Source organism: Shewanella bicestrii (assembly GCF_002216875.1).
GTDB classification, from domain to species: Bacteria; Pseudomonadota; Gammaproteobacteria; order Enterobacterales; family Shewanellaceae; genus Shewanella; species Shewanella seohaensis.
Genome location: NZ_CP022358.1, coordinates 4,380,859 through 4,438,529 on the forward strand (window position 1 = coordinate 4,380,859; position 57,671 = coordinate 4,438,529).

The window sequence follows — 57,671 nt, forward strand, 5'->3', positions numbered from 1 at the left end:
ATCATCATTGACGAGCAGCACAGGTTCGGGGTTCACCAACGGATGGGACTCAGGGAAAAAGGCATTAACCAAGGCTTTCATCCACACCAGTTAATTATGACGGCAACGCCCATCCCACGAACCTTAGCCATGACAGCCTACGCCGATTTGGACACCTCGATTATCGATGAGTTGCCGCCCGGCCGCACGCCCGTGACCACTGTCGCCATTCCCGATTCGCGTCGCAATGAAGTGCTCGAGCGCGTCCGCAACAGCGTAGTCACTGATAAACGCCAAGCCTATTGGGTCTGTACTCTGATTGAAGAATCCGAAGTTCTCGAGTGTCAAGCGGCGGAAGATACCGCCGAAGAGCTGCGCCAAGCGCTGCCGGAACTGAGCATAGGTTTAGTCCATGGTCGGATGAAAAGTGCTGAAAAGCAACAGATTATGGCCGATTTCAAGGCGGGAAGCATACATCTCTTGGTGGCAACCACAGTGATTGAAGTCGGCGTCGACGTCCCCAACTCCAGCTTGATGATTATCGAAAACCCCGAGCGACTGGGCCTTGCACAGTTGCACCAGCTGCGGGGCCGCGTAGGGCGCGGTGCCGTGGCGAGCCATTGTGTGTTACTCTACAAGGCGCCATTGAGCCAAACCGCGAGCCAGCGGTTAAATGTGCTCAGGCAAAGTAATGATGGTTTTGTGATTGCACAGAAAGACTTAGAGATCCGTGGGCCGGGCGAAGTACTGGGCACTAAGCAAACGGGACTGGCCGAGCTGAAAATCGCCGACCTTGTCCGCGATCAGGCGCTTATCCCACATATCCAAAAACTGGCGAGCCATGTGATGTCACAGGCCCCAGAATCGGTCGATGCCATTATTCATCGCTGGCTTGGACACAGGCAACAATACGTTCAGGCCTAAACCTTAAGCTAACCCCTTCAAGGTAAAATAAATTCAGCCTGTTCAGCTCACCGCTATGGACAAGCGCGTGGAAACTTGCACAATGAACCTGCCACCGACAACTCGTTGGCACTTGCACTTTAAATGTTAGCTGCATGTATTCACCCCGTTACCTTGACACTTAAGCGAAGGATGTAAAATGCAAGTTAATCAAGATGATAGAATTACACCTCAAGAAACCTCTTCAAGCAGTAATCGCTTTGCTTTGATTGCGATTGTGCTCGTCGTGCTGCTCTCTGCAGGAGGTTATTATTACTACACGAAAGATGACTCACCCAAGCTCATCCCCAATGCGCCGATAGTGCTGCCTGAGCCGCCTTCATCTGAACCTATGACGCTCGAGACAGGCACTGAGCCTGAAACTGCGCCGGTAGAAAATGAAACACCAGCAGTGACCACGCCTGAAACCGACACCGTCGTCACGCCAACCGAGCCTGCGATGCCTGAAGAAGTCGTTCCTAGCCTGCCCGAGAGCGATGCCTTTGTGCATCAAAAAGCGCTAGCGATCATCAATAACAACGTGGTCGGTTCCTCTTTAGTGAACCAAGATTTGGCCCGTCAGTTTGTGGTGTTTGTGGACAACTTGGCCCAAGGCGATCTCGCCCGCAAAGTCAGCCCAGTCAAAGGCCCAGAAAAGCTGTTCACTGTGTCTGAAATCACTAGCAAAGTGTATTTAAATCCAGAGAGTTACCACAGATACGATGCCTACGCGACTGTACTTGCCAGCATGGATGAAGCAAGCTTAATGCACACTTACAAACAGCTCACACCGCTGTTTGATGAGGCCTTTGCCGAGTTAGGTTACAGCAACGCCAAGTTCAATGACCGAATGCTGCAAGCCATTAAGATCATGCTTGCCGCCCCTATAATCGAAGAGCCTATCGAGCTGAGTTCAATCAGCGTGAACTACCGCTTTGTGGATCCTAATTTAGAGGCCTTGCCGAGCGCGCAAAAACTGATGATCCGCATGGGTCCTGAAAACACCCGTAAAGTCAAAGCGGCGCTGCGTAAATTGGAAAACCAACTCGCCCAATAATGCTCCAAGCTTGTCTAAAAAGGCGCCTAGTGCGCCTTTTTTGTATCTTAAAAATACTACCTATAGACTTGTTCAACTCAGGTTCAGTCCAAGGTTTTATCCTCTATCCTCCCAATACCTCAGCTGCAACGAATGTTACTCTTGGGTGATAAATTCGAACTTGATTGCATTTTGTTAACCATCACAATGCAAATGGCTTCATTAAAACTAAGGACTTAGTGTAGAATAAGCCACTTAATAAACGGGGGAATTGTGCTCGTCAATCCAGCGAGAAAATAGCGATAAGCCAATCAATTCATTAAAATTTTCGCTTAGTTAGGGATAACTAAGACAGCTTTAAATAGTGTCGAGGCAAAGTAGTGCAACTCAGATTCAGCATCCTTTCTTGGGGCGCATGGGCGCCAAAGTATCCACAGCGTGATGACTGGCAAACTTGGTGCAAGCACTCGGCTGACACAAGCAAAGAAAATGACCTAGAGGGGATTTCCCCTGCACTTTCCCAAGTCCCCGCCATGCAGCGCAGACGTTTTAGCCGTTTAACCAAGATGATGCTGGATGTCAGCTTCCAATGTGAGGCCGCGCCTAACTGTCGCTCGATATTTGCTTCTCGCCACGGCGAGCTACACCGCACCATTGGCCTGCTCGAAGATATTATTGAAAAACAACCGCTTTCCCCCTTAGGTTTTAGTCAGTCGGTGCATAACACTGGCAGTGGTATTTTTGGCATTTTAGCCAATAACACCGCCCCTTCGACCTCGATTGCCGCGGGCACAGAAACCCTTTCCCAAGCCATGGTAGAAGCGTTCGCCCAGCTGCACCAATCGCCCGAGCCACTGTTGTTGGTGTTTGGCGACGATCCCGTCCCACCAGTCTATGATGAATTTACTCAAGAGTTTGAGTTGCCCTTAGCCCTGGGATTGACCCTAGCGCCCGCGGATGAGAGTGCGACCGTCACCCTCACCCTAAGCCAACTGACAGCCGAGCAGCAACAAAACGCCACGCCGCTATCCTATGGCATGTTGGTCCACGCGCTAGCAACCTCACAGGATATTGACGGCTGCTTGTCACACTGGCACTGGAGCCTAACGCATGCCTAATCCAGTGCCACACAATGCCGAATTTAATGTCGCCTATACGCTGCCCGAAAAACGCCGAGCGGGAATCAACTATATCCCCCGTTGGCTCGGCGGCGTCAGTTGCTACATCGCCTTTGGTCTCGGTGGACTGTTAAGCTCGTTAACCATCTTGCCTCTGCTGCGTTTTTGGCCGGGCACGCCCGAGGCGCGGATTATCCGCGTGCAAAAAGCCGTGCACACTATGTTTAAAGGCTTTGTGGCCATGTTGACTTGGGCAGGAGTTATCCGAGTAAGCACCCATAATGCCGAGCTGCTGCAAAATGCCAAGGGCGTGATAGTGATTGCCAATCACCCGAGTCTGATCGATGTGGTGGTATTAATCAGCTTGATGCCCAATGCAGGCTGTATCGTTAAACAGGGCCTGTGGCGCAATCCCTTCTTACGTGGCGTCGTCTCCTGCGCGGGATACATTCCCAATCGCGGCGCCGAACTCATGCTCGAAGATTGCCGAGAAGTACTCGCCCGCGGCACGAATCTGATTATCTTTCCCGAAGGCACACGCACCGTATTTGGTGCAAGCATTAACGAATTTGCCCGCGGTGCTGCCAATATTGCTATTCGCACCCAAGCCGATATTTTACCTGTGGTTTTGCGCACTAATGTGCGTGGTTTGACAAAGGAACAACCTTGGTATGAGATCCCAAGGCAAACCATGGGAATGGCCGTCGAAATCGGCAACACAATTTCTCACCAAGGCTACCAAGCCCCTTTGGGGGAGCATGCGAAAATGGCTCGGCAATTAACCCGAGACCTTGAACAATACTATCAACAACAACTCGAAAATAATTATGACTTTACATAACGAAATTAAACAGTTGATCATCGACTGCCTCGACTTAGAAGACGTCAGTATTGATGATATCGACACAGATGCACCGCTATTTGGTGAAGGACTTGGACTCGACTCGATCGATGCGCTCGAGCTGGGTTTAGCCATCAAGAAAAAATTTGATGTGAAAATCGAAGCCAACTCGGATAGCACTAAGGCGCATTTTTACAGCGTCGCCAGCCTAGCTAACTTCATCGAATCACAACGTCCGTAGGAGAGGAAGATGCAAAACCGCGAACAAATCCTCGCTATGTTGACCACGATTTTGGTGGATGAGTTTGAAATTGATGCCGATGCGATTACGCCAGAGGCGAATCTCTATCAAGAGTTAGATCTGGATAGCATCGATGCCGTCGACTTAGTGATTAAGCTACAGCAACTCACCGGCAAGAAAATTCAGCCCGACGAGTTTAAATCTGTGCGCACAGTCAACGATGTCGTTAACGCCATTGAAGGCCTAGTTAAAGACTAATGCGTGTCCTGCTACAAGTACTAACCGCACTCGCGCTGATTGCTTATCCAGTCGCCGTGTATTTAGGACTGAATTATCTGCCAGCAGGCACCATAGCCCTAGTGCTATGCCTCTTGTTGGTAGTGCGTTTAATGCTGCAAAAGCAAAAGGTTAAAACCTTAGTATTGCCTTTGCTTGTGGGGATTGCGCTCACTGCGGGCAGTTTTGTCGCCAAACGCAGCGACTGGCTCTTGTATTACCCCGTGGTGATAAACCTCACCATGTTAGCCCTGTTTAGCTACTCGCTATACCAAGGCCCGAGCATGATTGAACGGCTCGCACGGCTCAAAGAGCCCGACTTGCCGGATGAAGCCATAGGTTATCTTAAAAAAGTTACCCTACTTTGGTGTGGCTTATTTATCCTAAACGGCACTGTGGCGGCCTATACCGCCGCGTTTACCAGCCTAGCAACTTGGACCTTGTATAACGGTTTGATTGCATACGTACTCATGGGACTGCTCCTCGGTGGGGAATGGTTATATCGCAGCTTTTGGTTGAAGAAGACATGACACAACTACTCAAAAACTGGTTAACCCAAGGGCCATTCGCCCAACAACTGATCAGCTTTAATCACCATGACATAGTCACAGGTGCCCTGTTTACCAATCAGGTTGCGCATTTTTACGAGCAGCTGCGCCAAGCGCCTGAACAAAAATGGTTACTGGCGAGTGATACCAGCGATCTGTTTGCCGTGGGTTTATGTGCCGCACTCTTGGCGGGCAAGGAAATTATTCTGCCGCCCAACACCCAAACTGGCACCTTGAGTGAACTGACCCATCAGTTTGAAGGCATATTGTCAGACAAACCGCTGTGCGAGAGTCACGCCTTTATCCTGCTGAATAAAGAGCTGAGCCTGCCCACCAAACCTTGGCCAGAGAGCGACAACTTCGGTGAACTAGTGCTCTTTACCTCGGGCAGCAGTGGTGAGCCCAAGGCGATTCGCAAGAGCCTAAGGCAGCTCGATGCCGAAGTGACAGTGCTCGAGCACACCTTCGCCGAGCATTTGCCCCATTGCAGTGTGGTCTCGACCGTTTCCCATCAACATATCTACGGCTTGTTGTTTAAAATCCTCTGGCCCTTAGCCGCCAGTCGCCCTTTTTTAAGCGAGCAGATCGAATACCCAGAGACCTTAAGCTACTACACCGCCTTGTTGCCGAATCTGTGCCTCATCAGTAGCCCAGCGCAATTATCCCGTTTGCCTAAGGCACTAGAGCACGAACGCCAACTGCGATCACCTAGCTTAGTCTTTAGCTCCGGCGGGCCGTTAAGTTTCACCGCCGCCCAAGGGGTTGCCCAGTGCTATGGCCATTTACCCATAGAGATATTCGGCAGCACCGAAACTGGCGGTATCGCCTATCGTCGCCAACACGAGGCCGACGAACCATGGCAAGTGTTTGAACAAATTACCATAGACCAAGACGCTGACGATGGCGCCCTGCTGCTGAAGTCACCCTACTTGGCCGACGATCAATGGTTACGTTGCGAAGATAAAATCGAGCCGACGGCCAATGGCCAATTCAGGCTCAAGGGAAGACTCGATCGCATCGTTAAGATTGAAGAAAAACGTCTTTCACTGGCGCAAATGGAGACCTTGCTCTGTAGCCATGCCTATGTCGAGCAGGCTGCCTTGGTCGTATTGCCCCAGTTTAAATCCCAGTTAGGGGCGGTGATCACCCTGTCGCCATTAGGCAGAAGTGTGCACCAAGAGCAGGGAAAACTGAGTATCAACAACGCGTTAAAAGCGCATCTACTGACTCAGTTCGAGCGCGTGACTTTACCGCGCCGCTGGCGTTACCCCGAAACCTTACCGTTAAACACTCAGGGCAAGCGCGTCGTCGCCCAGCTAGTTGAGTTATTTGACCATGATTAAGTCGAGTTTACCGCCGATCCTCGCATCAGAGATCGGCCCAGAGAGTATTGAACTGCGCCTCTTTGTCGCCGCCGATCTCGAATATTTTAACGGCCATTTTCCCGAGCAAGCCGTGCTCCCCGGCGTGACCCAACTCGATTGGGCCGTACGCTTAGGTTGCGAACATTTTGGGTACAACGCTGCGGTGGCTAATTTAGAAGTACTAAAGTTTCAACAACTTATTCTGCCAGGGCAGGAAGTCACCTTAGCCATTAGTCATAATGCCGCCAAAGAGAAGTTAACCTTTGCCTACAGCGATGGCGACCACCGCTATGCCTCCGGGCGTATCAGCTTTGCTAGTCAGCAAGATGATGGAGCATCCCTGTGAGCGACGGTATGAGCGACACCATGTTAGTTCCGCCGAGTGATTTAATGGGCACGGCGCCAATCAAGCTGGCGCTGGTGATCCCCAATTACAATCATAGCGCCGCGATCGCCCAGACCTTGGTCGAGCTAGCCGCCCTCAATCTGCCCTGCTATTTGATAGACGATGGCAGCAACGATGAGACCCGTTATCTGCTGCAATCCTTGGCGGAGCAACACGATTGGGTGACCCTGCTACAACACCCCTACAACCGTGGTAAAGGTGCAGCTGTGATGACAGGGCTTCGCCGTGCGTATCGCGATGGCTTTACCCATGTGCTACAGGTCGATGCCGATGGCCAGCATAATTTGAGCGATATTCCCGCCATGCTCGCCAAGGCACAGGCCAAGCCGGATGCGCTGATTTCGGGCAAGCCAGAGTACGACGAGTCCGTCCCCAAGGGGCGACTCTATGGCCGTTACCTCACCCACTTTTGGGTATGGGTCGAAACCTTAAGCTTTGATATTCAAGATTCGATGTGCGGATTTAGGGTGTATCCCTTAGCCGCCACCGAGCGCCTATTGAGCCAGCACGCCCTCACGGAGCGGATGGATTTTGATATCGAAATCCTAGTCAAACTCTACTGGCAAGGGGTGGAAATTCTGTTTCACCCCACTAAAGTCATTTATCCCGAAAACGGCGTCAGCCACTTTCAAGGCGTGGCCGATAATGTGCGCATCACTAAGCTGCACACCCGATTATTTTTCGGCATGTTAAAACGCCTGCCACAACTGCTGCGCCGTAAACAGAAGGCTCAATCTCCCCAGGCCGATAAAGCCTCAACCCATTGGTCGGGGATGAAGGAGCGCGGCAGTTACTGGGGCATAAAACTGTTGGTCGAAAGCTACCGTTTCGGCGGCCATTGGCTGTGCCGCGCCATTATGTATCCGGTGATTTGCTATTTCTTCCTGACGGGCAAAGTCAGCCGCGAGGCCTCGTTGGATTTTCTGCGCCGCGTGCAACGCCTCGAGCCGCAACATCCCCAATTGAATCAGCCCGTTGGCTGGCGCGATAGCCTGAACCACTTTCTCGCCTTTGGTAATGCCGCACTCGATAGAATCGATGCCTGGTGCGACCGCATTCAATTAAGCCAAGTGGATTTTCCCGACCGCCAAGTGCTGGCCGATCAGCTAGAAAGCGGCAAAGGCGCGGTGTTATTGGTTTCTCACTTGGGCAATCTCGAACTGTGCCGCGCGATTTCAATCCACCAGCGTAAGGTCAAAGTGAATGTCATGGTGTTAACTAGCCATGCCGAAAACTTTAATAATGTACTTAAGCAATTAAACCCCGATAGCACGCTGAATTTGATCCAAGTGACCGAGCTTAACCCCGCCACCTCTATGCTGCTGCAGCAAAAGATTGAAGACGGTGAGTTAGTGGTAATTGCTGGCGATAGAACCTCATCCCACTCCCAAGGACGCGTGGTATACGCGCCATTTATGGGTGAAGAGGCAGCCTTCCCGCAGGGGCCATTTATTCTAGCCGGCCTCTTGGATTGCCCTGTGTATCTGATGTTCTGCCTGCGCGAACAAGGGCGATATCGCGTGCATTTAGAGCACTTTAGCAACAGCCTCAAGGGCCCGCGTGCAGGGCGAATGGAAAGACTACAACAGGCGGTGCATAACTACAGCGAGCGCCTCGAACACTACGCAAGGCGTGAGCCTTTGCAGTGGTTTAACTTTTTTGATTTTTGGCGGGACGATAGCAAGGTCAACCGCGCGACACCCGCCCCACAAACGACTGCAGCACTCCCAGAGCAGGAGCGCACTACAGACAGGACAGAGCATTTATGAGCCACGCAGTTACTCACACGACAACCGCTGAGTTGCCAATCGAATTTGGCCGTCAGTTACTCACATTAGAGCAAGTCGTCGCCGTTGCTAAGGGTGCTAAAGTCAAACTCAATGATGATGCCGATTACCAAGCGTATATCCAAAAGGGCGCCCGCTTTATCGACAGCCTGCTGCACGAAGAAGGTGTGGTATACGGCGTTACCACCGGCTATGGCGACTCTTGCACTGTCAACGTGAGTCTCGACTTAGTCCATGAGTTGCCACTGCACTTATCCCGCTTCCATGGCTGTGGCCTCGGCGAAATCTTAAGCGTGATGCAGGCGCGCGCCGTGATGGCTTGCCGTTTAAACTCCCTCGCCATCGGTAAATCCGGCGTGACCTATGAGCTATTAAAGCGCATCGAAACCTTACTAAATCTCAATATAGTGCCAGTGATCCCAGAGGAAGGTTCGGTTGGTGCCAGCGGTGACTTAACGCCATTGTCTTATCTCGCCGCCGTGCTAGTTGGCGAGCGCGAAGTGATTTATAACGGCGAGCGCAGAGCCACCCAAGAGGTTTACCGCGAGCTGAACATCACGCCCCATGTGCTGCGCCCCAAGGAGGGTTTAGCCCTGATGAATGGCACGGCGGTGATGACGGCATTAGCCTGTTTAGCCTTTGATCGTGCACAATATTTAGCGCGTTTAGCCAGCCGCATAACCGCCATGGCGTCGTTAACCCTCAAAGGTAACTCGAACCATTTCGACGATATTCTGTTTGCCGCCAAACCCCATCCGGGACAAAACCAAATCGCGACTTGGATCAGGGAAGATTTGAACCACCATGTTCACCCCCGCAATTCAGATCGTCTGCAGGACAGATATTCCATCCGCTGCGCGCCGCACATCATTGGCGTATTGCAGGATGCGCTGCCCTTTATGCGCCAATTTATCGAAACCGAAGTTAACAGCGCCAACGATAACCCCATAGTCGATGGTGAAGGCGAGCATATTCTCCACGGCGGCCATTTCTACGGCGGACACATTGCCTTTGCGATGGATTCCTTGAAAAACACTGTCGCCAACATCGCCGATCTCATCGACCGCCAAATGGCATTAGTGATGGACCCTAAGTTTAACAACGGTTTACCCGCTAACCTTTCGGGTTCAACTGGGCCACGCCGCGCCATCAACCATGGCTTTAAGGCGGTGCAAATCGGCGTTTCGGCCTGGACGGCAGAGGCGCTCAAGCACACTATGCCCGCGAGTGTTTTCTCTCGCTCAACCGAATGCCATAACCAAGATAAAGTCAGCATGGGCACTATCGCCGCCCGTGACTGTATGCGCGTATTGCAACTAACAGAGCAAGTCGCCGCCGCAGCCCTACTCGCCATGACTCAAGGCATTGGCCTGCGTATAAAACAAAACGAGTTAGACGAAAGCTCACTGACCCCTTCGCTGGCGACCACGCTCGCCCAAGTGCGCGCCGATTTTGAGCCATTAGTCGAAGACAGACCGCTCGAAGCCGTGCTGCGCCAAACCGTTGCGAAAATCCAAGCGGGCGAATGGGAAGTGTGCCGATGAAAGCCTTGCTCAGCATAGAAATGGACATGCAGATCCCCTTCCACGATGTGGATTCGATGGGGATCACTTGGCATGGTAATTACCTGCGTTATTTCGAGATTGCCCGCTGCAAATTACTCGACGAGTTAGGCTACAACTATCGCCAAATGCAGGCCTCGAACTATGCTTGGCCGATTATTGATTTGCAGATCAAATACGTTAAGGCCAGCACCTTCGAGCAAAACATTACCGTGCGCGCCGAGTTGGTCGAGTGGGAAAATCGTCTAAAAATCAATTATCAAATCCGTGATACGGCAACCGGTGAGCGTATTACCAAGGGCTATACCATTCAGGCTGCGGTGGATATGACGAGCCAAGAAATGTGCTTTGTGACGCCAGAGATATTCCGCAGCAAAATCGCCCCGCTGCTTGCAAAGGCGGATAGCGAATGATTGCCTTCCTCGCACGAGCTAAGTGGTGGCAAGGGTTCTGCCAAAGCCTACTCTTAAGCTGCACACTGCTGTTTGGCTCGGTACAGGCGCAGAGCCTCACCGATTCGAACCTCACAAGTTCGAGCCAATATCAAACGCTATTTGCCCAAGGCGCAGATAACGCTGCATTGCTCGCCCTTAGCCAAAAGCTCAATCTTGGCGAGACGGTTCGCGGCCACTTTGTGCAATCGCGTCAGCTTAAAGTGCTGAAAAAGCCCCTCGTGAGCCAAGGCCAGTTTGTATTCGACAAGGTACAAGGGCTGATCTGGCAACAACTTAGCCCCTTTGAGTCCTTGCTGATTTTAAAAGATAAGCAACTGATCCAAAAAGATAGCCAAGGGCGAGTGCAAATCAGCCAAGCCGATGCTTCGGCAAGCGCGGCGGCCATGGGGGATTTGCTACCGAGTCTAGTGAATGCCATGCTGGGCGGCGATATTTCGGGTTTAAGTGCAAACTTCGAACTGCACTTTTTAGCCCAAGAACCCTTAGCGCAAGACAAGTCGCCACAAGACAACTCAAGTTCAGGCGGCGCAAACTGGCAGTTGGGATTAACCCCAAAAGATCCGCTGATGAAGAAGGCCATCGCCCACATGGTGCTCGAAGGCAGTGATACTTTACACGCCTTAGTGCTACTCAGCGCCAATCCAAGTGTGAGTCCGCAGGATATCACCCGTATCGATTTTAGCGAGCTGCGCCAAGGTCCACTGAGTGAGGCTGAGTTAGCCCAATATGCCATCAGCCAGACGATTCCTAAAGACGCGGGTTCAAGGGAGTAAGGCGAATCATGGCGCCCAAGATTGCCACGCGTATTGGCCATAGCCTGATGCAAACCTCGACTAAATGGCGCTTCGCTATTTGGTTGTGTTTGATGCTGGCGGCAAGCCTGTGGACGCTACAACTGTGGCAAAATGGGGCTAAGGTACAAAGCGATATTCTCGCCATGTTGCCCCATCTGCAGCAGGATGCACTCACGGCGCGCGCCCTCGAACAAGTGGAATCGACACTCGCCGATCAAGTGTATCTCGCCCTGATTGCCGAGGATGAACCTCAGGCGGTTGCGGCGGCAACACTCCTGATGGAGCAACTTAAGACTCAACATACCGCTTTTACCGATATTCGCAGCGCCGATCTGCAGATGGGTGAAGCCCTAGGGCAATTTTATTTCCCCTATCGCTTTAAACTGCTCACCCCCGAGCAAACCGATGCCTTAAGCCATGATGGCCTCGAGCACTTAATCGCCTCGGCCACTCAGCAGCTCTACAACGCCTTTAGTTATGCCAATAGCCAACTCTTGACCCAAGATCCTTTACTGTTGTTTCCCGACAATTTGCTCGCCCTTGCGCCTAGTTCGAAGCTGAGCGCTAGCCAAGGGATTTTACTTGCTCATCCACAAAGTGTTGATACCAACCAAGGTGTTGATACCAAACAAGATGTTAATAGCAGTGAAGGCGTGGCCGCCATTGTGATGGCAAAGGGCACCGAAAGCGCCTTTAACCCTAATGCGCAGTTACGCCAGCAAGCGGCACTCACTCAGGCGCTGAATGCCGTCAGCGCCCAATATGCCAGCGTGAAAGTGTTACAGGCGGGCGCGCTGTTCCATGCCATAGAAGCCACCAATACCGCGAAGAGCGAAATCTCTGTACTCGGCCTCGCCTCTTTGCTTGGCGTAGTGTTATTGGTTTGGCTCGCCTTTCGCTCCGTAATGCCACTTTTGCTGGCAATGGTGACCATAGGCAGCGGCCTGCTACTGGCGGTGACCTTTACCTTAAGCGTGTTCGGAGAACTGCATTTACTCACTCTCGTCTTTGGCACTAGCCTGATTGGGATTGCCATCGACTACAGCTTCCATTTTTACTGCGAGCGGTTAAGCGATAATAAGCGTAGCGCGCAGGCGACCGTGGCCTATATCTTCCCCACAGTGTCACTCGCCTTTATCACTAGCGCCTTGGCTTATGTCGGTATAGGTTTAGCGCCGTTTCCCGGCATGCAGCAGGTGGCAATTTTCTGCGCCTCTGGCTTACTCGGCGCCTACCTGACGTTAGTGCTCGCCTATCCATTATTGGCGGGCAGCAAGTTGCCTTCGGGAGAACGCCCGTTAACTCTGGCACAGGCTTATCTTGCGAAACTCACCGGATTCTCCAATAAACTGGTCTCGCCATGGGGATTGAGTCTGTTTGCCTTAGTGCTCGCGGGAGTTTGTCTGCTGGGGATCAGCAAGCTTAACGTCGATGATGATATTCGCCATTTACAGCAAAGCCCTGCGAGCGTGACTGAACCTGAAGACAAGCTCAGAAAATTACTCAGTGGCGGCACGGATAACCAGTTTTTATTGGTGCGCGCCCCCAGCGAAGAAGCCTTACTGCAACGACTCGAAGCCCTAAGTCCGCAGCTCGATGCCGCCATTAAGCAGCAAGAGCTGGGCAACTATGTCAGCCTTAGCCGTTATCTGCCAAGCAAACAAAAGCAGGATGCAGCGTATCAATTGCAGGGCAAGGTTTACCAATCGCAATTAACCACAGTGCTAAACAGCATTGGCCTCGATGACGGCATAGCACCTGAGCTTTCTGCCGCCTATCTTGCCGCCAAGGATAGCTATATCACCCCGACGCATTTTTTCGAACTTGGCCTAGGCAAACAGCTAGCCCCACTCTGGCTTGCACCGCAGGGATTCGCACAGCTTGAGCACTCAACAGAGCCAACGACCAGTCTAGATAATGCCAACCTAGGGAACGATAGCCACGGCGCCATAGTGCTGCTTGGTGGTATTGAAGATATTGCGGCCCTCAAGGCGCGCTTTGCTAACAATCCGCAGGTACAGCTTATAGATAAGGTCGCGGATATTTCCACCCTGATGGGCCACTATCGCCTGCTTACCCTGAAGTTATTGGGGCTAGCACTCGTTATCGCCCTCTTACTATTTAGCCTGAGCTTTGGCGTTAAAAGAGCCGCCCTTGTGGTCGCCGTACCCGCGCTGGCCGCCTTACTCACCTTGGCCATTTTAGGCTTAGTCGGCTCGCCCTTAAGCTTGTTTCATGCGCTGGCGCTAATTTTAGTCTTCGGGATTGGGATAGATTACAGTTTGTTCTTTGCCTCGGCAGCGCAACACGGCAAGGCAGTGATGATGGCGGTGTTTATGTCCGCCTGCTCGACCCTATTGGCCTTTGGCTTACTCGCCTTTAGCCAAACCCAAGCTATTCATTATTTTGGATTAACCCTGTCCCTCGGCATAGGGTTTACCTTTGTACTTTCGCCATTGATTTTGACCACCAGTCAGGTTTTAACCACCAACAAGGTCTCGATACCTACAAGGAATGTTATTTAAATGTCCACATCCACTGCAGCAAGCTCCGCACAGTCCCACTCCCTTTCCGTCGATGTGGCCATTATTGGCGCTGGCCCCTCGGGCTCGATTGCCGCTAGCCTATTGCATAAGCAAGGCAAACGGGTATTAGTGCTAGAAAAACAACACTTTCCACGCTTTTCTATCGGCGAGAGCCTGCTGCCCTGCTGCATGCAATTTATTGAAGAAGCGGGCATGTTAGAGGCGCTGAATGCGGCGGGATTCCAATATAAAAATGGCGCCGCCTTCCGTCGCGATGGGGTGTATACCACCTTCGACTTTACCGACAAATTTACCCCAGGGCCGGGCACAACCTTCCAAGTGCAAAGGGCAAACTTCGACAAATTGCTCGCCGATACCGCAGCAAGCTTTGGGGTAGAGATCCGTTACGGTGAAACCGTTGAGGCAATCGATTTAAGCGCCAACCCGCGCTTAAGCGTGCGTAACGAGCAAGGTGAGCAGTACCAAGTTGAGGCGCAATATGTGCTCGATGCCAGTGGTTTTGGCCGAGTATTACCACGACTACTCGACCTCGAAACGCCGTCGTCGCTGCCGACCCGCAGCGCTATCTTCACCCATGTGGAAGATAACATCAGCGATCCCGACTTTGACCGTAATAAGATTTTAATTAGCGTGCACCCGCAGCATCAGGATATTTGGTACTGGTTAATTCCCTTCAGCAACGGCCGCTGCTCGCTCGGCGTAGTGGCTGAGCCGCAGTTACTCGCGCGCCTCGAAGGCGATTTAGAGCAGCAGCTACTGACCATAGTCAAAGAAGAACCCGGCCTGAAAGCATTGCTGGCCAATGCCAAGGTCGCCCAGCCCTGTGCGACACTCAAGGGTTACTCTGCCAACGTATCTCGCCTCGCCACCGACAAGTTTGCCCTGCTGGGCAACGCGGGTGAGTTTCTCGATCCGGTATTCTCATCGGGCGTGACTATCGCCATGCAATCGGCATCGATGGCGGCAAAATGCGTGCTTAAACAGCTAAATGGCGACACGGTAGATTGGCCCGCCGAGTACTCGGCGCCGTTAATGCAAGGGGTGAACACCTTCCGCACTTATGTACAGGCTTGGTACGATGGCCGTTTCCAAGATGTGATTTTTTACGAAAATCCGAATCCTAAAATCAAACAGATGATCTGCTCGATTTTGGCGGGCTATGCTTGGGATGTGCAAAATCCCTTTGTAAAAGATTCCGAGCGACGCCTGAATATGGTGGTCGAGCTATGTCGGCAGGAAGCCGAACTCAGCGCCGAGCCCGCTATTAGCGAATTAGCCGAGGTGTAATTCGATGCGCTTAAGCCTTAACGCCAAAGGTCGCCCCAAAGCCATTGCGACGTTTTGCTTGCTCCTAATCAACTTAAGCTTGATGGGATGCAGCGAGCTACTCTACCGGCAAACCTGTGTCGGTTTGGCGAAAGATATGCGTTACTGCTTAGCGCCACTCCCCCACGATTTTGGCCCAGCGATCGAGAAACCGCTTACCAAGCCTCAGACAAATACGCCCCAAAGCCAGACTCAAAGCCAGAGTCAGCAAAACGACAGCAAAGCTGGGGTATCCTCACCCCAGTCCTTTAGTCAGAAGGTGAGCATTAAGGTGGGCGATAACACCCACGAGCTACTCACCCAGCTCGAACTCGAAGGGGAACGGATGACGCTGGTCGGGCTCGCCCCCCTTGGACAGGCATTGTTTACCTTGGTTTACGATGGGAATACACTCAGCAGTGAACAGAGTCTGTTGCTAGGGGATGAGTTTAAGGCCGAATACCTGATGGCGATGATGCAACTCATCTATTGGCCGGAGCAGAGTATTAAAAGCCATTTAGAGGGTGGCGAGTTAGTGACAGGACTGTGTGACGCAATTCCCTGTCGCCAGTTTTATAGCCAAGACACGCTGATCAGTCGCAGTGATAATCAGACTCAAGTGATACAGATCCGTTATCAGCAACAGAGCGACGATGCACTCTGGCAGGCGCACATTAATTTGACCATGCCACAGGCAAAATTTGAGTTAGAGATACAACCCATTTAATCGTCTTTTGACCATGCCATAGGCACCCGTTAACAGCCAATCGATATGAGCTTTTAGCATTGCTCACATCAAAGGCCATAGGTATAGCAAGCAGCAATGAACAACAGAGTCGCCATTACACAGATTGGATTGTGTACCCCATTAGGGCAAACGCCCGAGCAGGTGTTAGCCCGCTTGATTGCAGGCGATACCAGTGCCATGCAAACCAGTGACACCCTGCTATTTGGGGAGTCGACACTGGTCGCGCCCGTCACTGAGCCGTTACCGACGATACCTGCCGCACTGGCGCAATTCGATTGTCGCAATAATCAATTACTCCTAGCTGCCGCACTGCAAATTCGCGACGCCGTAGAGCAAGCCAAAAGTGACTTTGGCGCCGACCGCATCGGCGTAGTCTTAGGCACCAGCACCTCGGGGATTTCGAAGGGCGAAGCCGCCTTGGCCTATCGCAATCAACACGGCCACTTCCCCGCCGATTACTATTACTTCCAACAGGAACTGGGCAGCACCAGCGATTTTTTACGCCAGTTATTTGCGCTCCAAGGCCCCTGCTACACCATTTCAACCGCCTGCTCATCCAGCGCTAAGGTATTTGCCAGCGCCAAACGCCTACTCGAGGCCAAGCTGTGCGATATGGTGATCGTTGGCGGTATCGACAGCCTGTGCCAACTGACGGTCAACGGGTTTCACGCCTTAGAGTCGGTTTCCAAGGGACATTGCAATCCCTTCAGCGCCAATCGTGATGGCATCAATATCGGTGAAGGCGCCGCGCTGTTCACCCTGACCTTAGCGGAAAACGAAACGCTCGGGGCAGCGCAAGCGAACGTATTGCTTGCAGGCATAGGCGAGTCGAGCGATGCGCACCATATGTCAGCGCCGCATCCTGAAGGTGCGGGGGCAATTGCCGCCATGCAGGCCGCGCTTGATGATGCACTGATTTCGGCGCAACAGATTGATTATATAAACTTACATGGCACAGCAACGCCTAAAAATGATGCGATGGAAAGCCGCGCCGTACTCTCGGTATTTGGCGACACGCCACCACCCGCAAGCTCAACCAAACCTCTGGTAGGCCATACCTTAGGTGCCGCGGGCGCGATTGAAGCCGCATTTTGTTATTTACTGCTCTCACCCCATAATCACCATCTTGCCCTGCCTCCCCATAGGTATGATGGGCAGCCAGATCCACAGGATCCCAGCATAGCCTTAGTCGCGCCCAAGCAATGCGCCGAACATGGCAAGCTTAATTATGTGATGAGCAACTCCTTCGCCTTTGGTGGCAGCAATGCCAGCCTGATTTTTTGCCGTAAAGGGGCTTAAGTTTTATGTCCAGTTCTACTGACACTGCAATGGCACCCGCTAAGCCGATGTGGCTGCAACAATTAGCCGAGCAGAATATTGCCGATTTTATTCCGCACCGCGCGCCGATGATCTTGATTGATAAGATCATTCGCCATCAGCAGGATGCGCTCGAAACCGAAGTGCAGATCAGCCCTCAGAGTGCTTATTTTGACGAGCAACGTCAGGCCGTCCCCAATTATGTAGGTATCGAATACATGGCGCAGAGCATCGCTGCCCTCGCCGGTGTTGAGGCCAAACTGCGCCACGATAAAATCCGAGTGGGTTTTTTATTGGGATCGCGTAAATTAGCCTTACACACAGCGCAGTACGAACTCAACCGCCGCTACCGCACTCAGGTTAAACGCCTCTATCAAGAAGAGTCGGGACTGGCGGTATTCGATTGCCAGATTTATCTGTTGCCCGAGGCGGGAGCGGAGCAAACACCACAACTCGTGGCCGAGGCCAATGTGAACGTGTTCCAACCCCAGGACACCCAAGCGTATATCGCCTCCAGTCAGGCTTAATGTCTGGCCTAGCGCTCACAAGCGCCAAGCTTTAAACCGACGCAACGTCAGTCGCACTACAAAAGGATTTAGCCCTTTGATGCATAAACAACTCATCATCAAGCATCACGGGTGGAGAAATAAAGATGAATAACAGAGTATTAGTCACAGGTTCGAGCCGCGGTATTGGCAAAGCCATCGCCCTTAAACTGGCCGCAGCGGGCTACGATATCGCCCTGCATTATCACAGCAATCAGGCCGCAGCCGATGCCAGCGCCGCAGAACTTAGCGCCCTTGGGGTGAACGTCAGCCTATTAAAATTTGATGTTGCCGACCGCGCCGCCGTAAAAGCCGCCATTGAGGCCGATATCGAAGACAATGGCGCCTATTATGGCGTGATACTCAATGCGGGCATCAACCGTGACAATGCCTTCCCAGCGATGAGCGAAACCGAGTGGGACAGCGTGATCCACACTAACCTCGATGGTTTTTACAATGTGATTCATCCCTGCGTCATGCCCATGGTACAAGGCCGCAAGGGTGGCCGCATTATCACCTTGGCTTCCGTTTCAGGCATTGCGGGCAACCGTGGACAGGTCAATTACAGCGCCTCTAAGGCCGGATTGATTGGCGCAACTAAGGCGCTGTCCTTAGAGCTGGCCAAACGTAAGATCACTGTCAACTGTATCGCCCCAGGTTTAATCGAAACCGATATGGTAGCGGATATTCCTAAGGATATGGTCGAGCAGTTAGTGCCGATGCGCCGCATGGGTAAACCCAATGAAATCGCAGCGTTAGCCGCCTTTTTAATGTCGGACGATGCCGCCTATATTACGCGCCAAGTGATTTCGGTAAATGGAGGCATGATCTAAATGACCCAGCGCAATCCCCTAGGCAGACGTGTCGTCGTTACTGGTATCGGTGGCATCAGCGCCCTAGGCCATGACTGGCCAAGTATCGCAAGCAGCCTTAAGGCACAAAAAAACAGTGTCGTGACGATGCCGGAATGGGACAAATACGATGGACTAAACACCCGCTTAGCAGCACCCATTACTGACTTTGAGGTGCCTAGCCACTATTCCCGCAAAAAGATCCGCTCCATGGGACGCGTCTCGATTATGGCGACTCGCGCCAGCGAACTTGCGCTGATAGATGCTGGACTCTTGGACGATCCTATCGTCACCTCGGGGGAAATGGGCATTGCCTATGGTTCCTCCACTGGCAGTACTGATCCGCTGGTCGCCTTTGGCGATATGCTCAAAAATGGTGATATGTCGGGCGTCACCGCCACCAGTTATATCCGCATGATGGCACACACTACTGCGGTAAACGTGGGGGTTTTCTTTGGTCTAAAGGGACGCATTCATACCACCAGCAGCGCCTGCACTTCAGGCAGCCAAGGCATAGGTTACGCCTATGAGGCCATCAAATACGGGCAACAGACCTTAATGCTCGCGGGCGGCGGTGAAGAACTCTGCCCAACCGAGGCCGTGGTATTCGACACCCTATTTGCCACCAGCACTAAAAATGCCACCCCTGAGTTAACGCCTCGTCCCTTCGATGCCAATCGCGACGGTTTAGTGATTGGTGAAGGCGCCAGTACGCTGGTACTCGAAGAGTTAGAACATGCCATGGCGCGCGGCGCGAAAATTTACGCCGAGATCGTCGGTTTTGGCACTAATTCCGATGGCCAGCATGTGACTCAGCCCAATAGCGATACCATGGAAATCGCCATTCGCTTAGCCCTTAAGGATGCGGCGCTCACGCCCGATGCCATTGGCTATGTAAATGCCCACGGCACAGCCACCGATCGCGGTGATGTTGCCGAAACCCATGCGACCCATGCCGTCTTCGGTGCGGATATGCCGATTTCATCCCTTAAAAGCTACACAGGCCATACCTTAGGCGCCTGCGGCGCGTTAGAAGCTTGGGTGAGTATCGAGATGATGAATGCGGGCTGGTTTGCCCCGACGCTCAATCTCGATAATATTGACCCAGAATGTGCCGCTCTCGATTACATTCGTGGCGAGCCACGAGCGCTCGACACCGACTATGTGATGAGCAATAACTTCGCCTTTGGCGGCATCAACACCTCACTGATTTTTAAACGCTGGAAAACGACATAAGGACATATCAATGAAACCATTAGTAGCAAGCATATTACTCGGCATCAGTTTACTTAGCTCTCCCCTATGGGCAGAGGAATACACGGTTGAAACCTATCAAGAAATTTTTAAAGGTGACAATCAATTTAAGCAAAAACAAGCCATCGAAGCCCTGACGATTGCCGGATTATCCGATCCCGCCATTTACGATGTGTTAGAGGCCAAATTGATCGAATCGCTGCCCCTCGCCACCGAGAAAAATGCCATCGACTACAGCGCTTGGTTAGTCAAAGGCTTAGCCTACTCGGGCAACGATAAGTACAGCGAAACCATCAACAGCATAGTGCGTGGCAACTTTCATAAGAAACTGAAAAAGTACGCGACCCAAGCACTTGAGAACCTAGATAAATACAAAAAATGGAACGCCATTTTAGCGGACAAGAGCCAATATGTGGCCGAACAAAGCCCTAAAAACAATGCCTATGCCAATGCGTTAAAGAGCGACGACTTAGAGCTAATGCGCCTTGCGGCTAAACGCATGATGGACGATCAAAACTACGATGATTTTCTGTTAGAGCGTCTGAGCGTTGAGTTGAAAAATCCACGCCTAATGAGCAACGATAAGTTAGCCATCGATACCTACGCCAATATGGCCAAGGCCCTCGCCGCATCGGGCAATACGCAATACCGCGAAGTCATTGAAAATATTGCCAACAACAACCCAAACAAAAAGCTGAAAAGCTACGCCGAGAGCTATTTGAAGAAGTACTACTAATCCACTTTGGATGAGTAAAAGCGTTAACAAAAAGCCGAGAATCATCTCGGCTTTTTGATCTTATTTGTAGGCAAGTCATGGGACGGACAGTCGTCTCGCCAATTCCCATAATTTACCTTTCAAGCCTTAACCTAATCTGCTTGCCATATGACTAACACGTATAAAAATGTTCTGAAATCATGCTAGTGAACCCGTTCTCCCCATAATGATTCTTTGCACCGAATAAATTATATTTAAATCAGTTGGTTGAAAGTTTTTCTGCTAAATCATAGGATGTGAGCTTATGTGCACTATGCAAATGTCATATACACTCGGTCGAACGCTGTGAAATTTAATAACCCCCTAAAAACCTTAATTTTTGTGGCATTTACACTAAACCTTGGCTGGATGTATTACGTCGAATATTTAAAAGAACAACCTGAAAAAAGCTTAGAAGAAAGGATGCGAGTGTATTTTACTGACGATGACGAAAAGATAAAAATGACATGGTTCAGAACTAGCGCATCAGGAATATCCTTGGCACTAGAAATACAAGGAATGGATCAACCCAATGTTGATATAGAAAAGATAAAGTCTAATTCCAAATCTATTATTAATAGTAAAGTCTGTAATGAACCTCAGCTACGATCATACCTTGAAGCTGGAAATTGGATATCTATCGATATTCGTGATGGCTCTAAAACTAACGTAACAAACATTATGAATTTTCAATTTACCAATGAAAAATGCGTTTAAAAACCCAGAAAAATCATACGAATGCATAATTCTGGCTAAAAATTATTTTTACTAACGTATAAACCAAATATAAATCAGTTAGTTGAACATTATTTTACCAAGTAGCCAGAGGAAAGATTATGTGCGCATGCACAATAAAAATTGTTACGTGTTTTCAGGTTCATCGAAGTAATCTGTATGGAAGAATTATCATCCTCTGTAGTATTAGATAAGTTTAAAAGCGCGAAACCTAAAGATTATAAATTAGTGGCGCAATTCCAAGATTAGTATTTTGAATCGCCAACTCGTATCAAAACTCTTGGCCTACCCTTTGCTTAATCACCGCAGCGTTTTACCCCTAAAAACAACCAAACGCGATAACTCAATGATGGATAAGCGCCAACACAGGGAATTTTAATCTTGAGAGCAACAATGAAAATAATACTAGATGATCTAAAAGGGCCTGAAATTGCAGCACTTTTAACTGAGCACCTTGAAGATATGCGGGCAACCTCGCCACCAGAAAGTGTGCACGCACTAGACCTTGATGGCCTGCGCCAACCCAATATTCGCTTTTGGACACTGTGGGATGGCCGCAATCTGGCGGGTTGCGGTGCACTAAAATAATGAAATGGACACCCCTTCTATACTGAGGAAGTCAGTTTAAAAGGAGACCGCCATGAGTGATATTTATACAATCGGAATTGATCTAGCAAAGTCTGTTTTTCAATTATGTGCGTTTGATAAGACAGGGAAAAAACTGATTAATAGATCACTAAGAAGAAACCAAGTCATTAAATTTTTGAGCAATATTGCTCCTTGTCTGATTGGAATGGAAGCCTGTTCTAGTTCTCATTATTGGGCACGAGAAATAAAAAAGCTGGGTCATGAAGTCAAACTCATGCCACCTCAGTATGTTAAGCCTTATGTAAAAACAAATAAGAACGATATGGCTGATGCTGAAGCGATTTGCGAAGCGGTTCGTCGCCCCACGATGCGATTTGTTTCTGTTAAAAGTGAAGAGCAACAAGCTTTATTGCTGCTTCATCGAGAAAGAGAAGGCGTAATCAGAGACCGTACTGCATTAATCAATAGAATCAGGGCAAGCCTTCAAGAATTTGGTGTTAGTGTTCCTGCTGGAAGATTTCAGCTAAGAAAATGGTTTAGAGAAGGTTTTAGCTTGGTCGAGCATAAGTTGCCAAAGCTGCTAGTTGAGCACATTAGTTTAATGCAAACACGTTTGAGGGAGCTCGAACAGTATGCAGAATATTTGGATAAGCAGATAGATCTCACGAGTGAAGTCAGTAATGAGTGTCAGAAAGTAAGGCAGATCCCAGGTGTTGGTCGCTTAACATCATCCGCATTAATTGCCAGTATTGGTGATGCAAAAGCGTTTTCATCAGGGCGTCAGTTATCCGCTTGGATGGGGTTAGTACCAAGCCAGCACTCTAGCGGAGGTAAGTCACTACTGCTAGGTATCAGTAAGCGAGGAGATACCTACTTAAGACGCATGTTTATCCATGGTGCTAGAGCGGTGATTAGGCATTTAAAAGAAGGAAAACCGTTCTTTGAATGGGTAACCTCGTTGCTCAAGAGAATGCATAAAAACAAAGTGATAGTGGCATTAGCAAATAAACTGGTTCGTATCTCTTGGGCCATATTAGCCAAAGAAGAAAGTTTTAGCGCAGGACGAACCTATTAAGTAAATAAAAGTACATCCAGTTTTGCTAAGTGAAAGCAAGTGATGACAAGACAGGTTAGACCGTGACTTGGAAACTCTGTGCCTAACATCGTTTCTTAGAAAACGATAAAATGATTAGAGCCAAGTCAGCGAAGTTCATCGGGGATCAAGAGCTAGTCTCTTACAAGGAATCCGAATAGATGGCTGCAAAACCACATTTGTTATCGGTTGATTTTTCTTGCAAAAAATGGGGTGTCCATAGATGGTTAGATGCCGAGCATGCGGAGATCAAATCGATGCGTACCGCCGCCACCTACAAACAACAAGGGATCGCTTCTAAGGTATTGCAGCACTTGATCAATGATGCCAAAGCCGCAGGTGTGCAGCGCCTGAGCCTAGAGACAGGTTCGATGGCCTTTTTCCAGCCTGCCCGTAACCTGTATGCCAAATTTGGTTTCGAGCTGTGCGGCCCCTTTGCCGATTACGTGCTCGACCCCAATAGCCTGTTTATGACCAAAAGACTCTAGGCCTCTGCACACATCAATCCACTAAGGTAGCGAACCGCAATCTAGACCTAACCACAGCTAAGCTTTTGCCTGTTTAGCTGTGGTTAAGGCGCGATGCTTGTGCCAGTAATGCATTAAAAATCCGAGTAATAATCCCCAGAAGGCACTGCCGATCCCCAATATACTCACGCCCGAGGCGGTGACGAGAAACGTAATCACAGCCACCTCTCGCTCGTCGTTATCCGCGAGCGCAGCGGTCAGACTGTTACCTATGGTGCCAAGCAGGGCTAATCCTGCAATCGCCAGCACCAATTCCTTCGGAAATGCGGCGAAGAGCCCCACCACAGTTGCGCCGAGTAGGCCTGTCATCAAATAAAAGACTCCGCCCCACACCGCCGCCCAATAACGAGTTGCGGGGTTAGGGTCCGCCTCTTTTCCCATACAAATCGCCGCTGTAATGGCCGAGAGATTAAAAGCAAAGCCACCAAAGGGGGCAAACAATACGCCCATCAGACCCGTCACGGTAATTAATGGTGAGATAGGCGGACGATAACCATGGCCGTGGAGCGCGGCCACTCCAGGCATATTCTGCGAAGCCATAGTCACCACAAATAAGGGTAGCGCCACGCCCACAACGCTAGCTAAAGAAAACGTAGGCGCTATCCATACGGGGGCCGCGAATTGCAGCTCAAGCTTATCTAATTGCAATAAATCCAATTGATAACTCATCCCAATCCCCGCAACGAGGGTAAGCAACATAATGTAGCGCGGCGCCCAGGGCTTAAGCACAACAAAGACTAGTAACATCAAGAGGATTAGACTCAGTTGAGTCTGCATGGCTTGAAACAGCCCTAAGCCAAACTGCAATAAAACCCCCGCTAACATGGCCGCTGCCACTGACGGTGGCATGATACGAATAAGCTTATCCATCCAGCCAGCCAAGCCGCAGAGGGTGATCAACAACGAACTCACTAGAAAGGCACCAACGGCTTCATGGATACTCAATCCCGCTAGGCTGCTGACCATCAGCGCCGCTCCAGGTGTCGACCATGCCGTAAGTACCGGATTTTTATAGTAGAGAGACAGGCCAATACTGGTGAGCCCCATGCCGACACCCAAGGCCCACAGCCATGAACTCATTTGTGCCGATGTCGCGCCAACGGCATCCGCCGCCTGCAGGATAATCACCGCCGAACTGCTGTAGCCCACCAGCACGGCAATAAAGCCCGCCGATATTTTTGATAGTCCCAAAGCCTCGCGCCACATCATCCCTACTCCCCTGCCTACCTTTGTCTTGATCATCGAGCCACTCATCGTGCGCTATAACGCACGAGATGGACAAGATAGCACCTGTGCGTTATAACGTACAAATAATTTTTTAAGCGTCATAACCTCATGCAGACCATCAACAGCTATCTTGCCGCGACCCTAAAACAACTGCGCAGCCAAAAGGGTTGGAGCTTAGATAAAGCGGCACTCGAGACAGGCGTAAGTAAGGCCATGATAGGCCAAATTGAGCGCGGCGAATCCAGCCCCACCATTGCCACCCTGTGGAAAATCGCCAGCGGTTTTAATACCTCACTCTCGACCTTTTTGGAGCCAACGCCCGAGAGCCAAGGCGCCCTCTTTCGTAACGCCGATGCATTACGCCAAAAGCCTGCAACCGACGGCATGTTAGTGGCGTCGCTATTTCCCTTTGAGCCACGCTTTGGTTTTGAGATGTTTGAACTCACCCTATTACCGCACTATGAGCGTCTCTCCGAGCCCCATGAGGCGGGCGTGACCGAGCATGTGATTGTACTGAGCGGCACCATGGAAGTGTTAGTCGATGGCCAGTGGCAGCCATTACAGCTGGGCGAGGCCGTGCGCTTTGCCGCCGATAAACCCCATGGTTACCGCAACTTAAGCGATCACCCCGTGGTGTTTCATGATCTTATCCACTACCACAGAGCAGCGCCAGCCACCGAGTAATACCGACAAGCCAAGCGCCCAACAGATTGTCGCTTGCGCCCATCAATTCATTAGAATAAACTTATTGAAAATTTTCTAATCATAGAGGCAAAGCTATGTTTCAATCTTTACTGGCTAAATTATCTGGTAGCAGCAACGGTGAAAAATGTTGGCAATTGATTGATCAAGGTGCGCGCGTTATCGATGTGCGCTCGCCGGAGGAGTTTGCCTCGGGTCATTTGCCTCAGGCCATCAACGTACCGCTGCCAACACTCGACCAATGGTTACATCAGGTCGAAAATAAACAGCATCCCTTTGTACTTTACTGCGGCGCAGGCATTCGTGCCCAAAAGGGCTGCGATATTTTAAGGGCCAATGGTTTTGAATGTGTGGTTAACGGTGGCTCGCTAAAAGATTTAGTCTGCTGCCAGCCAAGCTAGGCCTAAGCCAAGCAAACCAACTATGCGTGAGGAGGTGCGGATGACAACAAAGTGCCCACGCCCAACTAGCGGCGAACAACTGCCGGAGCCCAAAGTGGTTCGCGAAGCCCGCTACAGCGTGAGCCGCAACCGCGGCCAAGCCAGCACTAAGGTGCGCTATATCGAAACCAGCGCTATGTCCCTTGGCTGCAAGCTGTGCGAATAATCGCTTGCTGCAGAAACAAAAATGCCAGCATTACGCTGGCATTTTTTATTATCTTTACGATTAAACGGTTAACGCATCGAGGCTTTGTTTCGCTTCACTGATACCTTTTTGGTTGGCTTCTGGGCCCATATTCAGCGCTTCGCCATAAACCACTTCCACGTCGGTGATACCGATAAAACCGAGGAAGGTTTTTAAGAAAGGCACAATGTGATCCGTTGGACCATCTTTATGGGCGCCACCACGAGTGGTGATCAACACAGCGCGTTTACCTTCTACTAAGCCTTTAGGACCGTTTTCGGTATAAGTGAAAGTCACACCTGCACGGGCCACAAAATCAATCCAGTTTTTCAGCTGGGTTGGAATGTTGAAGTTGTACATAGGCGCGGTGATCACGATAGTGTCGTTCGCTTTTAACTCTTCAACTAAGGCGTTAGACAGGTCGAGCATCTCTTGCTGACGTGCAGTTAACTCAGCGCCGCCACGTAGGCCAGAGGCAATTTCACCATCAACCATTGGCAACACATCTTTACCTGCTAAATCACGAACTGTGATGGTCGCGCCTTGGTCTTCCCATTTACCGATCAGGTGGTCAACTAACAAGGCAGATTGTGAATAACCGCCAAGAATACTGGATTTTAACACTAGGACTTTAGACATAATCTGCTCCGAAAATTGAAATTCTTGAGAGTCTTTCAACTTGCTCTCGACTCTATGGGCTTAGTTTATTCGCCCATAAAAAAGAAAAAAAGCGGATAAAATTTGAGATTGATTTCGATTTTTTAGAAAGGTTTTACATTTTAGGCACACTGACATACAAGCCATCGAATTGGGCGCAGAGTTTTCCGTCACAAAAGAGTTGTACTTCGAGTTTGACTTTGGCTTTACGCCCCCGTTGCAGCGGGCTTAAATCCGTTTCAGGCCAACGCACTTTAACCTCGGGCGCACAGGTCACGGGCGCCATGTAGCGGATATGGGCATCGGCTAATACTATGTCGCCATCCACCTGTTGAAGCTGCTGTTGCAGCCACACCATGCCCCAACCCGTGAGGGTCATAATGGTATAAATGCTACCCGCAAACATAGTGTTATGCAGGTTGATATTCGGCGCCAGTGGCGCACTCACGCGCAGCTCCCCTTCGACAAAGGAAGCTGGCGCTATCTGCATAAACTCGCTAACGGGAATGGTGCTGTGCCAGGTCTGGCGCAATTGGTTTAATAATTCATCCATGTGCATGTCCTTACTGCCGTTGGCACACTGTCCTGTGGGTTATACCTGCAAATTGAAGGTCACTGGGCCATCGTTGATTAGCTCGACCTTCATGTCGGCACCAAATTGCCCCGTTTCAGTCGTTACCCCCTGCGCACGGCAAAAGGTGACAAAGTCTTCATACAGGCCAAGTGCTTGCTCAGGAGTTCCCGCCCCCGAAAAGCTCGGACGCAGGCCACGGCCAGTGTCGGCGGCCAAGGTAAATTGCGAAACCACTAAAAGCGAGCCACCCGCCTGAGTTAAGTTGAGATTCATTTTGCCATTCTCATCGGAAAACACTCGATAACTCATCACCTTAGTGGCTAATTTTTCCATCTTCTCGCGGTTATCTTCCCGCTCAACCCCAAGTAAAACTAACAAGCCCTTATCGATTGCACCTATGGTTTGATTGTCCACCACCACGCTGGCGCGGCTCACTCTTTGAATTAACGCGATCACAACTTTTCCTTTAAATTACGACTTAACGAGGGGCATCAAAGGGATAGGACGCAGATACTGTTCCACACCTTCGGGTAATGACTGGGCAATTTCCGCTAAACCGCCATCGGTCCATAGCATAAAGCGGCGAAGTTCCTCGATTTCGACCTTATCGGCAAAGGTCACAGTGCCTTGGATTTGGATCACCGCGCCCTGCTCACGCAGCACGAATTTAGCAAAATTGAGCTTGGCATTCAGCTCACCAATCACCGCTGGCAGTTCAGGATTGGCCTGCAACTGCGGATGCACCGCATAAAAGCGGTTCATCAGAATACGGTCAATCCCCGCAGCATTCATGCTGGGTTCGAGCATAAAATCATTATTGCCAAATTGCACCGCAACCTTATCCGCCCCCACTTTGGTGGCTAAATAGTTGGCATTGATTAAGGCCTGATACAAGGTATCGGCGGCGGCCTCGTTGGTCATACCCGCCAACCGCACCACTTTAGGCGCCACAGGAGCGCGAGCCTCGGCCGACTCGACCACAGAAGATGAGGATTGAGATTCTGGGGTAGAGGATGAGGTGGCCGCGCAGGCAGTTAATCCCAAAACGGCGGCAATGATAACGGCTAATTTCATGCTAGCTCCTGTCGCTTTATCCAAGTCCACATGGCTTGGATCTCGAGTGTGACGGCAAGTGAGAGTATGTCACTATTCAGCGAATGCCCACCATCGACAATGGTATGAATTTGTATCCTAGGGTTGTCGATTTTTGCCAAAAATGCGGCTAATAAACGTGCCGGACAGACAGCATCCTGCGTGCCTTGTAATAGCAGGGTACGCGCTGTGACTTGCGATGTCACCCGCTGTAATATGCTGAACATATTGAAGTAATCGTTTTTTGCATAGTGCAATTCAATTTGAGCCAAGGCCAATAGCGGCGCAGCAAGACGCTTAGGCAGGCCAATTGGCACGCCCGCTAAGGTTAATTCCCATTGGATCCAACGGCGGGCAAATTCATGACGGGTTGCTTCATCTTGGGCGTTAAATCCTAGCTGATAGTGCGTAAATAAATCCGCTAAACCAATAGAAGGTGCAGCAAATTCACGGTAAGCCTGCGAATATAACTGCGCCGCGCCAGATGGCGCATAGAGCCATTCAATACCCGCCTTTGAGGGTATAAACACCGCCCACAGCACTTGGGCAATCACTCGATGGGGAAATAAACCACTGTAAATTAAAGCTAAGGTGGCGCCAAATGAGCCACCCGCTAAGCACCAACGTTCTATGCCTAAGTGAATGCGAATCGCCTCAATATCGCTGATAAGTCCATTTAAATGATTATGCTCCAACTCGCCAGTAGGCAGTGATTGTCCCGCACCACGTTGATCTAGCAGTAAAATCCAGTAGTGCTCGGGGTTAAATAAACTCAGTTCACTGACCGAAGCTCCCGCCCCTGGACCGCCATGCAAATACAGCAGTGGAATACCCTGCGGATTACCATATTGTGCAAGATGCAACTGCTGCCCATTGCCCATCATCAACCAATCACGGCGGATAAAAGGAGCAAGCTGATGGGCGTCAGTGATCATTGGCGGGATAAGGCTCGTTAAATGTCTTGGTGGATGACAACTTAGCTACGGCTTATCCAGTGTAGTCGATTGCGGCGCGTTTGCGGCAAGTTCACCCATCGTATCAACCTCTTGGCTTGATTGGGCAGATATGGTTTCTGGCTCCACGGCGGGTGTATTCTGCGCCGCTAAAGGCTCACCATCGAGATTGGTTTCGTTGATATTGCTGCTAGACTCATAGTCCAAATACTCAGGCATGGCCGCGGTAATTTCGGCGCCCAGCAACACTATCATCCAAGATAAATAGACCCAAACAAACAGAATAGGGATGGTCGCCAATGCGCCGTAAATGGCCTCATAACTTGGGAATTTAGTCACATACAGGGCAAAACCTTTTTTTCCCAGCTCGAATAACAAGGCTGCCACGACAGCACCCAATAGTGCGTGCCAAAACTTCACCTTTTGATTCGGCACCACCATATAGAGCAGTAAGAACGCTGCCACCGAAAACAGCATAGGCAAACGTTCGATAAATAGCGGCATAACCCCAGATAAGGTATCGCCCTCAAACAGTTTTAACGACACTACATAGGAGGTCGCGACTAGGCTCGCGCCCACCAGCACTGGGCCTAAGGTAATCACCATCCAATACATGGAAAAGGCCACGACCACAGAACGTTTGTCCTTAGTTCGCCAGATATTATTCAGCGACTTATCTATGGCAGAGATCAGCATAATCGCCACCACCACGAGAGCCGCGATCCCCACGGCCGTGCCCTTAGAGGCATTGCCAACAAATTCATTGATATAGACTTGTACTGTATCGCCCGCCGCGGGCAGAAAATTCTCGTAAACAAAGGCTTCGATTTGACCACGGATCCCCTTAAACACAGGGAAAGCCGACAGCATGGACATAGTCACAGCCACCATAGGCACAAGGGATAACAGAGTGACATAGGCCAAGTGGCCGGCGCGAATATTGATTTGATCTTCCACTAAACGCTGACGTAAATGCAGCAGGAAGCGCCAGATCCCGAGGAATAAGACTTGAATTTGTGCCAGTTCTATCTTCTTAGTCACGGGTTTCTCTTGATTCTGTTGGTATTGACTCGTTATCTTCGTACAATAAACACTTAATTTACAAGTCTAAGGAGTGAATTGATGTCACAACAAGGATCTGCGGGCAACGTTATCGCCGCTATCGCCAGTCTGTTCTTTCCCGGCCTAGGTCAACTGGTACAGGGACGAATTATGGCTGCATTGCTGTTTTTCGTGGTCACTGTGGTTGGCTATGCCCTCTGGTGGTTAGTGGTCCCTGCTGTAATAGGTGCTATCTTTCACCTCTGGAGCATTATCGATGCGGCGCGTTTTAAGGCCGACTAACTTCATTTGACTCAGTGACGGAATACCCAATGAAAAGATTGATCACCTCAAGCCTGATGGCGGCAACGCTATTGCTGACGGGCTGCCAGAGTGCCTATTACGGCGCCATGGAAAAAGTGGGCTACCACAAGCGCGACATCATGGTCGACAGAGTGAAGGCCGCAAAAGAATCCCAAGAGGATGCCCAAAAAGAGTTCAGTTCAGCACTCGAGGAGATGCAAGCCCTGCTCAACCACGATGGTGGCAACCTCGAAAAGGCCTACAACAAGGCCAAAGATGAATACGAGTCAGCCCAAACTGCCGCCGATGACGTAAGTAACCGCATCAATAAAGTCGAAGATGTCGCCGAGGCGCTATTCGATGAATGGCAAGCCGAAATCGGCGAGATCAGCAAAGCCAGCCTGCGCCGCAACAGTGAAACCAAGCTCAAGGAAACTCGCCGTTCCTACGAGCAACTGATGAAAACCATGCGCCGCGCTGAATCTAAAATGCCGCCCATTCTCACCGCCATGAAAGACAACATGCTGTATTTAAAGCATAACTTGAATGCTCAAGCGATTGGCGCGATTAAAGGGGAATTTGCGAGCCTACAGACGGATATCTCTGGACTTATCAAAGAGATGAACAAGTCGATCAACGAGTCGACTAAGTTTATCGAGGCCCTCGAAAACTCGAAAGGTTAATGCTCGCCGTCATCTTGCCTTGTCAGCCCCAAAGGCTGGCAAGGTCGATACCCTCCTAAACCTTTCATTACGCCTGCTGCAGGCCGCTTGCTTTGCCACGACTTCCACTCTTGTCCATCGCCATCTGATCCCGCTTTATTCAACCCGATAACATCCCCAAACCTCGCTGATTTTTTTTCATTATCGGCACGCCACTGATACTTTATGGCATACTTGTTAGCTCAACGTTAATAAAGAGAATCAGTATGGGCCGTGGGACATGGATGCGTTTAATCACATTGGGGGCCTTGCTGCTCACTTGGGTGACATTCACGGCCAAAGCGCTGCCGCCCCAGATTGAATGGCAGGAGAATACGGCCAGTCTTACTCAGTTTCGTATGGGGTATTTTATCGATACCTCGGAGAACATGCCCTTTGCCGACGTGATTCAACAACCCTTTATCGACTCCCCCAATAGCGTATCCCTCGGCACGGCTGCCATCAAAACCTGGGCAAAAATCCCCTTAGTCAACACCAGCGATAACCCGCAAACCCTGTATCTGCACCATCCTTACGCCTATCACAACCGTCAGGTTGGCCTGTACGAGATGGTCGATGGTCAAGAAACGCAGCGGCGAATACTCGACCTCGACGACCCCAGCACCTATGGCTGGCTCTATGGCGGTGCTGCGGTGTTTGAGGTCACGCTCGCGCCACTGCAAAAGAAAACCTTATACGTCGAGAGCGTATCCTTTTCTCACCAATGGTTTTCTATCGATTTATACAACAAGGAACACTCACAACGGGCGCTGCTGGGCAGCTTTACCGATATTGCGGTTATGGTGGGCATGCTGCTGGCGCTGATTATCTACAACCTATTGTTATTTATGTATTCCCGCCAGCGGGATAATTTGTTTTACGCCTGCTACTTAATCTCAGGCGGGATCTGGATTGCACTCTCCTACGGGCTGGTCGCCGAAGTATTCGAGTTTTATGGCTCGGCGAGCCTGTATTGGCACCTCACCCTGATGACTATGCCCATCTTTTTGATTTTATTTATGATGGATATTTTCGAGACCCGGCAACATTATCGGTTTGAGCATTACGCCCTCGTGTTTGTGCTCGCCCTGTTAGTGGCCGAATTTTGTTATGGGGTGGTCGACATCACAGGCGCGTTGCATTACTCCAGCAGCTTAGCCGCCTTGATGATGTTTACCACCCTCTCGGTCACGATTTCGCTGGTGATAAAACGGCATCCCATCGCTAAATATTTTCTCCTCGGCCACAGCCTGTTCGTCGGCTTTAGTGGTCTCGCGGTGATGTTTTACAAAGGGCGCGCCGAGTTTAATTATTTATCCAGTCACGGTGTTGGCGTGGGCATAATGCTCGAGGCGCTAGTGCTTGCCCTCATCATCGCCTATCGCATTCGTTTGCTCGAAGAAATCAAAGCCTCGCAGGAGGAGCTTAAACATCAAGCGGCGACAGATTCGCTCACCCAGCTATTTAATCGGGGACATTTCCATAAGGAAGCACAGCGGGTCTACATGCAGGCCAGCATTGCCAAACAGCCGATGGCGGTGATGATCTGTGATATCGACCTCTTCAAACGGGTCAACGACCAATACGGCCACCTGATGGGCGATCAGGTCATTATCGAAATTGCCACCACACTCAAACAGCATGCCCGTAAATGCGATCTTGTGGCGCGTTATGGTGGTGAAGAATTTATTATGTTGCTGCATGACGTGTCCCTCACCGAGGCACACCAATGCGCCGAGCGGATCCGCACCGCAGTCGCGGCGTTAAACTTTACGGCAGAGACGCAAGAAGTCTTTACTGTCACCCTCAGTCTTGGGGTGGCGGCCGTTGATTTTGCCCATCCCCTAGAGCACACAATCAAACGGGCGGACGATGCCCTGTATCGCGCCAAACATCAGGGCCGTAACAATGTGCAATCCTGCAAAATCAATCTGTTGGAGATGCAAGAAGGTATTAACTGACCCTGTGCAGCTAAGGCTTACAAGATCACCTACTCTACAAAGCTCACTCGGTCTATAGGGTAAACCAGCGGCTTTGTGAGCTATCGCTCGCTTTTATCACGGCATACTGTAAATATCGGATCTGCCGCACAATTTCGCTTTTAGCTCAAAAACTTATCCCGTCAGTTCGACTCAGACTGAATACGTGTATTCTATTTGCAGTATTAACATGACTTTTATTGAATCTCTTACCCTGATGTTGGCCCTGATGTATATCGCATCCCTAAGCTATTGGAGCGGTAAAAAATGGGGAGCAGTGGCCACCTTACTCCTGAGTGCAGGCGCCGTGGCGATTAGCCTCTACTGGCCTTTGGTGCTCGCCCTAGCCATTGCCTTGCCGCTGTGCCTGATTGCCAACAAGTTTGTCCCTGAGGAATTAAAGGGCGAGATAAAAATCAACACCCTACGTGAAGGCTGCCAACATCTGCTCGCGCTCTCACTGTTTATCGTCGCCATCCAATACTGCATCAATGCTATCCAGCTTAAACAAGGCATAGTGCCTTGGTTGATGCGCCCCGATGTCGTCGATGCCTTCTTACCTATCGCGGGCGGCATTGAGCTAAAAGCCATAGTGACGCTCAACCTGTGGGACCAAACCCATCCCGCCGCAGCAGTCATGCTCGCCGCCGTGCTACTCACGGGCCTACTCTGCAAACGCGCCTTTTGTGGCTGGGCCTGCCCATTAGGGCTTGCTGGCGAATATCTCTACGCCTTACGCAAGCGTTTTATCAAGGCCGAACTGGCGCCGCCCGCATGGTTAGACTGGCCACTGCGGATGCTGAAATACTTATTGCTGCTGGGGCTGTTTTACATCGTTATCGGTATGCCTAGTGAATCGATTCCCTATTATCTACAGGGCAACTACCACAAGATTGCCGACCTTAAGATGGCACTGTTTTTTGTCACGCCAGGGCTCATTACCTTAGCCTGCTTTGCGCTTATCCTCGCCTTAGCGGCGTGGCGTCGCCAAGGATTTTGCCGCTACTTGTGTCCCTATGGCGCCATGCTTGGGATCTTAAGCTTTGCCAGCCCACTCAAGATCCGCCGCAATACTCAACATTGCCTGATAGAAGCCAAAGGCATGAAGTGCGACAAATGTACCCGTGCCTGCCCAGCCAACATCATAGTGCACACCAAAACCACGGTTCGCAGCGACGAGTGCCAAGCCTGTATGCGCTGCGTCGCCGCCTGTCCTAAATCGGCGGCGCTCGGTTTTAGCCTTAAATCGGGATACAGCGTTAGCCATAAGGGCTTGTTAGTCTTGTTATTATTGGTACTCTTTGCCCTGCCACTCGGCGCCTATTTAGCTGGATTCTGGCACAGCCAAACACCGGACAGTATCCGCATGGAGCTTATCCAAGTGATTGACCGAGTGGGCCATTAATTCTCTGATTTGTTGCTAAGTAGACTTAAAAAAGGTGCAGCCCAAGCTGCACCTTTTATGTTCGCGCTAAGCTTAAGCGCTAGTGACTAAGCCAAATCGAACCTATCGGCATTCATCACCCTAGTCCAAGCGGCCACAAAGTCATGCACAAACTTCTCTTTGGCATCATCCTGCGCATACACCTCGGCATAGGCACGCAAAATCGAGTTAGAACCAAACACCAGATCGACGCGGGTAGCGGTCCACTTCACCGCGCCAGTTTTACGCTCGACTATCTGATAAAGATTGCTGCCCGCTGGCTTCCAGTTGTAGGCCATGTCGGTCAGATTCACGAAGAAATCATTGGTTAACACACCTACTTTGTCGGTAAACACGCCATGATGCGTGCCGCCATAGTTAGTGCCTAACACCCGCATTCCCCCAACCAGTACTGTCATCTCATGGGCAGTTAACCCCATCAATTGAGTACGATCGAGCATCATCTCCTCGGGCTGAACCACATAATCCTTTTTCTGCCAGTTACGATACGCATCGTGCAAGGGCTCAAGCACGGCAAAGGATTCCACATCGGTCATTTCCTGCGTCGCATCGCCACGGCCGGGGATAAAGGGCACAGTCACTTTCACTCCCGCCTCGTGGGCGGCCTTTTCAATCGCAGCGGCGCCGCCCAGCACGATTAAGTCGGCGATGCTGACTTTTTTACTTAGGCTTGCCTGCAGCTCCGTCAATACTTTAAGCACCTTCTGCAGCCGCTCGGGTTCGTTCGCCTGCCAATCCTTTTGCGGTGCTAAGCGGATCCGCGCGCCATTGGCGCCACCACGGAAATCCGAGCCTCGGAAGGTGCGGGCACTGTCCCACGCCGTTGCTACTAACTCGGATACGCTGAGTCCCGACGCTAATAATTTCGTCTTCAGGTCGACAATCTCACTGGCGTCTAAGCGATAATCCACGCTTGGGATCGGGTCTTGCCAAAGCAAATCCTCATTGGGCACTTCTGGCCCCAAATAGCGGCTCTTCGGACCCAGATCGCGATGGGTTAACTTAAACCAAGCGCGGGCAAATACCTCGGAGAAATAGGCGGGATCTTGATAAAACTTCTCGGAGATTTTGCGATACTCGGGGTCCATCTTCATCGCCATATCCGCATCCGTCATGATGGGATTAAACTTGCGATTAGGATCGCCCACAGAGACGACTCTATCTTCCTCTTTGATATTAATCGGTTCCCACTGCGAGGCGCCAGCAGGGCTTTTTTTCAATTCCCAATCGTAATTTAACAGTAGGTGAAAATAACCGTTATCCCACTGGGTGGGATGAGTCGTCCAAGCGCCTTCGAGGCCACTGGTCACGGCATTCGCACCCGTGCCTGGGCCTTTTTTATTGAGCCAACCTAAACCTTGGGCCTCCAGATCTTCACCCTCAGGCTCGGGGCCAAGATCCTGTGCCTTACCATTACCATGGCATTTACCCACAGTGTGGCCACCCGCGGTTAAGGCCACTGTTTCTTCATCATTCATCGCCATTCGCGCAAAGGTGACACGCACATCTTGGGCGGTACGCAGGGGATCGGGTTTGCCATCGACCCCTTCTGGATTCACATAGATCAGTCCCATCATCACGGCGGCCAAGGGGTTTTCAAGGTCACGCTCGCCCGAATAACGGCTGTTCGGATTTTCCGTCGGCGCTAACCATTGTTTTTCAGAGCCCCAATAAATGTCCTTCTCTGGGTGCCAAATATCCTCACGGCCACCGGCAAAACCATAGGTCTTTAAGCCCATAGACTCGTAGGCCACATTGCCCGCGAGGATCATCAAATCCGCCCATGAGAGTTTATTGCCGTATTTTTTCTTAATCGGCCAGAGTAAACGGCGCGCCTTGTCTAAGTTGGCGTTATCGGGCCAGCTATTGAGTGGAGCAAAGCGTTGATTGCCCGTTCCCGCGCCGCCACGGCCATCGGCGACTCTATAGGTTCCGGCCGAGTGCCATGCCATACGGATCATCAGGCCACCATAGTGTCCCCAGTCGGCGGGCCACCAATCTTGGCTGTCGGTCATTAAGGCATTGAGGTCGCGCTTCACTGCGGCGAGATCTAAGCTGTTGAAGGCTTCGCGATAGTTAAACTTAGGATCCATAGGATCCGTCTTCTTATCGTGCTGATGCAAAATATCGAGGTTAAGTGCCTTAGGCCACCAATCCATATTGTTGCTGGCGACCGCTGAATTTGCCCCATGCATCACGGGGCATTTACCTTGGGAGCTTTGAGTCTTGTCCATTGAATATTCCTTTACTTAGCTTGCACTAACGGGAGTAGCGCGCCCTAAAACTCTTGCTAGACACACTACGGTCGAAACGAGAGCCTTCACAGTTTGCCAAGGCTTATTGGCAATCTTGTGACAGCAGAAAAGACAAATTTGGTAACAAAGACAATGCCATCACTAGGGATTGGCCTAACAATTAACCCTAGGCTACATTCGCTAAAACACAATCGAAATCCGCTAAAAGTCGCTATTTTGTGAGCCCATGCAGGATTAAAAATTAGCCAATTGAGGATATCAAAAACGCTAACAATGAACAAAAAAGCCGCACATTAATGTGCGGCTTTATTTGATTAAGTGTCGAACGATTAGCTGAGCGTCTCTAGCTCGCCATTTCGCCAAGGCTCTATCACAACTTTAATGTGTGGATTCGGTTGCATTAATTGCTTGAATGCCCCCGATACCCCATCCATACCCACTTTACCCGTGAGCAGCTTACGCCAAGGAATAGTGCCCTGGGCTAGTTCCGCTAAACAGGCGGCAAATTCCGCCGGCTGATAATAGTAGGAGAAGCGCATATCCAATTCTTTGACCGTGGCATAGGCGTAATTGATATTGGCATTGGCAGTGTGGATACCCGTCACCACTATCGTCGCCTTGGCGGGTGCACGCTGCACAAAGCCTTCGATAAGCCTGTGGATACCGACACATTCGAATATCACCAAACGCTTACCCGCAGCAATCTCGGCGGCGAAGGCGACTTCGTCCTGCTCACTGGGGTTCACTGTGTGAGTCGCCCCAAATTCACGGGCTAATTGCAATTTATCGCCCTGTAAATCCGCCGCCACTATCTTTGTCACGCCTTGTAAGTGCAGCGCGGAGATCGCCGCCAGACCAATAGGGCCGCAGCCCACAACCAGCGCCACATCCTCGGCCTGCATATCGCCCCGATTCACCGCATGCAATCCCACGGCTAAGGGTTCAGTCAGTGCCACGGCCTCCGGCGGCAAATGTTCAGGCACAGGCATCAATAGGGCTTCATCGAGAATGAAATATTCAGAATAGGCCCCATTCACCCCAGGAGTGACTCCCACTCCCGCACCATTTTGGCTCATCAGAATGGGAACAGACGTCACCCGAGTGCCAAGCGCTAAGGCTTGATGAGTCTGTGGACCAAACTCGACAATTTCGGCACAAAACTCATGGCCGAGCATCACGGCGGCATGATTATCAACACCTTCGGGCATTACCCCAAGCTTACGATAAAAATCAAACACTTCGCTGTAGTGACGAGTGATATGAATGTCCGAGCCACAGATCCCACAGGCGAGGCTACGCACTAACACTTGGCCCGCCTGTGGTTTAGGTAGCTCGACCCGTTGCAGGCTGACGTCTCCATCCTGCATCACAATGGCATTCATCATGCTCATAGCGGGCTCCTATTCTGCATCGCTCATGCGGGCTAAGGCTCCGGGTTTGATATAACGCGGCTTAATTCCCTGCGCTTTTGCAGCCGCCAAGAGCGCCTGCTCAATCCAGCCTGCATCCATAATAAACATGAAGTTACCATCGGCATCGAAGTTAACGTTCACCCCGGTAATCACCATCACCCCATCGGCGCCTTCAGAATCCGCTGGGCAATGGAAAGTGTGGATAGAACCGCCTGGCTCATACAAGTAACTACCCGCGGTTTGCGGTTGATCTGGATATTCTAGGTAGTTCCAGCGACCCGCTAAGGTATAGAAATGCACCACACCCGTGTGGAAATGCTTAGGTAAGGTAATACCCGGCTTAAACTTAGCGCGGATCACCCAAACCCCGTTTTCAGGGTCTAAAAATAACGGGTACACATCAACGCCCGGTAAGGCATCTTTGATGATCTGTTCTTCGTTGGTGTTGAGGGTTAATAAAAAGTCTTGATGATTAATCACTTCTGGTAGAGCCATGTTTGCATTCCTCATTGTTGTTATTGTGTTGTTGGGTCGAGCTACCACTACCCCAGCAGTGGATATTTAAAGTTTTCAAAGCCGTCGGAGGCGTTCACTGTGCAGCCATTGATGCAGTTGGCCTCGTCGCTGACGAGAAATGCCACCACATCGGCAATCTCATTCGGTTGGGTAAATTCTTGGCGCATTTGTTCTTTGCGAATGTGTTCCCACAGCCCGAGCGCTTCGTATTGGCGCAGCATAGGCGTATCGACGCGGCCCGGCGCCACGGCGCAGACCCGCACACCAAGCGGCGCATACTCCAACGCGGCGCATACTCCAACGCGGCGCATTTGGTCATCATGTCGACGGCCGCTTTACTGACGTTGTAGGTGAAGGTCATTTCCGAGGCGAGCTGCGCGTAAACTGACGAGGTATTTAAAATCACGCCCCGAGTGCCTTGGGCTTGGAATTGACGGCCACCGGCGAGGATGCCGTGGTACACGCCTTTTTGGTTCACATTGGTGACAGGTTCAAAATCATTAATAGGATCATGCTGTAACAGCGGCTTAGCCAAACCTATGCCAGCGTTATTGATCAGAATATCGAGTTGGCCAAACTGCTTGGCCGCCTGCTTGACCATGGCCTCCACTTGGCTGTAATCAGTCACATCGACACTAAAAGTCGCGAGCTTGTCGCTGGGAACATCGTTAAACACCTTGAGCGCATCGATGGACAAATCGGCGGCGACAACCCTAGCCCCTTCGGCGAGCAATTTACGAATGATGGCCTGCCCAATGCCCCCGGCAGCCCCCGTCACCACGGCGGTTTTATGTAATAAACGCATAGCTGTCCTCTGTTTGTATTTATTCATTTAATTATTAAGACGATGTTAATTTAGACGCTTAATTACTCAGCATCTTGACTTTTTACGAGCCAAATTTGATATTTTACGAGTCTTATAACAAAGTGAACTAAGCGTCCCATGTACCTAGTCCGAAGTGGTGCCGTCGCTCAATTTGAGCAATTAGTCCTAGAATTGGGGCAAAACCCCATCGAAATGATCCAGCAAGCCGGGCTGCGGCAGGCGCAGTTTCGCGATCCCAACACCTATATCGCCTATCCACGCTTAGCCGAATTATTGGAAATTGCCGCACAGCGCTGCCAGCAGCCCTTGTTTGGCTTAATGTTGGCACAGCGACAAACCTTGCATGTACTTGGGGATCTGCCGATGTTGGTGTCGCACACGGCCACAGTGGCCGATGCCCTTGCCCGAGTGAATGACTATCTGTATTTACACGCCTCAGGGGTGTCATTGCAGCTACAGCCACAGACTGACATCGTGCGACTGGCGCTGTTGATCAATGTCCACAGCCCTAGCGGCATAGAACAACTGATGCAAATGAGCGTGGCGCAGCTGGCAATGTTTGTCTCGAGCCTACTCAATATGAATATCAGCAACATTCCTTTGTATTTGTGCCAGAACAAACCTAACGGTTCTGAGCCACAACGCTTTATCCAGCCAGTGCGTTTTCGCGAAGCCTTTGATGGCGTGGTGCTCAAAACCTCGCAGCTCTTGGGGCGTAACTATCACGATGAAGAGGCACTTAACCGCCACCTCCAGTCGCACCTACAATATTTACAGAGCCGCTACCCCGACAACCTTGCCGACCAAGCACGGGACTTAATCCATCGGTTGCTCCCCACGGGAGAATGTTGTATCGAACGGGTATCGACGGCGCTGGGTTTACACGAACGCACCCTACAAACAAGGCTGAAAGAAACGGAGCAAAGCTATCGCCAATTGCTACAGGATGTCAGGCAAAACATCGCCCAGCAGCAACTCAGTTATGGCACGCAAACCATCACCGAACTCGCACTGCAACTCGGGTATGCCGAAGTCGCCGTATTTAGTCGCCACTTTAAAGCTTGGACAGGATTTTCCCCTAAGCAATGGCAACAGCAATATCGTAAGGGACAAATTGAGGATTGAAGATTGAAGGCTGATAAAAAAGCCCCGCTAAGTTGCCTTAGCGGGGCTTTATTCATTCACTGGGCAGTCACTTTAGCGACCACAACCACCATTAGCCGCGGCTAGCGCGCTTACGGTCGTTTTCAGTTAAGTGTTTCTTACGAACACGGATGCTCTTAGGTGTTACTTCAACTAATTCGTCATCATCGATAAACTCAAGCGCTTGCTCAAGAGTTAAGGTGATTGGCGTAGTCAGTACTTGAGCTTCGTCAGTACCAGAAGCACGCATGTTAGTCAGCTGCTTACCTTTCAGACAGTTAACTGTCAGGTCGTTAGAACGTGAGTGGATACCCACTACTTGACCTTCGTAAACTTCGGCAGCGTGACCGATAAACAGACGACCGCGATCCTGCAGACCGAACAGTGCGAATGTCAGCGCCTTACCAGTCGCGTTAGAGATCAATACGCCGTTAGCGCGTTGACCGATATCGCCACCTTTGTGCGGACCGTAGTGATCGAATGAGTGGTAAATCAGACCAGTACCAGAAGTTGCAGTTAAGAATTCAGTTTGGAAACCGATTAAGCCACGGCTTGGGATGATAAAGTCAACGCGCACGCGGCCTTTACCGTCAAGCTGCATGTCTTTCATCTCAGCTTTACGTACACCCAGCTTCTCGATAACTGTACCTTGATGTTCTTCTTCAACGTCAACGGTCAGGGTCTCGTATGGCTCACACAGTTCGCCATCGATGGTTTTTAAGATAACTTCTGGACGAGAAACCGCTAATTCGTAACCTTCACGACGCATGTTTTCGATCAGAATAGATAAGTGTAATTCACCACGGCCAGATACCGCGAAACGGTCTGGGCTGTCAGTTTCTTCAACACGCAGTGCCACGTTGTGCACTAATTCCTGTTGCAGACGCTCAAGAATGTTACGTGAAGTCACGTACTTACCTTCTTTACCTGCGAAAGGTGAAGTGTTGACTTGGAAAGTCATGGTCAGTGTTGGTTCGTCAACTGACAGTGGTGGCAGCGCTTCAACATTACCTGCAGCACACACAGTGTCAGAAATTTTCAGCTCGCCTAAACCGGTAATAGCCACGATGTCGCCAGCGTTTGCTACGTCAACTTCGGTACGCTCTAAGCCCATGTAACCTAATACTTGGCCCATTTTACCGTTACGAGTCTTACCATCAGCGCCGATCACGGTCACTTGTTGGTTAGTCTTGATGCTACCACGCTTGATGCGGCCAACACCAATAACACCCACGTATGAGTTGTAATCGAGCTGAGAAATTTGCATCTGGAATGGACCTTCAGCGTCAGCTGCAGGTGAAGATACTTTTTCAACGATAGTTTGGAACAGTGGCGTCATATCAGTGCCAACTTCATCCGGATCTAACGTTGCGAAGCCGTTTAACGCCGAAGCGTAAACAACTGGGAAATCTAATTGCTCGTCGGTCGCACCTAAGTTGTCGAACAGGTCGAATACTTGGTCGATAACCCAATCAGGGCGAGCACCAGGACGGTCAATCTTGTTGATAACAACGATTGGCTTTAAGCCTTGGGCGAACGCTTTCTTGGTTACGAAGCGAGTCTGTGGCATTGGACCGTCAACGGCGTCAACCAGCAGTAATACTGAGTCCACCATAGACAGTACGCGCTCAACCTCACCACCGAAGTCGGCGTGGCCTGGGGTGTCTACGATGTTAATGCGGTAGTCGTTCCACTTGATGGCAGTATTCTTTGCCAGAATCGTGATCCCACGTTCCTTTTCAAGATCGTTGGAGTCCATCACCCGCTCAGTAGCTTCTCCCCGGGTTGCAAGGGTTCCTGATTGCGACAGCAGCTTGTCAACCAGGGTCGTTTTGCCATGGTCAACGTGCGCAATAATGGCGATGTTACGTAAATTCTCTAGCACGGATAAACCTCTTACCATCAAACAAAAATAGGGATATTTCAATATTCGTTATAGCAATCTACGTTGAGTCGCCATAAAAAAGCGTGACATTCTACTCCAGAGCGGCCTCGCCGCACAGGATTATTTTTGAACACTTATAAAACAATTTTTTGAGCACAGTGCTCAAAAGGTACTCTCTTGCCCAAGTCAAATAGCCTAAATGCACCGTTAATGCGCAGGCGATTCGCCAGTTTATCTTGCCATCAACTAAGCTAAGCAGCTGAATTCACTGTTTTTCACTCAGTCCTACTTTTATCGCTCGGCCCAAAGCCGCCATAATTATAGTCAATCCACGCCATCCAGCCGTGATGCGCCAGAGTGAGCCATAAAAATAAGCGCAGCAGGCATCAGTTAGCGGTTTCAGCGGATACCTTTGGCCTCAGTTTCAACAAACTCTATTCCACATTGCGAACAACGATCTTAATGATCTGATAATTAAGCACTATTCAATATAACCAGCCATAACCGCCCCGCGAAAAACAGCTTAGGTTGCCACAGTTTTGTGACATTATTGCGGGCGATTGAAATAGTGAGCTTGCACGGTTCTCTCGCCACACTAATGTGCTAAATTCGTTGTGCTTTGTTTGGTTTCGAATCTTGTCAAAAGCCAGAATTGAGATATTAATCCGGCTTGCCTCTGTGCTTAATGGGACGACGAGTTCGGGATAAATAGGCGTTGCTAGATTGCACTCAAGTTGCTTGCACTAAAATGGTGTTGTGACGGTGCGCACCAAAATGGATTAATGCACCAAAATGCCACATGCAAACGCACCAACATAGTGCAGCACGAAGTGAATTGTTGTGCACTAAAATATATAGCCTTTGATTATCAACACCTTAAATTGTTGGCATAGATATCGCTATATAGCTTGTAAGTTTGGCTCAAGCGCGACTTGAGTTAAAAGATTATAGAAGGGACATCCCTTTACCCTACCGGAGACTTGAGAATGTCAGTTGAATCAGTTTTAAAGCAACTTGAAGAATTAGAAGTTAAGTTTGTTGATTTACGTTTTACCGACACCAAAGGTAAAGAGCAGCACGTATCTATCCCTGCTCATCAGGTAGACGCTGATTTCTTCGAAGACGGCAAAATGTTTGACGGTTCGTCAATCGCTGGCTGGAAAGGCATTAACGAATCAGACATGGTGCTGATGCCAGACCCAACCACGTTTGTATTAGACCCATTCACCGAAGAAACCACTGCCCTGATCCGCTGTGACATTCTCGAGCCAGGCACTATGACTGGTTATGACCGCGACCCACGTTCTATCGCGAAAAAAGCGGAAGAATACTTACGCTCTACCGGTATCGCTGACACTGTATTAGTTGGACCAGAACCAGAATTCTTCCTGTTCGACGACGTACGTTTCGGTACTGACATGTCTGGTTGTTTCGTGAAAATCGACGCTAAAGAAGCGGCATGGAACTCTGGCACTAGCTACGAAGGTGGCAACACTGGTCACCGTCCATTCGTGAAAGGCGGTTACTTCCCAGTAGCTCCTGTTGACTCATCACAAGACTTACGTAGCGCTATGTGTTTAGTGCTCGAAGAAATGGGTCAAGTCGTTGAAGCTCACCACCACGAAGTAGCGACTGCGGGTCAAAACGAAATCGCAACTCGCTTCAACACTCTGACTAAGAAAGCGGACGAAATCCAAATTCTGAAGTACGTAGTACACAACATGGCTCACGCCTACGGTAAGACTGCGACTTTCATGCCTAAGCCAATCGTTGGCGACAACGGTAGCGGTATGCACGTTCACCAATCTCTGTCTAAAGACGGTGTGAACCTGTTCGCAGGCGACAAATACGCTGGTTTAAGTGAAACTGCACTGTACTACATCGGTGGTATCATCAAGCACGCTCGCGCGCTGAACGCTTTCACTAACCCAAGCACTAACTCTTACAAGCGTTTAGTACCACACTTCGAAGCGCCAGTGATGTTAGCTTACTCAGCACGTAACCGCAGCGCTTCAATCCGTATTCCAGTGGTACCAAGCCCTAAAGGCCGTCGTATCGAAACTCGCTTCCCAGATCCACATGCAAACCCATACTTAGGTTTCGCAGCACTGCTGATGGCGGGTATCGATGGTATCCAAAACAAGATCCATCCAGGCGAAGCTATGGATAAAGACTTGTACGATCTGCCAGCTGAAGAAGCGGCTGAAATCCCACAAGTAGCGACTTCATTAGAAAATGCGCTTGAAAACCTGCAAGCTGACCACGAGTTCTTAACTCGCGGCGGTGTATTCAGCGAAGATTTCATCCAATCTTACATTGCACTGAAATCTGCAGAAGCTGAGCGTGTAAGCCGTACAACTCACCCATTAGAGTTCGAGATGTATTACAGCCTGTAATGGCTAACGGCATCAATTAGCTGCACAAAATCTAACAGCCCCGGCAGTCTTCTGTCGGGGCTGTTTTGTCTCTATCGCACAGTGACTCCCAAGTATTCCCCTGCCTATTCAACACCTCTACACGCATACACTCCGACCTCTCGTTGTTATCTGTCCATTTGTTGTCGCCTCGTGATTTTGGGTGCGTAAAAAAGTAAAGGCTTTGTAAATTCAATTAAGAACGATTCTCGATTACAACTATAATAATGCGTCTTTTTTGGAGCTAAACACGGAATACTCCCCATTCATATTCAGTTAGCGCATTGAATTCTACCCATTAAAAACGCTTTCTGGGTCGCGAGGAAAGGCACCACAGTGCTGTCCTTTTGGCTTCTCATGTACCTGTTGTTTTTGATGGAGAATACTATGCCTAAGTCTATGGGGCCGATAAGCCTAGTCGCCGCCGCAGTTATCTGCCAACTGGGGCTTGTTAATGTGGCAACAGCCGCTGAAAACGATATGGAGCGCATGGTGGTCTCCGCCACCCGCTCACCGACCCAAATCAGCGATCTCTCCAGCACTGTATGGATCATTGATGAAGCCAGCATTCGCGAGCAAACCGATAGCGGCAAAGGAATTAAGGAAATGCTCGCCGCCTTAGTGCCGTCGATGGATGTGTCCAGCCAAGGACGCACCAACTTTGGCCAAAATATTCGTGGTCGCGCCATGGTGGTCTTAATCGATGGCGTGTCGATGAACACCTCCCGCAGTATCAGCCGTCAGCTAGACAGTATCGATCCATTCAATATTGCCCGCATCGAAGTGCTCGCTGGCGCGTCGGCTATCTATGGCGGTGGCGCACTTGGCGGTGCCATTAATATTGTCACTAAAAAAGCAGCTGACAGCAGTGATACCTTCGAAGCCGAAGCGGGATTCAAGTCCGGCTTTAATCGCAGTGATGATTTAGATTACCGCACCGCGCTGGCGGTGACTGGAGGCAGCGATTCGCTTAAAGGGCGCTTTAGTGCCGCTTGGCAGGAAAACGGCCAATGGTTTGATGGCAGTAGCAACCCTGTGATGCTGGACATTACCCAAACCGGAATGCAGTACACCCAAGGTTATGATTTGATGGCGAATATGGATTGGCAGCTTGCCAATGACGCCAACCTCAGTGCCATGGCGCAATACTATCGCAACGGTTCAGACGATGAACATGGTCTGTACATGGGTGAGAACTTCTCCGGCGTCACTGGCGATGCCTCAGTGCTAGAAACCCGTAATGGATTAGACGCTGACCGCAGCCCCGCCACCGAGCGCACTTTGCTGAATCTGTCCTACTCCCAGAATGGGTTTCTTGGTCAAACCCTGTATTTACAAGGCTTTTATCGCAAAGAGAATCTGGATTTCCACCCGTTCCCCTATGTCAATGAAACCAGCGGCGTCTACAACTTCTCAGCATCGGCTCAAAACACCAGCATCCATGGTTTGAAGGCAGTCGTGGAATCCAAGCCCGTCGATAGCCTCACTCTCACTTGGGGACTGGATTGGGATAAAGAAAGTTTTGATTCGAGCCAAATGAGTTTCGACCTCGATGCCGCCAACCAACACGGCGGCTTAGTGATGCGCGAACTGTTCACTACCGGCCGTTATGTCGACTTTTCGGTCGAATCCATTGCTGCATTTGTCCAAAGCAGTTGGGAGATGAATAGCTTTTTGGTGCTAAACGCAGGCTATCGTTATCAACACATGGAAAACAGCGTTGATGATTTTATCGGTTATAACCAACAGGTAGCGATTGCCTCTGGCAAGGCCAAGGGAGCCGATGCCATTAAAGGCGGCAGCACCGACTATAACATAGGGTTAGTCAACCTCGGCTTGGTGGCTAAGTTAAGCCAAGACCAACAACTCTGGCTTGCCTATTCCCAAGGCTTTGAACTGCCAGACCTATCGAAATACTATGGCCGCGGCACCTACAAGGCCGATGCCGACGGTTACTTACAGCTGCAAAACAGCATCAATATCAATGATACCCGTCTTGACGGGATCAAGACCGACTCCATGGAGCTGGGATGGCGTTATCTTGCAGACCGTTGGCAGGCGCAAGCCAGCGTCTATTATGCCGTGTCTGACAAGGTCATTGAGGTTAACAGCAAAGATCTGACCATCAATGTCAAAGACCAAGATAAACGCAGCTATGGACTAGAGGCACAGCTGAACTTTGATATCAGCTCCGACTGGCAAGTCGGCACCAACCTGCATCTGGTGCGCAGTGAAGTGAAGGATGAGAATAACTGGATTGATGAAACCGTCACTTATGCTTCGCCCTCTAAGGCCACTGCCTTTATTGGCTGGCGCGGCGACACACAAAAGATACGTTTACAGGCTGAGCACAGTTTCAGCGCCGAATCCGACTATCGCTTCAAAACCAACGATGGCCTAGCGAGTGAGCTTGGTAGCTACACGACGCTGGATTTACTGGGCTCTATCGATTTACCGGTCGGCACCTTGAGCTACGGCATCGAAAACCTGCTCGATAAAGACTACAGCACCCTGTGGGGCCAAAGAGCGGTGTACTTCTACAGTCCGACCTACGGTCCTGAGTCTATGTTCGACTACCATGGCCGCGGTCGCACCTTTGCCCTCAATTATCAACTGAGTTGGTGATAGCAGGCTAAAAGGCATTAATCGCTTGTGTTCAGCCTTCCCTTAAGGCGGGTTGAGCAAATGCCACAAACAAAAAACGGTCCACTTGGGACCGTTTTTTATGCTGATACATGCAGGAACAAGCTGATTATCTGCAACGACCAAGGCGCGAACCCGTGGTCGTGACTTTATCGCAATCTTTTTTGGTAACTTTCTTCTCGGCGCTGCTTGCCATAGTCGAATCGGTATCAGTATCACTGACCGATGCACAGCCACTCAAACCTAATACGGCAACGGGTAACAGTATCGCAATCCATTTTTTTAGCATTTCATTCATCCCTGATTAAATAGTGATATTGGCCTTGGGTGTTTGCATACAACCCAGTGTGGTTAAGCTAATCAATAAACGAACGAGGCACAACGCTACAAACGAGCCTAACTAGGTAAATACACCTTTCTACTGACGTGCAATCGCCGTGCGGCTAATACACCTAAACAGAAGCTATCATGTTAACAAGAGTCACATCACACGAAATCAGATGAAGAAGAGACTCAAACACGCTTGTTACCCGTAACCCAAGCCAAAACCAAAAAAGAGTTTATTTCCAATCCCTTCTTGCGCTTATGCGAATGACTCGCTAGCTTGAGCATGTCCATGCTGCATGATTGACTCCTCTCATTTGGGCGCACCTAATGACTCACCAACACAATGATAAAAATAACAATAGGCGCTTAGCTATGTGGCAAAAACTTAAACCCTATCAAGACTCTATTGTGCTGCTCAGTGCATTATTACTTGGCGGCATGATCGGCATCTATTGGCCATCCTTGGCGCTAAAGCTCAAACCCCTAGGGCAAATCTTTTTAAATCTGTTGTTTATGATTATCGTGCCCTTAGTAGCGATCAGCGTGACCTCATCGATAGCCCGCATGACGGACTTAAAAAAGCTTGGGGCGATTTTAGTGTCGATTATGGGCGTCTCGATTCTGATGGCGATTATTCCCGCCGTCGGCATCACCTTACTGGCACTGATGTTTGATCCTGCCCAAGGCGTGACCCTCGATCTTAATCAAACCGTTAGCGACACCTCGGGGAAGATGGATTTTGTGGCGCTGCTGACCACCAATGACTTTTCTGGATTACTCTCCAAATCCAATATCTTGGCGCTTATCATCATGTCGGTGATTGCCGGAATCGCCATAGGTCAATCGGGGGAAGATGGCCGTAAAGTCTCGGCACTGCTCGACAGTTTTAATACCGTCATCATGAAGATAGTCGCCATTATTATGCTGGCCGCCCCCGTCGGCCTTGGTGCTTACTTTGCTTCCACCATGGCGAGTCAAGATCCGCAGCTTGTGGTGACCTTTGCCCGCGCCGTGGGATTATTTTTAGTAGCCTGTTTTATCTACCTCACCGTCGGCTCCACCTTTTATGCCTGGCTTGGCGGCGGCATGCACGGAATTAGACAATTTTGGCGCCACGCCCTCGAACCCGCAGTGACTGCATTAGGCACGACTTCGTCCCTCGCAACCCTGCCAGTCACCTTAAGGGCGGCGCTGAAGATGGGGATAAAACCCGAAATCGCCGATATCAGCCTGCCGCTGCTGGTGAATTTGAATAAGGGCGGCGCATCCATTATCACTGCACTGAAGATTGTGTTTATCTACTCTCTGCTCGGGTTAGATTTCACGGTCGATGTGTTTATGGTGACCATACTCATCTCCGTCCTATCCGCCTTCATCATTGGTGGCGTGCCGGGCGGCGCCTTCCTCGGGGAGATTTTTATCGTCACTACCTTAGGATTACCAATGGAAACCATCCCCATTCTAGTGGTGATAGGCGCCATTACCGACGCTCCTTCCACCGTCATAAACGTCGTCCACGATCTAAATGCCAGCCAGATTGTTGAACGCCTCAACCGTAAAAGGCTTGAGCCATAGGGCTGTAATTGCCGAATAATTGACAACGAAACGCATCTGGTTAGAATGCCAAACCATTGAAACAGAGCACATTTGTGCCGAGTAAAATCCGCTATGCTACCGCAGTACCAGAACGCTGAGTCGAGCAAATGAATCAGCCACATGGAAGCGATGCGGTTTTTCAAACATAAACAATGGAGTGGTTATGCGTTGGTTGGCTTGGTTAGTTGTATGCGGGTATCTCAGTGGATGCGCCGCGGTAACGTCGAGAATGGGAGCAGATTCAACCTGGGGTCACTCATTTTCGAGTGTGCAAACGGCTGTAGATAATGGCGAGGAGTGTGTGGTGATATCCGCGATATCCGCCCCGCCTCTGCTGCTGTTTACTGTCCCACTGACACTGGTGGATATGGGCGGCTCACTGGTAGTTGATGCAGTGATGCTACCCGTCGATTTGGCGATAACCCCAAGCAATCCAGAGCTTCACACCCCACGGTCTATGTTCTGCCGCTATAACTACAGTATTTAAGCACATTCGCCAGCCATAAATGACCTTAGCCTCAACCCTGAGGCTAAAGGGTAATGTCATATCGGCATAGGGGTGCAACTAGGTCGCCTTAGCGCACCCCATTCGTAGCCGCTTCGAGCAAGCCCTATTCAATCCGTTAACGACGGGCTTTTATCACCTCCAGCAATTTCGCAATATCGGCCTCATCGTTATAGATATGTGGCGATACGCGTATTCCTAAACTGCGGGCATCGACACTGATATTCGCCTCCGCCAACGCCGCCATGATGGTTGCTTCGCGCTCGCCAAATTGCAGGATCAAGGTGCCACTGCGCTTATCGACTTCCCGTGGCGAGACCAACTCATATTCCAATGTCTGGACGACTGTCTCCATCAACCGCAAGTTATGTTCACGCATCGCCTGTGAGCCAATATTGGCAAAATATTCAATGCTGTGGGCGGCAATCGCATAGGGCGCGATAGAAGGCGTACCGCCCCAAAACCGTAGCGCAGTTGGGTGATAGCGGAAATCATGGATATCAAACTCGAAAGGATTCTCATGGCTAAACCAACCCACATCCTGCGGCTGACACTGGGGCAAAATAGCTGGATTGACCCACAGATACGCAGCCCCTGGGCCTGAGCATAACCATTTCACACTCGAACCAATCATAAAGTCCGGCTGTAGTTTGGTTAAATCCAGCGGCAAAATCCCAGCCGATTGCGCTACATCCACGAGACTCAAGCAGCCACGCTCACGGGCAAGGGGAATGATCTGCGCCAATGGCGCCTGCTGACCAGTATTAGAATAGGCATGGCTGACAAAGACTAAATCGACATCGGCACAAATATGCGCGTCCCACACATTGGGGTCGGTGACATCTAAGCCCTTGGGAATAAAGCGCAGTTCACAGCTTGCGGGTAATGCCTTTTTCAGGGCAAACCCCATGCTGGGAAAATCAATCTCGCTCATCAGCACCACGGCGCCGCCATCCCGCGTTAATCTATCGAGGGACATCACAATTTTGGTCAAGGCGCTCGATAGATTAACCTGCGGGCAAAAGTCCTGTGGCTGACCATTAAAAAGGCTCGCCAGCGCCGCGGTAAAGTTATCGATGACGCCCAACCATTGGCCCCAAGGCTCGCGGCCAGACTCCTGCCAAGGCGCAAAAAATGCCTGCTTAAACGCCTGCTCGGTCGATTTGAGTGGCCGCCCCACGGAATGGTTGAGCAGATAACCTGGGCCTGCGAGGCAAAAGTCTTGTTTTACATTTAGCAGCATGGCCTTACCTTAAACTGTCTTTGAGTTTTTTCAGATCGTGATAACGGGTACGAATATCGTGTCGCAACACCGCGGCGCGTCTATCCCTTAAGCGCTCGAGGGAGCCTAGCAGCACATGCAATGGTGGACCACTGGCGGTGACCTTGGCTAAATGTTGCTGCTCCATATTCACCGAAGGCTCGGCAATATATTTAGTCACCAACTCATTGTGGTGTTGAATGGCGGTTTCGCCATGCAACTCACAGACTTCGATAAACAGCTTAAGGTTTTCCTGATACCAATCCTGCTGCACGCAGGCCTTTGACTGTAAAAAGTCATCCATCAAATTCGGACGGCGCATACACTCCCGCAGGATTTGTTGGTCCTCTGGCATCATGTATAAAAACTTATCCACCAGCATTTGCGAATAGGCCGATTCGTTGGCAAAACATAATCCTAGGGTTAAATCGATAACGTTAATTCCGGCAAAGTCGCCAGCATTGGCGCCGCGATACACCACTGAGCCAACCCGATAGGGTTTGTAATAGGGGCGCACGCAATAGAAGAAGCGGTCGGTATCTAACCGTTTGAATAACTGCTGGTTTGACTCAATCACATCCTGCAATGCTTGCTTGGCGACCCGCAGCAAATCGTGGCTAATAGGATGAGAGATCCCCAAGGGCTGAATTTTTAATAAGGCATCGCTGGCACGCTTATAGGCCAAGATGCCCTTAGTGTTGTAATCCACAAACAGCTTCTCGTCGGGCAGATCGGTAAAGCGTTTGTAGATACCATTGTGGGCACGGTTATGGGTGGTTAAATGAGCAGTAGCAAAGCGTGGCGTCACACCGATGGAGGCGCCGATATGCATAGCGAGCGCCGAAGCCTCGACCAGTGGTGAAGTGGTTTCCCGCGTCGGCTCGGTAATCTCATGACGACGACAGGCGGCCATATACAGGCCGACATTCCCTAGTAGATCGAAGGCACTGTCGAAGCCTTCATCGGTATTGCCTTCATCGAGCAGCGCCTTAATCAGCTCACGCCCTTCACTTTCTAATGTTTGCTTAAGCTCGGTGCCGATATCTTGCACATTGGCGCGGTCGGTCTGCTGGTAATAAAGCTGTTCGAGCTGGGAGTTAAGTTCCACAAAGCGACTGCGGATCCACTCATCGAAAGCTTCGGTGTTATAGGTGGCAGGTTTCACTTGGACATCCTTGGAAATTGTTATGGTTATTTTTACCGGAGCAAGTACTGATAGACGCGTTTTTACTTGGCTACTGGCGTCTTTAGCGTATCCGAGTTAACAAGAATGCAACTTCTGCTCGCACGTTTCTAGCGCTAGCTCAAATTTATGAAAAATCCAATGCCACTTTTTATTTACACCTTGCGCCAGCGCAAGTTCTCAAATCCATTCCCCTCGCACAATAGCGCCAAATATAGCTAGTCCTAATGCAATCGCGCGGCAGGTTCCGCAGGGGTGAATCAAATGATTTTAATGGAGTTTATTGTCGTACTCGGCTGTTTACTGCTCGGTACCCGCTATGGCGGTATGGGGCTAGGACTGATAAGTGGTATTGGCTTATTTTTACTGACGTTTGTGTTTGGTCTCGCCCCCGGACAACCGCCCGTACAGGTGATGCTCACCATTCTTGCGGTGATAGGCTGTGCCTCGGTGTTACAAACCGCAGGTGGTTTAAATGTGATGATGCAATTTGCCGAGCGTTTACTGCGCCGCCATCCACAATACATCACCATTCTGGCGCCGCTCACCACTTGGACCTTAACCTTTTTATGCGGAACCGGCCATGTGGTTTACACCATGTTCCCGATCATCTCCGATATCGCCCTGAAGAAAAACATTCGCCCAGAACGCCCCATGGCGGTGGCATCAGTCGCCTCGCAAATGGCGATTTGCGCTTCCCCAGTGTCGGTCGCCGTGGTTTCTATGGTATCGATTTTGGCGGCGCAGCATGGCGTCGGCCATGCCTACAGCATGCTAGAAATTTTAATGGTGTCTGTACCAGCATCCCTTTGCGGTGTGTTAGTGGCGGCACTCTGGAGCCTGCGTCGTGGTAAAGATTTAGATAAGGACGAAGAGTTTCAGGCGCGAATTAAAGATCCCGAACAAAGGGCGTTTATCTACGACAAGAGCGAGACTCTACTGGATCAAACCTTTCCTAAGGAAGCCTATTGGGCGACGGGGATTTTCTTTACAGCTATCGCCGCCGTGGTATTACTTGGCTCCTTTAGCGAACTGCGCCCTGTGTTTGAGGTGAAGGGCAAGCTGGCGCCGCTATCGATGAACTTAGTGATCCAGATGATGATGTTGATCGCTGGTGCTTTTATCTTAATGAGCTGCAAAGTCAAACCCACAGAAATTGCCAACGGCCCAGTGTTTAAGGCCGGCATGGTAGCGATTTTCTCGGTATTTGGCGTGGCTTGGATGAGTGATACTTACTTTATCAGCCATATGGATGTACTGAAGGAAAACCTCTCCCATGTGGTGCAAAACCAACCTTGGACCTATGCCTTAGTGCTGTTTTTAATCTCAAAACTGGTCAACAGCCAAGCGGCGGCGCTCACAGCTATTGCGCCCATGGGCTTGGCCTTAGGCGTCGATCCTAAGTTGTTGATTGCCTTTTTACCTGCGAGCTATGGTTACTTTGTACTACCCACTTATCCAAGCGATTTGGCCTGTATCGGCTTCGACCGAACAGGGACAACCAAAATTGGTAAGTTCATCATTAACCACAGCTTTATTATTCCAGGATTGATAGGCGTGGGCACAGCATCGACCGTCGGTTATCTGCTGGCGACCACCTTACTGTAAGCACGGTTTGAGGCGATAAAACACATAAGACCGATAACGTGAAAACGTTATCGGTCTTATGCTTGAAACAAGTGAAAGTTAAGTACGATACATGGCGAGGAACATACGGATATTGGCATCAATGATCTCTTGCCGTTGCTCATCGTGATTTTTCAAATGGAACAATTTCGGCCAAAAGGCGAAGGCCTTAAACATCCCCCAAAACTGGGTTGCCGCCAGTGGAATATTATCGATTTTTAATGCCTTATGGGCCACGGCTCCGGCAAGCCACGCCTCTAATCCACCTTCTTGCTTAGCTAATCGTTCCATGGCCTCGGTCGCTTGAACCGGTGAACGAATAAACTCGGCCATCACTACCCTTGCCACTCGCAGGAAATCCGGTTGCTGATACAGCTCCCAGCAGCGACGCGCAATCTGTTGCAATTGTGATTCGAGGCTCTGCTCAGGATTAAATGCCAAGGTGGCCGCTTCCTTAGTGCGCGCCCACAGGTCACCGGTTGTCGCCTCGAATAACACTTCTTTGCTGGGGAAATGATTGTAAACAGTGCGCTTGGAGACATTGGCACGCTGGGCAATTCTATCCATGCTGGCGCCGGCAAAACCATTGACCATAAATTCTTCCTGTGACGCGTCGAGGATCGCCAAACGCTTCAGTTGGGAATGTGTCAGTTTTACTGCTTTTTCTGCCATTGTGGTATGCCATCAAAATATTTGCCGAGATTTTACACTATTGAGTTTACTTTTGCACAGCCTTGAGTAAACTACACTGTGTAGTTTACTTTTATCAAGTTTACGATGCGACTCAAAATCACCTTGGCCATACTGTTACTCGGGAGTGTTATTATGACCTTAGATCCCAACACCATTCAAACTGCCCCAACTCAGGATCAACGCTTTCGTAATGAAGTGCCAAACACTCACAGTGGTGAAGGTAATTTACCTGCTATTTTATGGCGTTACGTCACCGAGCGTATTCCCGATAAGAGTCCGAGCCAAGCGCTACCTATTCAGCCCATGCAACTATCCGCCACGGCGGAGGCAACGCCTATGCTGTATAAAATCAGCCACTCCACTGTGCTGTTACAGCTAAACGGCCAGTATTGGTTAACCGATCCTGTGTTTTCAAAGCGCGCCTCACCAAGCCAATGGTTTGGTCCAAAACGTTTTCACGCTCTGCCCATTGAGCTCGAAAATATTCCTCCGCTCGCTGGGATTATCTTGTCCCACGATCATTATGATCACTTAGACAAGCAAAGCGTAGTGGCGCTCGCTTCGCGCACTCAGAAGTTTATTGTGCCACTGGGTGTCGATAAACATTTGATTGCTTGGGGGATACCGAAGGAAAAAATTATCGCCCTCAACTGGTGGCAGACAACCGAACATCAAGGTGTGCGCTTTACCGCCACGCCAGCACAACATTTTTCGGGCCGAGGGCTGAAAGACAGAAATCAAACCCTGTGGGCCTCTTGGGCTATTCAATCCCCTGAATTAAATATCTTTTTCAGTGGCGACTCAGGCTATTTTGATGGTTTTAAAAAGATTGGCGATAAACTGGGCCCCTTCGACCTCACCTTAGTCGAAACCGGTGCCTACGATGAGATGTGGGCCGATATCCACATGCAGCCAGAGCAATCGCTGCGGGCGCATTTAGATCTTCAAGGTCAATACCTTATCCCAATCCACAACAGCAGTTTCGACTTAGCGCTGCACAGTTGGTACGAACCCTTAGAGCGAATTGCCGCGGCGGCGAAAGCCTATGCTGTCCCCCTGCTGACTCCTGAATTTGGTCAAGGGATTAACCTCAATGAGCTAGCCCACAGCCCAGCACTCAATCAAGGGTGGTGGAAGTCATTCTTACCCAAGGACAGACCGGAGTTTGAAGTAGTTCCAGTCAAACTCGCCTCCAACAAATAGTCATAGAGGTATTTCCTTAGCGGCGCTTAATCAGTGCGCCGCTAAGGTTCCTCCCCACCCCAAGTACAACGAAAGCATTAAGCTCCCGGCAAACAGTCAGTACGCCTAGACGTTTTTAGCGACATCAGCATACAATCCGACCTTGTATCCTGCTGAATCAATTTATCTTTTGAGAATGTCGTACTAAAGATGGTGAAAGGTTTTCGTTTATTGATACTCGCAGCGAGCCTAGTCTGTGGCCTTGGTTATCTCGGCTACCACGGGCTAACTCGTTATAACTTAAATACGGACTACCAAGTGGGTGATGTACTCGACTCACTCAATGGCGTCGAGATTTATTATAACGGCGGCGTCAACACTAACGAGGGGCGCAACCTCTCCCTCGACGGCTATAACCTGGGTATCAAATACCAATGCGTAGAGTTCGTTAAACGTTACTTTTACATGCGTTATCAACACAAAATGCCCGACAGTTTCGGTCACGCCAAAGACTTCTTCAACGACCTGTTGCCCGATGCGAGCTGGAATGAAAAACGCGCCCTACGGCAATATACCAATGGCAGCCAAAGCAAACCTATGGCCGATGATTTACTAGTATTCGCGCCATGGATGTTTAATCCCTACGGCCATGTCGCGATTGTCGCCAGCGTCACGGAGACCAGTATCGAAATTGCCCAGCAAAACCCCGGCCCTTTTGCGCCGTCACGGGAGGTTTTCCCCTTAGTGCAACGTGAAGGCCTGTGGTATATCGATACCCCGCGCACCAAGGGTTGGTTACGCTGGGAAGCTCCCGCAGCCATGATTGTGGCGGGAGAGGTTGAGGAAAGCGTAGGGGAGAGTGTTGAAGGAAATACTGAGGGAAATCCCCAAGCAAACCAACAAGCGACTCCACTTAAACGCTAAGGTTAGGAGAACAAAAATGGGACTACTCGACTGGCTAAAACGACACCTCGGCCCTAAGGCGAATCCGGACTCACAGACTGCGGATCTCCAAGCGATTTTTAATGGGCCCTTACCTCGCCTGCTTTTGCCCAGCCATCAAGTTTATCCCATCGTCACCCCCGCGATGCAGCCCGATCTCGCCGCCTATCAAATACATTGCTTGTTGAGTAACCAAGATAAACAACGACTCGATGCCCTGCTCGCCGAGATGGCATTCGCGCCTGTTGTTGAAAAGGATGCAGCATCGAGTAAGCTGTTGCACCATGCCCAAGGGCAAAGCCATGTTTTTCTACATCAATATGCTGATTTTGCAGGGTTCTGCGTGCTACTCA

General features: G+C 50.3%; 55 protein-coding genes and 3 pseudogenes (2 of these 58 only partly in view). 41 read left to right on the plus strand and 17 right to left on the minus strand.

Translation table 11 applies throughout. From position 1 onward, the window contains the following. The 25 genes and pseudogenes from recG to CF168_RS19235 form a co-directional block, all read left to right on the plus strand. Positions 1 to 903 carry the 3' end of an ATP-dependent DNA helicase RecG gene (gene recG / locus CF168_RS19115; protein ID WP_089068666.1) on the plus strand. Its footprint begins 1,173 nt before the window's first position, so 903 of the gene's 2,076 nt are visible here — the last part of the coding sequence; the start codon falls outside the window, past its left edge; its stop codon occupies positions 901 to 903. Between the two features lie 178 nt (positions 904 to 1,081). Continuing rightward, positions 1,082 to 1,978 (plus strand): DUF3014 domain-containing protein, encoded by an 897-nt coding sequence (locus CF168_RS19120; RefSeq protein ID WP_089068667.1) that lies wholly within the window; start codon positions 1,082 to 1,084, stop codon positions 1,976 to 1,978. Between the two features lie 359 nt (positions 1,979 to 2,337). Next, a complete protein-coding gene (locus CF168_RS19125) occupies positions 2,338 to 3,075 on the plus strand; it encodes a beta-ketoacyl synthase chain length factor (protein WP_089068668.1) in 738 nt (245 codons plus the stop codon). Further along, entirely contained in the window at positions 3,068 to 3,916 is an 849-nt protein-coding gene (locus CF168_RS19130; protein WP_089068669.1) for a lysophospholipid acyltransferase family protein, read from the plus strand. Before CF168_RS19125 ends, CF168_RS19130 begins: the two co-directional genes overlap by 8 nt. Beyond that, the gene (locus CF168_RS19135) at positions 3,903 to 4,157 is read left to right on the plus strand and encodes a phosphopantetheine-binding protein (RefSeq protein ID WP_011621156.1); all 255 of its coding nucleotides are present in this window, start codon (positions 3,903 to 3,905) and stop codon (positions 4,155 to 4,157) included. Before CF168_RS19130 ends, CF168_RS19135 begins: the two co-directional genes overlap by 14 nt. A 9-nt stretch (positions 4,158 to 4,166) precedes the next feature. Further along, positions 4,167 to 4,415: an acyl carrier protein gene (locus CF168_RS19140; protein ID WP_011621155.1), complete on the plus strand. Its 249-nt coding sequence runs from the start codon at positions 4,167 to 4,169 to the stop codon at positions 4,413 to 4,415. Next, positions 4,415 to 4,963, plus strand: coding sequence for a hypothetical protein (locus tag CF168_RS19145; RefSeq protein ID WP_011627439.1), 549 nt, complete (start codon positions 4,415 to 4,417; stop codon positions 4,961 to 4,963). Before CF168_RS19140 ends, CF168_RS19145 begins: the two co-directional genes overlap by 1 nt. Continuing rightward, on the plus strand, positions 4,960 to 6,324 hold the full coding sequence (locus CF168_RS19150) for an AMP-binding protein (RefSeq protein WP_089068670.1): 1,365 nt from the start codon (positions 4,960 to 4,962) through the stop codon (positions 6,322 to 6,324). Before CF168_RS19145 ends, CF168_RS19150 begins: the two co-directional genes overlap by 4 nt. Next, complete coding sequence (locus CF168_RS19155; protein ID WP_011621152.1) at positions 6,317 to 6,691, plus strand: thioester dehydrase; 375 nt, start codon at positions 6,317 to 6,319, stop codon at positions 6,689 to 6,691. The genes CF168_RS19150 and CF168_RS19155 overlap by 8 nt, the downstream gene beginning before the upstream one ends. A 20-nt stretch (positions 6,692 to 6,711) precedes the next feature. Further along, positions 6,712 to 8,520: a glycosyltransferase family 2 protein gene (locus CF168_RS19160; protein WP_167373720.1), complete on the plus strand. Its 1,809-nt coding sequence runs from the start codon at positions 6,712 to 6,714 to the stop codon at positions 8,518 to 8,520. Beyond that, entirely contained in the window at positions 8,517 to 10,082 is a 1,566-nt protein-coding gene (locus CF168_RS19165) for an HAL/PAL/TAL family ammonia-lyase (RefSeq protein WP_089068671.1), read from the plus strand. Before CF168_RS19160 ends, CF168_RS19165 begins: the two co-directional genes overlap by 4 nt. Beyond that, a complete protein-coding gene (locus CF168_RS19170) occupies positions 10,079 to 10,513 on the plus strand; it encodes an acyl-CoA thioesterase (protein WP_011621149.1) in 435 nt (144 codons plus the stop codon). Before CF168_RS19165 ends, CF168_RS19170 begins: the two co-directional genes overlap by 4 nt. Then, on the plus strand, positions 10,510 to 11,328 hold the full coding sequence (locus CF168_RS19175) for an outer membrane lipoprotein carrier protein LolA (RefSeq protein ID WP_089068672.1): 819 nt from the start codon (positions 10,510 to 10,512) through the stop codon (positions 11,326 to 11,328). The genes CF168_RS19170 and CF168_RS19175 overlap by 4 nt, the downstream gene beginning before the upstream one ends. An 8-nt stretch (positions 11,329 to 11,336) precedes the next feature. After that, positions 11,337 to 13,874, plus strand: a complete 2,538-nt coding sequence (locus tag CF168_RS19180) for an MMPL family transporter (protein ID WP_089068673.1) — start codon at positions 11,337 to 11,339, stop codon at positions 13,872 to 13,874. After that, positions 13,875 to 15,182 carry an NAD(P)/FAD-dependent oxidoreductase gene (locus CF168_RS19185; RefSeq protein ID WP_089068674.1) on the plus strand — a complete coding sequence of 436 codons (1,308 nt, stop codon included), beginning with the start codon at positions 13,875 to 13,877 and terminating at the stop codon, positions 15,180 to 15,182. A gap of 4 nt (positions 15,183 to 15,186) precedes the next feature. Beyond that, on the plus strand, positions 15,187 to 15,927 hold the full coding sequence (locus CF168_RS19190; protein WP_089068675.1) for a DUF3261 domain-containing protein: 741 nt from the start codon (positions 15,187 to 15,189) through the stop codon (positions 15,925 to 15,927). A gap of 96 nt (positions 15,928 to 16,023) precedes the next feature. After that, complete coding sequence (locus CF168_RS19195) at positions 16,024 to 17,247, plus strand: beta-ketoacyl-[acyl-carrier-protein] synthase family protein (RefSeq protein ID WP_089068676.1); 1,224 nt, start codon at positions 16,024 to 16,026, stop codon at positions 17,245 to 17,247. Between the two features lie 5 nt (positions 17,248 to 17,252). Next, the gene (locus CF168_RS19200; RefSeq protein WP_089068677.1) at positions 17,253 to 17,792 is read left to right on the plus strand and encodes a hotdog family protein; all 540 of its coding nucleotides are present in this window, start codon (positions 17,253 to 17,255) and stop codon (positions 17,790 to 17,792) included. Between the two features lie 125 nt (positions 17,793 to 17,917). Continuing rightward, positions 17,918 to 18,643 (plus strand): 3-ketoacyl-ACP reductase FabG2, encoded by a 726-nt coding sequence (locus CF168_RS19205; RefSeq protein WP_089068678.1) that lies wholly within the window; start codon positions 17,918 to 17,920, stop codon positions 18,641 to 18,643. Then, complete coding sequence (locus CF168_RS19210) at positions 18,644 to 19,897, plus strand: beta-ketoacyl-ACP synthase (RefSeq protein WP_089068679.1); 1,254 nt, start codon at positions 18,644 to 18,646, stop codon at positions 19,895 to 19,897. Positions 19,898 to 19,907: 10 nt separating this feature from the next. Further along, a complete protein-coding gene (locus CF168_RS19215; RefSeq protein ID WP_011621140.1) occupies positions 19,908 to 20,651 on the plus strand; it encodes a hypothetical protein in 744 nt (247 codons plus the stop codon). Between the two features lie 324 nt (positions 20,652 to 20,975). Then, positions 20,976 to 21,386: a hypothetical protein gene (locus tag CF168_RS19220; RefSeq protein WP_157705987.1), complete on the plus strand. Its 411-nt coding sequence runs from the start codon at positions 20,976 to 20,978 to the stop codon at positions 21,384 to 21,386. Between the two features lie 411 nt (positions 21,387 to 21,797). After that, positions 21,798 to 21,989 (plus strand): annotated as a pseudogene (locus tag CF168_RS19225) (GNAT family N-acetyltransferase); the annotation flags it as partial. A 55-nt stretch (positions 21,990 to 22,044) separates the two neighbouring features. Then, positions 22,045 to 23,067: an IS110 family transposase gene (locus CF168_RS19230; RefSeq protein WP_089067897.1), complete on the plus strand. Its 1,023-nt coding sequence runs from the start codon at positions 22,045 to 22,047 to the stop codon at positions 23,065 to 23,067. 230 nt (positions 23,068 to 23,297) lie between these two features. Further along, positions 23,298 to 23,573, plus strand: a pseudogene (locus tag CF168_RS19235) (GNAT family N-acetyltransferase); the annotation flags it as partial. Positions 23,574 to 23,630: 57 nt separating this feature from the next. On the opposite strand, the gene CF168_RS19240 reads toward CF168_RS19235, so the two are convergent. Continuing rightward, positions 23,631 to 24,818, minus strand: coding sequence for a benzoate/H(+) symporter BenE family transporter (locus CF168_RS19240; RefSeq protein WP_089069009.1), 1,188 nt, complete (start codon positions 24,816 to 24,818; stop codon positions 23,631 to 23,633). Between the two features lie 129 nt (positions 24,819 to 24,947). Between CF168_RS19240 and CF168_RS19245 the strand changes: the two genes are divergently transcribed. From CF168_RS19245 to CF168_RS19255, 3 genes are all read left to right on the plus strand, one after another. Beyond that, positions 24,948 to 25,523 (plus strand): helix-turn-helix domain-containing protein, encoded by a 576-nt coding sequence (locus tag CF168_RS19245; RefSeq protein WP_089068681.1) that lies wholly within the window; start codon positions 24,948 to 24,950, stop codon positions 25,521 to 25,523. A gap of 95 nt (positions 25,524 to 25,618) precedes the next feature. Beyond that, positions 25,619 to 25,942 (plus strand): rhodanese-like domain-containing protein, encoded by a 324-nt coding sequence (locus CF168_RS19250; RefSeq protein ID WP_011627458.1) that lies wholly within the window; start codon positions 25,619 to 25,621, stop codon positions 25,940 to 25,942. Between the two features lie 40 nt (positions 25,943 to 25,982). Further along, positions 25,983 to 26,147, plus strand: coding sequence for a hypothetical protein (locus CF168_RS19255; RefSeq protein ID WP_240520044.1), 165 nt, complete (start codon positions 25,983 to 25,985; stop codon positions 26,145 to 26,147). A 60-nt stretch (positions 26,148 to 26,207) separates the two neighbouring features. Here CF168_RS19255 and azoR read toward each other — a convergent pair whose 3' ends face one another. The 6 genes from azoR to CF168_RS19285 all read right to left on the minus strand — a co-directional run bounded on the left by azoR (position 26,208) and on the right by CF168_RS19285 (position 30,482). Continuing rightward, the gene (gene azoR / locus CF168_RS19260) at positions 26,208 to 26,804 is read right to left on the minus strand and encodes an FMN-dependent NADH-azoreductase (protein ID WP_011715548.1); all 597 of its coding nucleotides are present in this window, start codon (positions 26,802 to 26,804) and stop codon (positions 26,208 to 26,210) included. Between the two features lie 133 nt (positions 26,805 to 26,937). Beyond that, positions 26,938 to 27,375 carry a thioesterase domain-containing protein gene (locus tag CF168_RS19265; protein WP_089068683.1) on the minus strand — a complete coding sequence of 146 codons (438 nt, stop codon included), beginning with the start codon at positions 27,373 to 27,375 and terminating at the stop codon, positions 26,938 to 26,940. A gap of 39 nt (positions 27,376 to 27,414) precedes the next feature. Continuing rightward, entirely contained in the window at positions 27,415 to 27,852 is a 438-nt protein-coding gene (gene dtd, locus CF168_RS19270) for a D-aminoacyl-tRNA deacylase (protein WP_089068684.1), read from the minus strand. Positions 27,853 to 27,867: 15 nt separating this feature from the next. Next, the gene (locus tag CF168_RS19275) at positions 27,868 to 28,470 is read right to left on the minus strand and encodes a hypothetical protein (RefSeq protein WP_089068685.1); all 603 of its coding nucleotides are present in this window, start codon (positions 28,468 to 28,470) and stop codon (positions 27,868 to 27,870) included. Then, entirely contained in the window at positions 28,467 to 29,423 is a 957-nt protein-coding gene (locus CF168_RS19280; RefSeq protein ID WP_089068686.1) for an alpha/beta fold hydrolase, read from the minus strand. Before CF168_RS19280 ends, CF168_RS19275 begins: the two co-directional genes overlap by 4 nt. A gap of 45 nt (positions 29,424 to 29,468) precedes the next feature. Then, positions 29,469 to 30,482, minus strand: coding sequence for a virulence factor BrkB family protein (locus CF168_RS19285; RefSeq protein WP_089068687.1), 1,014 nt, complete (start codon positions 30,480 to 30,482; stop codon positions 29,469 to 29,471). A gap of 81 nt (positions 30,483 to 30,563) precedes the next feature. Here CF168_RS19285 and CF168_RS19290 point away from each other — a divergent pair, with 81 nt between their 5' ends. From CF168_RS19290 to CF168_RS19305, 4 genes are all read left to right on the plus strand, one after another. Then, the gene (locus CF168_RS19290; RefSeq protein ID WP_088212584.1) at positions 30,564 to 30,785 is read left to right on the plus strand and encodes a hypothetical protein; all 222 of its coding nucleotides are present in this window, start codon (positions 30,564 to 30,566) and stop codon (positions 30,783 to 30,785) included. Positions 30,786 to 30,814: 29 nt separating this feature from the next. Then, positions 30,815 to 31,468, plus strand: a complete 654-nt coding sequence (locus CF168_RS19295) for a DUF2959 domain-containing protein (protein ID WP_011627465.1) — start codon at positions 30,815 to 30,817, stop codon at positions 31,466 to 31,468. Positions 31,469 to 31,713: 245 nt separating this feature from the next. After that, positions 31,714 to 33,447, plus strand: a complete 1,734-nt coding sequence (locus tag CF168_RS19300; RefSeq protein WP_089068688.1) for a sensor domain-containing diguanylate cyclase — start codon at positions 31,714 to 31,716, stop codon at positions 33,445 to 33,447. A gap of 208 nt (positions 33,448 to 33,655) precedes the next feature. Then, positions 33,656 to 34,870 (plus strand): 4Fe-4S binding protein, encoded by a 1,215-nt coding sequence (locus CF168_RS19305; protein ID WP_089068689.1) that lies wholly within the window; start codon positions 33,656 to 33,658, stop codon positions 34,868 to 34,870. An 86-nt stretch (positions 34,871 to 34,956) separates the two neighbouring features. Here the strand turns inward: CF168_RS19305 and katG are convergent, their stop codons facing one another. The 5 genes and pseudogenes from katG to CF168_RS22585 form a co-directional block, all read right to left on the minus strand. Continuing rightward, positions 34,957 to 37,143: a catalase/peroxidase HPI gene (gene katG / locus CF168_RS19310; protein ID WP_089068690.1), complete on the minus strand. Its 2,187-nt coding sequence runs from the start codon at positions 37,141 to 37,143 to the stop codon at positions 34,957 to 34,959. A 350-nt stretch (positions 37,144 to 37,493) separates the two neighbouring features. Next, the gene (locus CF168_RS19315) at positions 37,494 to 38,555 is read right to left on the minus strand and encodes a zinc-binding dehydrogenase (RefSeq protein WP_089068691.1); all 1,062 of its coding nucleotides are present in this window, start codon (positions 38,553 to 38,555) and stop codon (positions 37,494 to 37,496) included. Between the two features lie 9 nt (positions 38,556 to 38,564). Beyond that, positions 38,565 to 39,071, minus strand: a complete 507-nt coding sequence (locus CF168_RS19320) for a 2,4'-dihydroxyacetophenone dioxygenase family protein (RefSeq protein WP_089068692.1) — start codon at positions 39,069 to 39,071, stop codon at positions 38,565 to 38,567. Positions 39,072 to 39,118: 47 nt separating this feature from the next. Continuing rightward, positions 39,119 to 39,403 (minus strand): SDR family oxidoreductase, encoded by a 285-nt coding sequence (locus CF168_RS22580; protein ID WP_240520045.1) that lies wholly within the window; start codon positions 39,401 to 39,403, stop codon positions 39,119 to 39,121. 32 nt (positions 39,404 to 39,435) lie between these two features. After that, positions 39,436 to 39,924 (minus strand): annotated as a pseudogene (locus CF168_RS22585) (SDR family oxidoreductase); the annotation flags it as partial. Between the two features lie 111 nt (positions 39,925 to 40,035). Between CF168_RS22585 and CF168_RS19330 the strand changes: the two are divergent. Next, the gene (locus CF168_RS19330) at positions 40,036 to 41,043 is read left to right on the plus strand and encodes an AraC family transcriptional regulator (protein ID WP_089068693.1); all 1,008 of its coding nucleotides are present in this window, start codon (positions 40,036 to 40,038) and stop codon (positions 41,041 to 41,043) included. A gap of 91 nt (positions 41,044 to 41,134) precedes the next feature. Here the strand turns inward: CF168_RS19330 and typA are convergent, their stop codons facing one another. After that, positions 41,135 to 42,946, minus strand: a complete 1,812-nt coding sequence (typA, locus tag CF168_RS19335) for a translational GTPase TypA (RefSeq protein WP_011715535.1) — start codon at positions 42,944 to 42,946, stop codon at positions 41,135 to 41,137. 986 nt (positions 42,947 to 43,932) lie between these two features. Here typA and glnA point away from each other — a divergent pair. Next, positions 43,933 to 45,342 (plus strand): glutamate--ammonia ligase, encoded by a 1,410-nt coding sequence (gene glnA / locus CF168_RS19340; RefSeq protein ID WP_011715534.1) that lies wholly within the window; start codon positions 43,933 to 43,935, stop codon positions 45,340 to 45,342. Positions 45,343 to 45,747: 405 nt separating this feature from the next. Then, the gene (locus CF168_RS19345) at positions 45,748 to 47,985 is read left to right on the plus strand and encodes a TonB-dependent receptor (RefSeq protein WP_089068694.1); all 2,238 of its coding nucleotides are present in this window, start codon (positions 45,748 to 45,750) and stop codon (positions 47,983 to 47,985) included. 127 nt (positions 47,986 to 48,112) lie between these two features. Here CF168_RS19345 and CF168_RS22340 read toward each other — a convergent pair whose 3' ends face one another. Next, complete coding sequence (locus CF168_RS22340) at positions 48,113 to 48,292, minus strand: hypothetical protein (RefSeq protein ID WP_157705989.1); 180 nt, start codon at positions 48,290 to 48,292, stop codon at positions 48,113 to 48,115. Between the two features lie 410 nt (positions 48,293 to 48,702). Between CF168_RS22340 and CF168_RS19355 the strand changes: the two genes are divergently transcribed. Together CF168_RS19355 and CF168_RS22590 are read left to right on the plus strand one after the other, a co-directional pair. Continuing rightward, a complete protein-coding gene (locus tag CF168_RS19355) occupies positions 48,703 to 49,905 on the plus strand; it encodes a dicarboxylate/amino acid:cation symporter (protein WP_086903237.1) in 1,203 nt (400 codons plus the stop codon). A 325-nt stretch (positions 49,906 to 50,230) separates the two neighbouring features. Next, the gene (locus tag CF168_RS22590; RefSeq protein ID WP_240520046.1) at positions 50,231 to 50,413 is read left to right on the plus strand and encodes a YceK/YidQ family lipoprotein; all 183 of its coding nucleotides are present in this window, start codon (positions 50,231 to 50,233) and stop codon (positions 50,411 to 50,413) included. A gap of 136 nt (positions 50,414 to 50,549) precedes the next feature. Here the strand turns inward: CF168_RS22590 and CF168_RS19365 are convergent, their stop codons facing one another. Next, positions 50,550 to 51,674 carry an aminotransferase class V-fold PLP-dependent enzyme gene (locus CF168_RS19365; protein WP_089068696.1) on the minus strand — a complete coding sequence of 375 codons (1,125 nt, stop codon included), beginning with the start codon at positions 51,672 to 51,674 and terminating at the stop codon, positions 50,550 to 50,552. Between the two features lie 4 nt (positions 51,675 to 51,678). Continuing rightward, a complete protein-coding gene (locus tag CF168_RS19370) occupies positions 51,679 to 52,857 on the minus strand; it encodes a PrnB family protein (protein WP_011627476.1) in 1,179 nt (392 codons plus the stop codon). Positions 52,858 to 53,139: 282 nt separating this feature from the next. Here CF168_RS19370 and CF168_RS19375 point away from each other — a divergent pair, with 282 nt between their 5' ends. Next, complete coding sequence (locus tag CF168_RS19375; protein WP_011621099.1) at positions 53,140 to 54,483, plus strand: anaerobic C4-dicarboxylate transporter; 1,344 nt, start codon at positions 53,140 to 53,142, stop codon at positions 54,481 to 54,483. A 78-nt stretch (positions 54,484 to 54,561) separates the two neighbouring features. Here the strand turns inward: CF168_RS19375 and CF168_RS19380 are convergent, their stop codons facing one another. Then, positions 54,562 to 55,173, minus strand: a complete 612-nt coding sequence (locus CF168_RS19380; RefSeq protein WP_089068697.1) for a TetR/AcrR family transcriptional regulator — start codon at positions 55,171 to 55,173, stop codon at positions 54,562 to 54,564. 153 nt (positions 55,174 to 55,326) lie between these two features. Here CF168_RS19380 and CF168_RS19385 point away from each other — a divergent pair, with 153 nt between their 5' ends. The 3 genes from CF168_RS19385 to CF168_RS19395 form a co-directional block, all read left to right on the plus strand. Next, positions 55,327 to 56,397, plus strand: coding sequence for an MBL fold metallo-hydrolase (locus CF168_RS19385; protein ID WP_089068698.1), 1,071 nt, complete (start codon positions 55,327 to 55,329; stop codon positions 56,395 to 56,397). Between the two features lie 189 nt (positions 56,398 to 56,586). Further along, positions 56,587 to 57,300 carry a CHAP domain-containing protein gene (locus CF168_RS19390; protein WP_089068699.1) on the plus strand — a complete coding sequence of 238 codons (714 nt, stop codon included), beginning with the start codon at positions 56,587 to 56,589 and terminating at the stop codon, positions 57,298 to 57,300. A 16-nt stretch (positions 57,301 to 57,316) separates the two neighbouring features. Next, positions 57,317 to 57,671, plus strand: partial view of a hypothetical protein gene (locus tag CF168_RS19395; RefSeq protein ID WP_089068700.1) — the 5' portion only. 224 nt of this gene lie beyond the right edge of the window; the window shows 355 of its 579 coding nt (coding positions 1-355); it begins with the start codon at positions 57,317 to 57,319; the stop codon falls past the right edge of the window.

Excerpts from the sequence above, each read along its gene's own strand:
- CF168_RS19280 (WP_089068686.1), bottom strand. The coding sequence starts at position 29,423 with ATGATCACTGACGCCCATCAGCTTGCTCCTTTTATCCGCCGTGATTGG.
- CF168_RS19210 (WP_089068679.1), top strand. The coding sequence starts at position 18,644 with ATGACCCAGCGCAATCCCCTAGGCAGACGTGTCGTCGTTACTGGTATC.
- CF168_RS19290 (WP_088212584.1), top strand. The coding sequence starts at position 30,564 with ATGTCACAACAAGGATCTGCGGGCAACGTTATCGCCGCTATCGCCAGT.
- CF168_RS19135 (WP_011621156.1), top strand. The coding sequence starts at position 3,903 with ATGACTTTACATAACGAAATTAAACAGTTGATCATCGACTGCCTCGAC.
- katG (WP_089068690.1), bottom strand. The coding sequence starts at position 37,143 with ATGGACAAGACTCAAAGCTCCCAAGGTAAATGCCCCGTGATGCATGGG.
- glnA (WP_011715534.1), top strand. The coding sequence starts at position 43,933 with ATGTCAGTTGAATCAGTTTTAAAGCAACTTGAAGAATTAGAAGTTAAG.
- CF168_RS19155 (WP_011621152.1), top strand. The coding sequence starts at position 6,317 with ATGATTAAGTCGAGTTTACCGCCGATCCTCGCATCAGAGATCGGCCCA.
- CF168_RS19365 (WP_089068696.1), bottom strand. The coding sequence starts at position 51,674 with ATGCTGCTAAATGTAAAACAAGACTTTTGCCTCGCAGGCCCAGGTTAT.
- CF168_RS19275 (WP_089068685.1), bottom strand. The coding sequence starts at position 28,470 with ATGAAATTAGCCGTTATCATTGCCGCCGTTTTGGGATTAACTGCCTGC.
- CF168_RS19245 (WP_089068681.1), top strand. The coding sequence starts at position 24,948 with ATGCAGACCATCAACAGCTATCTTGCCGCGACCCTAAAACAACTGCGC.
- CF168_RS19160 (WP_167373720.1), top strand. The coding sequence starts at position 6,712 with ATGTTAGTTCCGCCGAGTGATTTAATGGGCACGGCGCCAATCAAGCTG.
- CF168_RS19185 (WP_089068674.1), top strand. The coding sequence starts at position 13,875 with ATGTCCACATCCACTGCAGCAAGCTCCGCACAGTCCCACTCCCTTTCC.
- CF168_RS19295 (WP_011627465.1), top strand. The coding sequence starts at position 30,815 with ATGAAAAGATTGATCACCTCAAGCCTGATGGCGGCAACGCTATTGCTG.
- CF168_RS19315 (WP_089068691.1), bottom strand. The coding sequence starts at position 38,555 with ATGAGCATGATGAATGCCATTGTGATGCAGGATGGAGACGTCAGCCTG.
- CF168_RS19215 (WP_011621140.1), top strand. The coding sequence starts at position 19,908 with ATGAAACCATTAGTAGCAAGCATATTACTCGGCATCAGTTTACTTAGC.
- CF168_RS19205 (WP_089068678.1), top strand. The coding sequence starts at position 17,918 with ATGAATAACAGAGTATTAGTCACAGGTTCGAGCCGCGGTATTGGCAAA.
- CF168_RS19240 (WP_089069009.1), bottom strand. The coding sequence starts at position 24,818 with ATGTGGCGCGAGGCTTTGGGACTATCAAAAATATCGGCGGGCTTTATT.
- CF168_RS19255 (WP_240520044.1), top strand. The coding sequence starts at position 25,983 with ATGACAACAAAGTGCCCACGCCCAACTAGCGGCGAACAACTGCCGGAG.
- CF168_RS22340 (WP_157705989.1), bottom strand. The coding sequence starts at position 48,292 with ATGCTAAAAAAATGGATTGCGATACTGTTACCCGTTGCCGTATTAGGT.
- CF168_RS19385 (WP_089068698.1), top strand. The coding sequence starts at position 55,327 with ATGACCTTAGATCCCAACACCATTCAAACTGCCCCAACTCAGGATCAA.
- CF168_RS19170 (WP_011621149.1), top strand. The coding sequence starts at position 10,079 with ATGAAAGCCTTGCTCAGCATAGAAATGGACATGCAGATCCCCTTCCAC.
- CF168_RS19120 (WP_089068667.1), top strand. The coding sequence starts at position 1,082 with ATGCAAGTTAATCAAGATGATAGAATTACACCTCAAGAAACCTCTTCA.
- CF168_RS19375 (WP_011621099.1), top strand. The coding sequence starts at position 53,140 with ATGATTTTAATGGAGTTTATTGTCGTACTCGGCTGTTTACTGCTCGGT.
- CF168_RS19140 (WP_011621155.1), top strand. The coding sequence starts at position 4,167 with ATGCAAAACCGCGAACAAATCCTCGCTATGTTGACCACGATTTTGGTG.
- CF168_RS19265 (WP_089068683.1), bottom strand. The coding sequence starts at position 27,375 with ATGGATGAATTATTAAACCAATTGCGCCAGACCTGGCACAGCACCATT.
- CF168_RS19190 (WP_089068675.1), top strand. The coding sequence starts at position 15,187 with ATGCGCTTAAGCCTTAACGCCAAAGGTCGCCCCAAAGCCATTGCGACG.
- CF168_RS19250 (WP_011627458.1), top strand. The coding sequence starts at position 25,619 with ATGTTTCAATCTTTACTGGCTAAATTATCTGGTAGCAGCAACGGTGAA.
- CF168_RS19130 (WP_089068669.1), top strand. The coding sequence starts at position 3,068 with ATGCCTAATCCAGTGCCACACAATGCCGAATTTAATGTCGCCTATACG.
- CF168_RS19320 (WP_089068692.1), bottom strand. The coding sequence starts at position 39,071 with ATGGCTCTACCAGAAGTGATTAATCATCAAGACTTTTTATTAACCCTC.
- CF168_RS19175 (WP_089068672.1), top strand. The coding sequence starts at position 10,510 with ATGATTGCCTTCCTCGCACGAGCTAAGTGGTGGCAAGGGTTCTGCCAA.
- CF168_RS22580 (WP_240520045.1), bottom strand. The coding sequence starts at position 39,403 with ATGCGCCGCGTTGGAGTATGCGCCGCGTTGGAGTATGCGCCGCTTGGT.
- CF168_RS19165 (WP_089068671.1), top strand. The coding sequence starts at position 8,517 with ATGAGCCACGCAGTTACTCACACGACAACCGCTGAGTTGCCAATCGAA.
- CF168_RS19305 (WP_089068689.1), top strand. The coding sequence starts at position 33,656 with ATGACTTTTATTGAATCTCTTACCCTGATGTTGGCCCTGATGTATATC.
- CF168_RS19355 (WP_086903237.1), top strand. The coding sequence starts at position 48,703 with ATGTGGCAAAAACTTAAACCCTATCAAGACTCTATTGTGCTGCTCAGT.
- CF168_RS19230 (WP_089067897.1), top strand. The coding sequence starts at position 22,045 with ATGAGTGATATTTATACAATCGGAATTGATCTAGCAAAGTCTGTTTTT.
- CF168_RS19345 (WP_089068694.1), top strand. The coding sequence starts at position 45,748 with ATGCCTAAGTCTATGGGGCCGATAAGCCTAGTCGCCGCCGCAGTTATC.
- CF168_RS19180 (WP_089068673.1), top strand. The coding sequence starts at position 11,337 with ATGGCGCCCAAGATTGCCACGCGTATTGGCCATAGCCTGATGCAAACC.
- CF168_RS19330 (WP_089068693.1), top strand. The coding sequence starts at position 40,036 with ATGTACCTAGTCCGAAGTGGTGCCGTCGCTCAATTTGAGCAATTAGTC.
- CF168_RS19200 (WP_089068677.1), top strand. The coding sequence starts at position 17,253 with ATGTCCAGTTCTACTGACACTGCAATGGCACCCGCTAAGCCGATGTGG.
- CF168_RS19145 (WP_011627439.1), top strand. The coding sequence starts at position 4,415 with ATGCGTGTCCTGCTACAAGTACTAACCGCACTCGCGCTGATTGCTTAT.
- azoR (WP_011715548.1), bottom strand. The coding sequence starts at position 26,804 with ATGTCTAAAGTCCTAGTGTTAAAATCCAGTATTCTTGGCGGTTATTCA.
- CF168_RS19300 (WP_089068688.1), top strand. The coding sequence starts at position 31,714 with ATGGGCCGTGGGACATGGATGCGTTTAATCACATTGGGGGCCTTGCTG.
- CF168_RS19390 (WP_089068699.1), top strand. The coding sequence starts at position 56,587 with ATGGTGAAAGGTTTTCGTTTATTGATACTCGCAGCGAGCCTAGTCTGT.
- CF168_RS19150 (WP_089068670.1), top strand. The coding sequence starts at position 4,960 with ATGACACAACTACTCAAAAACTGGTTAACCCAAGGGCCATTCGCCCAA.
- CF168_RS19380 (WP_089068697.1), bottom strand. The coding sequence starts at position 55,173 with ATGGCAGAAAAAGCAGTAAAACTGACACATTCCCAACTGAAGCGTTTG.
- CF168_RS19195 (WP_089068676.1), top strand. The coding sequence starts at position 16,024 with ATGAACAACAGAGTCGCCATTACACAGATTGGATTGTGTACCCCATTA.